This is a genomic window from Ruminococcus sp. AM31-15AC (genome assembly GCF_003462045.1).
Taxonomy (GTDB): Bacteria; Bacillota; Clostridia; order Oscillospirales; family Ruminococcaceae; genus Hominimerdicola; species Hominimerdicola aceti.
This window is the reverse complement of record NZ_QTYG01000008.1, coordinates 1-57,671: the sequence shown is the minus strand read 5'-3', so window position 1 is coordinate 57,671 and position 57,671 is coordinate 1. Positions and strand designations below refer to the sequence as shown.

The 57,671-nt window shown below is 43.3% G+C and carries 51 protein-coding genes and 3 pseudogenes (1 of these 54 running past the window's edge); 27 read left to right on the top strand and 27 right to left on the bottom strand.

Annotation, left to right across the window (positions count from 1 at the left end; genetic code table 11):
* Positions 1 to 69, top strand: the end of a protein-coding gene (locus tag DW793_RS03855) for a hypothetical protein (protein ID WP_118157119.1). The gene continues 213 nt to the left of window position 1, outside the view; the window shows 69 of its 282 coding nt (coding positions 214–282); the start codon falls outside the window, past its left edge; it ends in the stop codon at positions 67 to 69.
* A gap of 106 nt (positions 70 to 175) precedes the next feature.
* On the opposite strand, the gene guaA is transcribed toward DW793_RS03855, so the two are convergent.
* Positions 176 to 1,711 carry a glutamine-hydrolyzing GMP synthase gene (guaA, locus tag DW793_RS03850; protein ID WP_117857070.1) on the bottom strand — a complete coding sequence of 512 codons (1,536 nt, stop codon included), beginning with the start codon at positions 1,709 to 1,711 and terminating at the stop codon, positions 176 to 178.
* Between the two features lie 236 nt (positions 1,712 to 1,947).
* On the opposite strand from guaA, the gene DW793_RS03845 reads away from it, so the two are divergent.
* The gene (locus DW793_RS03845) at positions 1,948 to 4,011 is read left to right on the top strand and encodes an LTA synthase family protein (RefSeq protein WP_118157118.1); all 2,064 of its coding nucleotides are present in this window, start codon (positions 1,948 to 1,950) and stop codon (positions 4,009 to 4,011) included.
* A gap of 188 nt (positions 4,012 to 4,199) precedes the next feature.
* Here DW793_RS03845 and DW793_RS03840 read toward each other — a convergent pair whose 3' ends face one another.
* From DW793_RS03840 to murC, 3 genes are all read right to left on the bottom strand, one after another.
* Entirely contained in the window at positions 4,200 to 4,907 is a 708-nt protein-coding gene (locus DW793_RS03840; protein ID WP_118157117.1) for a zinc ribbon domain-containing protein, read from the bottom strand.
* A gap of 137 nt (positions 4,908 to 5,044) precedes the next feature.
* On the bottom strand, positions 5,045 to 5,632 hold the full coding sequence (gene lexA, locus DW793_RS03835; protein WP_117927306.1) for a transcriptional repressor LexA: 588 nt from the start codon (positions 5,630 to 5,632) through the stop codon (positions 5,045 to 5,047).
* A 45-nt stretch (positions 5,633 to 5,677) separates the two neighbouring features.
* On the bottom strand, positions 5,678 to 7,087 hold the full coding sequence (gene murC, locus DW793_RS03830; RefSeq protein ID WP_022287047.1) for a UDP-N-acetylmuramate--L-alanine ligase: 1,410 nt from the start codon (positions 7,085 to 7,087) through the stop codon (positions 5,678 to 5,680).
* 159 nt (positions 7,088 to 7,246) lie between these two features.
* Here murC and spoVG point away from each other — a divergent pair, with 159 nt between their 5' ends.
* Positions 7,247 to 7,534, top strand: coding sequence for a septation regulator SpoVG (spoVG, locus tag DW793_RS03825; protein ID WP_118157116.1), 288 nt, complete (start codon positions 7,247 to 7,249; stop codon positions 7,532 to 7,534).
* A 117-nt stretch (positions 7,535 to 7,651) separates the two neighbouring features.
* On the opposite strand, the gene DW793_RS15115 is transcribed toward spoVG, so the two are convergent.
* Positions 7,652 to 8,086, bottom strand: coding sequence for a hypothetical protein (locus DW793_RS15115; protein WP_252969649.1), 435 nt, complete (start codon positions 8,084 to 8,086; stop codon positions 7,652 to 7,654).
* On the bottom strand, positions 8,031 to 8,720 hold the full coding sequence (locus tag DW793_RS15110; protein ID WP_252969648.1) for a hypothetical protein: 690 nt from the start codon (positions 8,718 to 8,720) through the stop codon (positions 8,031 to 8,033). The genes DW793_RS15115 and DW793_RS15110 overlap by 56 nt, the downstream gene beginning before the upstream one ends.
* Positions 8,721 to 8,872: 152 nt before the next feature.
* On the opposite strand from DW793_RS15110, the gene yabP reads away from it, so the two are divergent.
* The 6 genes from yabP to DW793_RS03790 all read left to right on the top strand — a co-directional run bounded on the left by yabP (position 8,873) and on the right by DW793_RS03790 (position 11,843).
* Positions 8,873 to 9,145 carry a sporulation protein YabP gene (gene yabP, locus DW793_RS03815; RefSeq protein ID WP_022287142.1) on the top strand — a complete coding sequence of 91 codons (273 nt, stop codon included), beginning with the start codon at positions 8,873 to 8,875 and terminating at the stop codon, positions 9,143 to 9,145.
* A 170-nt stretch (positions 9,146 to 9,315) separates the two neighbouring features.
* On the top strand, positions 9,316 to 9,612 hold the full coding sequence (gene yabQ / locus DW793_RS03810) for a spore cortex biosynthesis protein YabQ (protein WP_118157115.1): 297 nt from the start codon (positions 9,316 to 9,318) through the stop codon (positions 9,610 to 9,612).
* 265 nt (positions 9,613 to 9,877) lie between these two features.
* On the top strand, positions 9,878 to 10,237 hold the full coding sequence (locus tag DW793_RS03805; protein ID WP_117863677.1) for an FtsB family cell division protein: 360 nt from the start codon (positions 9,878 to 9,880) through the stop codon (positions 10,235 to 10,237).
* 66 nt (positions 10,238 to 10,303) lie between these two features.
* Positions 10,304 to 10,858: a S1 RNA-binding domain-containing protein gene (locus DW793_RS03800; RefSeq protein WP_022287145.1), complete on the top strand. Its 555-nt coding sequence runs from the start codon at positions 10,304 to 10,306 to the stop codon at positions 10,856 to 10,858.
* A 32-nt stretch (positions 10,859 to 10,890) separates the two neighbouring features.
* Positions 10,891 to 11,154 (top strand): DUF4321 domain-containing protein, encoded by a 264-nt coding sequence (locus DW793_RS03795; protein WP_038672732.1) that lies wholly within the window; start codon positions 10,891 to 10,893, stop codon positions 11,152 to 11,154.
* A gap of 17 nt (positions 11,155 to 11,171) precedes the next feature.
* On the top strand, positions 11,172 to 11,843 hold the full coding sequence (locus DW793_RS03790; RefSeq protein ID WP_118157114.1) for a hypothetical protein: 672 nt from the start codon (positions 11,172 to 11,174) through the stop codon (positions 11,841 to 11,843).
* Positions 11,844 to 12,008: 165 nt separating this feature from the next.
* Here DW793_RS03790 and DW793_RS03785 read toward each other — a convergent pair whose 3' ends face one another.
* The 7 genes from DW793_RS03785 to DW793_RS03760 form a co-directional block, all read right to left on the bottom strand.
* The gene (locus tag DW793_RS03785) at positions 12,009 to 13,775 is read right to left on the bottom strand and encodes a dynamin family protein (RefSeq protein WP_242991895.1); all 1,767 of its coding nucleotides are present in this window, start codon (positions 13,773 to 13,775) and stop codon (positions 12,009 to 12,011) included.
* On the bottom strand, positions 13,768 to 14,088 hold the full coding sequence (locus tag DW793_RS15105; protein WP_252969647.1) for a hypothetical protein: 321 nt from the start codon (positions 14,086 to 14,088) through the stop codon (positions 13,768 to 13,770). Before DW793_RS15105 ends, DW793_RS03785 begins: the two co-directional genes overlap by 8 nt.
* Complete coding sequence (locus DW793_RS03780; protein ID WP_252969646.1) at positions 14,079 to 14,756, bottom strand: M48 family metalloprotease; 678 nt, start codon at positions 14,754 to 14,756, stop codon at positions 14,079 to 14,081. The genes DW793_RS15105 and DW793_RS03780 overlap by 10 nt, the downstream gene beginning before the upstream one ends.
* A gap of 19 nt (positions 14,757 to 14,775) precedes the next feature.
* A complete protein-coding gene (locus DW793_RS03775) occupies positions 14,776 to 16,851 on the bottom strand; it encodes a dynamin family protein (RefSeq protein ID WP_118157113.1) in 2,076 nt (691 codons plus the stop codon).
* A 386-nt stretch (positions 16,852 to 17,237) separates the two neighbouring features.
* Entirely contained in the window at positions 17,238 to 17,927 is a 690-nt protein-coding gene (araD, locus tag DW793_RS03770) for an L-ribulose-5-phosphate 4-epimerase (RefSeq protein ID WP_118157112.1), read from the bottom strand.
* A gap of 144 nt (positions 17,928 to 18,071) precedes the next feature.
* The gene (locus DW793_RS03765) at positions 18,072 to 19,646 is read right to left on the bottom strand and encodes a xylulokinase (protein ID WP_118157111.1); all 1,575 of its coding nucleotides are present in this window, start codon (positions 19,644 to 19,646) and stop codon (positions 18,072 to 18,074) included.
* Positions 19,647 to 19,667: 21 nt separating this feature from the next.
* Entirely contained in the window at positions 19,668 to 21,137 is a 1,470-nt protein-coding gene (locus DW793_RS03760) for an alpha-N-arabinofuranosidase (RefSeq protein ID WP_118157110.1), read from the bottom strand.
* Between the two features lie 122 nt (positions 21,138 to 21,259).
* Between DW793_RS03760 and DW793_RS03755 the strand changes: the two genes are divergently transcribed.
* Entirely contained in the window at positions 21,260 to 22,045 is a 786-nt protein-coding gene (locus DW793_RS03755; protein ID WP_038672744.1) for a helix-turn-helix domain-containing protein, read from the top strand.
* A 97-nt stretch (positions 22,046 to 22,142) separates the two neighbouring features.
* Here the strand turns inward: DW793_RS03755 and DW793_RS03750 are convergent, their stop codons facing one another.
* From DW793_RS03750 to dusB, 9 genes and pseudogenes are all read right to left on the bottom strand, one after another.
* The gene (locus DW793_RS03750) at positions 22,143 to 23,138 is read right to left on the bottom strand and encodes a diacylglycerol/lipid kinase family protein (RefSeq protein ID WP_118157109.1); all 996 of its coding nucleotides are present in this window, start codon (positions 23,136 to 23,138) and stop codon (positions 22,143 to 22,145) included.
* Between the two features lie 312 nt (positions 23,139 to 23,450).
* A pseudogene (polA, locus tag DW793_RS03745) lies at positions 23,451 to 26,005 on the bottom strand (DNA polymerase I).
* Positions 26,002 to 26,562 (bottom strand): transposase, encoded by a 561-nt coding sequence (locus tag DW793_RS03740; protein WP_118157108.1) that lies wholly within the window; start codon positions 26,560 to 26,562, stop codon positions 26,002 to 26,004. Before DW793_RS03740 ends, polA begins: the two are co-directional and overlap by 4 nt.
* A 4-nt stretch (positions 26,563 to 26,566) precedes the next feature.
* The gene (gene tsaD / locus DW793_RS03735) at positions 26,567 to 27,583 is read right to left on the bottom strand and encodes a tRNA (adenosine(37)-N6)-threonylcarbamoyltransferase complex transferase subunit TsaD (RefSeq protein ID WP_118157107.1); all 1,017 of its coding nucleotides are present in this window, start codon (positions 27,581 to 27,583) and stop codon (positions 26,567 to 26,569) included.
* 213 nt (positions 27,584 to 27,796) lie between these two features.
* On the bottom strand, positions 27,797 to 28,510 hold the full coding sequence (locus DW793_RS03730; RefSeq protein WP_118157106.1) for a tRNA1(Val) (adenine(37)-N6)-methyltransferase: 714 nt from the start codon (positions 28,508 to 28,510) through the stop codon (positions 27,797 to 27,799).
* A complete protein-coding gene (rimI, locus tag DW793_RS03725; RefSeq protein WP_252969645.1) occupies positions 28,500 to 28,961 on the bottom strand; it encodes a ribosomal protein S18-alanine N-acetyltransferase in 462 nt (153 codons plus the stop codon). The genes DW793_RS03730 and rimI overlap by 11 nt, the downstream gene beginning before the upstream one ends.
* A gap of 1 nt (position 28,962) precedes the next feature.
* Positions 28,963 to 29,586: a class I SAM-dependent methyltransferase gene (locus tag DW793_RS03720; RefSeq protein ID WP_117892091.1), complete on the bottom strand. Its 624-nt coding sequence runs from the start codon at positions 29,584 to 29,586 to the stop codon at positions 28,963 to 28,965.
* A gap of 109 nt (positions 29,587 to 29,695) precedes the next feature.
* A complete protein-coding gene (gene rsmI, locus DW793_RS03715) occupies positions 29,696 to 30,520 on the bottom strand; it encodes a 16S rRNA (cytidine(1402)-2'-O)-methyltransferase (RefSeq protein ID WP_118157105.1) in 825 nt (274 codons plus the stop codon).
* 2 nt (positions 30,521 to 30,522) lie between these two features.
* Positions 30,523 to 31,412 (bottom strand): annotated as a pseudogene (dusB, locus tag DW793_RS03710) (tRNA dihydrouridine synthase DusB).
* Between the two features lie 292 nt (positions 31,413 to 31,704).
* Here dusB and DW793_RS03705 point away from each other — a divergent pair.
* The 10 genes and pseudogenes from DW793_RS03705 (at position 31,705) to DW793_RS03670 (ending at position 40,791) form a co-directional block, all read left to right on the top strand.
* Positions 31,705 to 33,090: a glycine--tRNA ligase gene (locus tag DW793_RS03705; RefSeq protein ID WP_038672759.1), complete on the top strand. Its 1,386-nt coding sequence runs from the start codon at positions 31,705 to 31,707 to the stop codon at positions 33,088 to 33,090.
* Between the two features lie 107 nt (positions 33,091 to 33,197).
* Positions 33,198 to 33,968, top strand: coding sequence for a TatD family hydrolase (locus tag DW793_RS03700; RefSeq protein WP_390624619.1), 771 nt, complete (start codon positions 33,198 to 33,200; stop codon positions 33,966 to 33,968).
* 64 nt (positions 33,969 to 34,032) lie between these two features.
* Positions 34,033 to 34,991: pseudogene (locus DW793_RS03695) on the top strand (glycosyltransferase family 2 protein).
* A 6-nt stretch (positions 34,992 to 34,997) separates the two neighbouring features.
* Positions 34,998 to 35,555: an SseB family protein gene (locus DW793_RS03690; RefSeq protein ID WP_038672765.1), complete on the top strand. Its 558-nt coding sequence runs from the start codon at positions 34,998 to 35,000 to the stop codon at positions 35,553 to 35,555.
* A 261-nt stretch (positions 35,556 to 35,816) separates the two neighbouring features.
* Positions 35,817 to 36,539 (top strand): hypothetical protein, encoded by a 723-nt coding sequence (locus DW793_RS03685; protein WP_117863662.1) that lies wholly within the window; start codon positions 35,817 to 35,819, stop codon positions 36,537 to 36,539.
* Between the two features lie 77 nt (positions 36,540 to 36,616).
* Positions 36,617 to 37,543: a DMT family transporter gene (locus DW793_RS03680; protein WP_117892097.1), complete on the top strand. Its 927-nt coding sequence runs from the start codon at positions 36,617 to 36,619 to the stop codon at positions 37,541 to 37,543.
* 247 nt (positions 37,544 to 37,790) lie between these two features.
* Complete coding sequence (locus tag DW793_RS15100) at positions 37,791 to 38,165, top strand: YfhO family protein (RefSeq protein ID WP_252969644.1); 375 nt, start codon at positions 37,791 to 37,793, stop codon at positions 38,163 to 38,165.
* The gene (locus tag DW793_RS15095) at positions 38,129 to 38,848 is read left to right on the top strand and encodes a YfhO family protein (protein WP_252969643.1); all 720 of its coding nucleotides are present in this window, start codon (positions 38,129 to 38,131) and stop codon (positions 38,846 to 38,848) included. The genes DW793_RS15100 and DW793_RS15095 overlap by 37 nt, the downstream gene beginning before the upstream one ends.
* A gap of 50 nt (positions 38,849 to 38,898) precedes the next feature.
* Positions 38,899 to 40,230, top strand: a complete 1,332-nt coding sequence (locus DW793_RS15090) for a YfhO family protein (RefSeq protein ID WP_252969642.1) — start codon at positions 38,899 to 38,901, stop codon at positions 40,228 to 40,230.
* Positions 40,231 to 40,251: 21 nt separating this feature from the next.
* A complete protein-coding gene (locus DW793_RS03670) occupies positions 40,252 to 40,791 on the top strand; it encodes an NUDIX domain-containing protein (protein ID WP_038672772.1) in 540 nt (179 codons plus the stop codon).
* A gap of 160 nt (positions 40,792 to 40,951) precedes the next feature.
* On the opposite strand, the gene nifJ is transcribed toward DW793_RS03670, so the two are convergent.
* The 3 genes from nifJ to DW793_RS03655 form a co-directional block, all read right to left on the bottom strand.
* Positions 40,952 to 44,521: a pyruvate:ferredoxin (flavodoxin) oxidoreductase gene (gene nifJ / locus DW793_RS03665; protein WP_118157104.1), complete on the bottom strand. Its 3,570-nt coding sequence runs from the start codon at positions 44,519 to 44,521 to the stop codon at positions 40,952 to 40,954.
* A gap of 339 nt (positions 44,522 to 44,860) precedes the next feature.
* The gene (locus tag DW793_RS03660; RefSeq protein WP_118157103.1) at positions 44,861 to 45,775 is read right to left on the bottom strand and encodes a ParB/RepB/Spo0J family partition protein; all 915 of its coding nucleotides are present in this window, start codon (positions 45,773 to 45,775) and stop codon (positions 44,861 to 44,863) included.
* Between the two features lie 46 nt (positions 45,776 to 45,821).
* On the bottom strand, positions 45,822 to 46,613 hold the full coding sequence (locus DW793_RS03655) for a ParA family protein (protein ID WP_117877472.1): 792 nt from the start codon (positions 46,611 to 46,613) through the stop codon (positions 45,822 to 45,824).
* Between the two features lie 287 nt (positions 46,614 to 46,900).
* Here DW793_RS03655 and DW793_RS03650 point away from each other — a divergent pair, with 287 nt between their 5' ends.
* Positions 46,901 to 47,767 (top strand): ParB/RepB/Spo0J family partition protein, encoded by an 867-nt coding sequence (locus tag DW793_RS03650; protein WP_118157102.1) that lies wholly within the window; start codon positions 46,901 to 46,903, stop codon positions 47,765 to 47,767.
* A 56-nt stretch (positions 47,768 to 47,823) separates the two neighbouring features.
* Here the strand turns inward: DW793_RS03650 and DW793_RS03645 are convergent, their stop codons facing one another.
* Both DW793_RS03645 and DW793_RS03640 read right to left on the bottom strand, forming a co-directional pair.
* On the bottom strand, positions 47,824 to 49,173 hold the full coding sequence (locus tag DW793_RS03645) for a CAP domain-containing protein (RefSeq protein ID WP_118157101.1): 1,350 nt from the start codon (positions 49,171 to 49,173) through the stop codon (positions 47,824 to 47,826).
* A gap of 81 nt (positions 49,174 to 49,254) precedes the next feature.
* Positions 49,255 to 50,184 (bottom strand): NAD-dependent epimerase/dehydratase family protein, encoded by a 930-nt coding sequence (locus tag DW793_RS03640; RefSeq protein ID WP_118163735.1) that lies wholly within the window; start codon positions 50,182 to 50,184, stop codon positions 49,255 to 49,257.
* Positions 50,185 to 50,408: 224 nt separating this feature from the next.
* On the opposite strand from DW793_RS03640, the gene DW793_RS03635 reads away from it, so the two are divergent.
* From DW793_RS03635 to rsmG, 6 genes are read left to right on the top strand one after another with little or no spacing between them, the layout of a single operon-like run.
* Entirely contained in the window at positions 50,409 to 51,785 is a 1,377-nt protein-coding gene (locus DW793_RS03635; protein ID WP_118157100.1) for an acyltransferase, read from the top strand.
* A 16-nt stretch (positions 51,786 to 51,801) separates the two neighbouring features.
* Entirely contained in the window at positions 51,802 to 52,575 is a 774-nt protein-coding gene (locus DW793_RS03630; protein ID WP_118157099.1) for a hypothetical protein, read from the top strand.
* The gene (locus DW793_RS03625) at positions 52,568 to 53,521 is read left to right on the top strand and encodes a TIGR01212 family radical SAM protein (RefSeq protein ID WP_118157098.1); all 954 of its coding nucleotides are present in this window, start codon (positions 52,568 to 52,570) and stop codon (positions 53,519 to 53,521) included. The genes DW793_RS03630 and DW793_RS03625 overlap by 8 nt, the downstream gene beginning before the upstream one ends.
* A gap of 12 nt (positions 53,522 to 53,533) precedes the next feature.
* A complete protein-coding gene (gene mnmE, locus DW793_RS03620; protein ID WP_118157097.1) occupies positions 53,534 to 54,904 on the top strand; it encodes a tRNA uridine-5-carboxymethylaminomethyl(34) synthesis GTPase MnmE in 1,371 nt (456 codons plus the stop codon).
* Positions 54,905 to 54,940: 36 nt separating this feature from the next.
* Complete coding sequence (gene mnmG, locus DW793_RS03615) at positions 54,941 to 56,824, top strand: tRNA uridine-5-carboxymethylaminomethyl(34) synthesis enzyme MnmG (RefSeq protein ID WP_181988279.1); 1,884 nt, start codon at positions 54,941 to 54,943, stop codon at positions 56,822 to 56,824.
* A 1-nt stretch (position 56,825) separates the two neighbouring features.
* Positions 56,826 to 57,545, top strand: coding sequence for a 16S rRNA (guanine(527)-N(7))-methyltransferase RsmG (gene rsmG, locus DW793_RS03610; RefSeq protein WP_118157095.1), 720 nt, complete (start codon positions 56,826 to 56,828; stop codon positions 57,543 to 57,545).
* The last annotated feature ends 126 nt before the right edge of the window (positions 57,546 to 57,671 follow it).

Below are 57,671 nucleotides of genomic sequence, written 5' to 3'. Positions count from 1 at the left end.
ATTGTTCCCAAGTCAACTGATCTTGACAAGGCTTACAATACTCTCAAAGGTTTGTGCGAGAATATTTAGGCGTTAAATTGCATAAAGCTGTATGCTATACTATTGACACATAAAAAGAGCTATCCGATTCGCAAATCGAATCAGATAGCTCTTATCTTTTCAGGCAATATCTATATTATTCCCACTCCACCGTTCCCGGTGGCTTTGAGGTTATATCGTAAACTACTCTGTTTACATGGTCTACTTCATTTGTTATCCTGTTGGATATTCTTGCAAGAACATCGTATGGTATCTTTGCCCAATCGGCTGTCATGAAGTCGTCTGTTGTTACGGCTCTGATAGCTATAAGGTGGTCATAGGTTCTGTGGTCGCCCATTACGCCTACTGTCTGGACGTTCGGGAGAACTGCAAAGAACTGGCTCAGGCTGCTTTCTATTCCGCTTTTCTTGATCTCGTCACGGAAAACGGCGTCTGCTTCCTGCAACACCTTTATCTTATCCTCTGTTATCTCACCGATTATTCTTACACCAAGTCCTGGGCCTGGGAACGGCTGACGCCATACAAGCTCCTTTGGTATGCCGAGCTTTTCGCCGACTTTTCTTACCTCGTCTTTGAAAAGATCGCCCAATGGCTCTATAACGCCGTCAAAGTTGATGTCCTCAGGCATTTTCACCTGATTGTGGTGAGTTTTTATTGTGGCAGCGTCGCCCTTTCCGCTTTCGATTCGGTCAGGGTAAATAGTACCCTGTGCGAAAAATCCGCCGTCTGCCTCTTCTCTGATCTTATCCCAGAATACCTTATAGAACTCTGTTCCGATAGTCTTTCTCTTTTCCTCTGGATCTGTTATGCCCTTGAGCTTTTCAAGAAACTGCTTCTGACAGTTTACTCTTACAAATCTCATATCGAAAAGTCTTGTGAAAGTTTCCTCAACAAAGTCGCCCTCGTCTTTTCTCATAAGGCCCTGATCTACGAACACGCAGGTGAGCTGTTTGCCCACTGCACGGCTGATAAGTCCTGCGGCAACTGAAGAATCAACTCCGCCTGAAAGTCCCAAAACTACTTTCTTATCGCCTATCTGCTCTTTAAGCTTTGCAACTGTGTTCTCGATAAAGTTATCCATTACCCAATCGCCTTTACAGCCGCAGACTTCGTAAAGGAAGTTTTTCAAAATGACGTTACCATACTCACTGTGAGTTACCTCAGGGTGGAACTGAACGGCATATATCTTCTTCTCTGCATTCTCCATTGACGCACATGGGCAATCATCTGAATGGGAAGTGATAACAAAGCCTTCAGGTGCTTCGCTGACATAGTCGGTATGGCTCATCCATACGATATTCTTATCAGGAACGTCCTTGAAAAGCTTGCTCTCTGCGGAGACTGTTATCTCTATCTTGCCGTACTCGCTCTTTTTACAGCTTTCTACCTTTCCACCGCTCATCCATGAAATAAGCTGACAGCCGTAGCAGATGCCGAGGACTGGTATGCCAAGGTCAAGTATAGCCTTGTCATAATGCGGGGAAGTCATATCATAAACGGAGTTTGGTCCGCCTGTGAAGATTATGCCCTTATAGCCTGCTGCTTTTATTTCTTCAAGTGGAGTTTCAAAGCTTTTTATCTCTGCATAAACGTGGTGATCTCTCACACGTCTTGCGATAAGCTGATTGTACTGTCCGCCAAAGTCAAGCACCAGTATCTTCTCATGTGACATATATTTACCTCTTTTCCTTATGTTTTTTGAAATACATAAATATTATAACACGTTGCCGTCCCTTTTTCAAGAGCAATTTACACACTCTTTGAAGCATGGGGTAAATTAATTGTGAACACCTGACATCAAGCAGGACAATATTTGTTGATTTTAGCTGTTGTAATTTGCTAATAGCTATGCTATAATGAATAGGCATTGTAAAATGCGTGTAAATCAACAGAAAAGAGTATATTGTAATGGAAGAACAACAAAACATTCAAACACAGCAGGCAAAGGAGAAAAAAGGCTTGCTGAAAAAAATAGGAGCATGGTTTGCGTCGCCTGACGGAATGCAAACATTACGATTTATAAGTGCCATAGCGGCAGTTATACTGGTAGGAGTCATCTGTGCTTTGTTGGGCATATACATGGACAAAGACAACTTCCTGCCGAAAGAGCGAAATTATGCGCTTATAGGGGCTTGCGCTGTTGAGCTGGCACTGATATTTATTATTGCGGAATTTTTCTCAATTCAAAAGAAGCTGAAAAAGAGCGAAACAAAAGGCTACATCGACCCTTTCACGGCGGCTTTTATGCTTGGACTAAATTCTTATTTTCTTCCGGACTTTGTAATGGGGTCATATTTTCCAAAGAGCAATGTGCTTTACATTCTCCTTGGAATATTGCTCTGCTGGCTTTTATATCTTATAGGTGCAGTGATATTCCCGAAGCCACACGCCTGGTTTTGCGGAGTGAACGTCATATTTGCCATATATGCTTTGGCACAGTATTATGTCACCGAGTTCAGAGGGAATCCTGTTCAATTTGCCGACCTTGCCAACATAAAGTCAGCCAGTGAGATAAACGGAATGTACTCACTGTTTTTAGACAGCAATGTAATATTTGTGCTTTGTGATCTTATTCTTATTATCGCTGTAACGGTGACGACAAAAGTAAGGAAGATAAAAATACGCAGCAGGATAATATCGGGTGTGGCCGTTATCGCAGGGTGTTTCCTATTCGTATATGGTGGCAGGTTTGCCTATGACCTTGGTATAAGGAACAGATACATCAGGCTGAACTTTTCAGGTGCAGAAAATGCAGACACATACAGGTGCGTAGGCTATGACCTTATGTTCTGCTTTGACGGAATGTTTGACCGTGTGACGAAGCCTGATGGCTACTCCACTCAAAAGGCGGAGGATATCATAACTCAGTATGAGGTACAAAAGGCTGACAAAAAGCCTGCTATCATTGCTATCATGAATGAATCCTTTGCAGACTTTGAGCATATCGCTCAGTTCAAGACTAACAAAGACTATCTGCCCAACTATCACAAATTGCAGGAGGAAAGCATAAGCGGATATGTTTCCGTTTCGGCATATGGCGGTTATTCCTGCAACTCTGAGTATGAATTTCTTACCGGCAACACTCTTGGCTTTTTGCCGTCGGGAAGTGCGGTATTCACCCAATATCTCAACGACAAACAAAACGGTCTTGTAAGCTGGCTAAACGAGCTTGGCTACACAACGCAGGCTATCTCGCCTTGCTCTGAGGGACTATGGGATATAGGCAACGCCTATGAACAGCTTCAATTCAAAGACAGGATATACAATTGTCAGGACAGAATGAGCGGGATCCAATATTTCAACGGAAATATCACAGATGAAACGATTTTCAGATATATTGAAGAGCAATATGAAAGACACGCAGGTACTCCTTATTTTGTATGGACAGCGACCATGCAGAACCATGCGCCGTACGATCATCCGGAGGCTGTTCCTCATGAGATAACCTTTGAGGACTACAACGACCCTGCGGCACAGGAATATCTAAATCTTATCTATCAATCTGACAAAGCCTTGGGAGAGCTTATAAACTATTTCCGACACAAGCAGGAAGAGGTCATAATCGTAATGTTCGGCGACCATTATCCACACATTTTAAGCTTTACAGAGCATCTCTATGGCAAGGACGTGGCTTTACTTTCAACGGAGGATTACTCAAGACTGCGTCAGACACCTTTCCTTATTTGGAGCAACAAGGGCGTTGATGCGGAGAAAATAGACGATATAAGCCTTAACTATCTTTCAAACAAGGTCATGGAAGCGGCTGGACTCCCAAAGTCGAGATATCAGCAGGAGCTTGACAAGATACGCTGTGACATTCCGATAATAAGCTCTTACGGCTACAAGACGGCTGACGGAGAATGGTATTCTATAAATGATGTGGCTGACAAATACAAGGACACGCTGAACGAATATGAAACTGTGCAGTATTACAGAATGTTTGATGAAAAGCGTGACAATAGTGTAAATTAGGCTGTTAAAAAACACAAACAACAAAAAAAGTGGGACGTCGCATTTCTGCAATGCAGAGCCGATCCCCTACAAAACAATAAACGGACGAAGCTTTTTTACTTCGTCCGTTTCGTTTTATAATGCGTGTCAAAATGCGGGCGAACACTGTTCGCCACTACAAATAACTACATAATTATGCGCTTATTTTTTTATCCTGTGACCTTTTTCTCGAACATGAACATTCCCATGACATCGTTCATTATGCTGTCAGAAGCGACCTCCTTGCTGTTCTTTGTCATTTGCCTTACGACAGTCTGACCGTCATTCTTGCCGAATATCATAACATAATCGTCGCCACTTTCGGAAGTTCCCTCATAGGACACCTGATTTTTAAAGATGTTATATTTCCACCTGCCGTCTTTGAAATATGCGTCAACGGCTTCACCGTAATTTTCGCTTGCTAATTTCATTTCGGTATCGAAATCGTAGGTGGAATGTCTTACGCTGAATATTCTCACAAAGGCGATCACAAAATATATCACCAGTATTACCACTGTGATCTTAAGCAGAGTCTTTAGTATCTTTTTACCCTTACCATAATTTTCTTTGCCGCTGCTTGAATGTTCAGTTGGGGTGCGCCTATAGTCTGCCGCACTCATTTCTCTGTTTCGGTCTGTCTCTCTTACACGCTTTACCCTGCGAGCTTCCTGCTCTCGGCGCATTCTTTCCTCTGCTTCGGCTCTTTTCGGGTGTTCGTAAACACGCTTCGGTATGCCCTGTATCCTTGAACGATCTATAAACTCCTGCTCGCCACGTCTTTGGGTCGATGAGGCGATAGGTACCATTTTTCCGCAGTTGGTGCATATCTTAGCTCCGTCCTCCAGCTTAGAACCGCAGAATGTACAATGTCTGCTCATTATTACCAATCCTTTACACACTTAGAACTGTTTTGTTTGTCGAAGTTTTTTTCTATATCTATGTTGGACTATCCGCCTGTTTTCTTTAATGACACGGGCGAACGCTGTTCGCCCCTACAAATCTTCTTTATCTATATTTACAGATATCTTACAACGCCAACGACTTTTCCTAATATTTTTACCTCGTCAACAATGATAGGATCCATGGTATCATTTTCAGGCTGCAGTCTGTAATGGCCGTCCTCTTTATAGAAAGTCTTTATGGTAGCTGACTCGTTGTCAACAAGTGCGCAGACAATATCGCCGTTTTCTGCATATGGGGTCTGCTCTATAACTACCATATCTCCGTCAAGGATAGCGGCGTTTATCATGGACTCTCCCCTTACCTTTAGTGCAAAAAGCGGATTGCTGTAATGCCTTGCAGGCTGGAAGCTTATATAGTCTGTTATCTCCTCAATGGCAGTGATAGGGATACCTGCGGTGACAGTTCCCACAAGGGGGATCTTCATGCCGTTGCCGCCTGTGAGCCTTATGGCTCTGTTCTGGTTATTTCCCTTTTCAAGAAGACCTTTTGCGGTGAGATTATTTATATATCTATGGGCTGTTGAGGTAGACTTAAAGCCAAACTCTGCACAAATCTCCCTAACTGTGGGCGGATAGCCCTCTTCTATGCGATCCTTTATGAACTCGAATACCATTTTCTCGTTCTCGGTTACTTTTCTCATAGCTCCGTCCTTTCTGTTATATCAATAAATCTTTATCTTCTAAACCTAAAGCTCTTTTGCAAGCCTTTTTGCAAGCTTATAGACATCTCCGCAGCCAAGAGTTATAACAAGGTCGCCCTCCTTGCAGTTTTTCTTTATATAGTCGATACACTGTGAGAAGTTATATTCCTTCTGCTGTGCAGTCTGCTTGTCAACAAGCTCGTGGTCGGTCTTGAACCAAACTGCATTTGGTATCTTCTCTGCAAGCTGTTCAGCATAAACACCGTCGGTATTTTTCTCACGGCTTCCCATGATATCCGTTACAACGGCAATATCTGCAATAGAAAGCGCTTTCACAAAATCGTTCATGAGTATCTTTGTTCTTGAATAGGTGAAAGGCTGGAAAACTGCCCACACTCTGTTGAAATCAAGACCCTTTGCGGCTTTCAGTGTACACTCGATCTCCTTTGGGTGGTGAGCGTAATCGTCAACGATAGTAACGCCCTTGACCTCGGCTATCTTCTCGAAACGTCTTATTGCACCGAAGAAAGTATCGAGTCCCTTTTCGATACCCTCCCATGAAACGCCTGAATATCTTGCGGCAGCGATGGCTGCAAGGGCGTTCATGACGTTATGGTCGCCAGGAACATGGATAGTAAGCTCTCTGACAAACTCGCCCTTATGATAAAGCTCAAAGCGTGTCTGCAAGCCTTTTTTGGACTTTATAACAGCAGAATAATCGTTTTTCTTATCCCAGCCGAAAGATATCATTTCCTTATCAACGCCCTCAACGGCTTTAAGGGTATTTGCGTCATCGCCATTATAGATAACGGCTTTTGAAGCCATGGTTGCGAACTTATGGAAAGACTTTATGATATTTTCGATATTCTTGAAATACTCAAGGTGGTCTGCGTCAACGTTCAGAATAATTGAAACGTCAGGGAAAAGTCTGAGAAAATGATCCTCGAACTCACAGGATTCACAGACCATAGTTTGTGATGAGCCTGCCTTGCCTGAGCCGCCTATGCTTGGGAGCTTTCCGCCTATAACGCAGGAAAGGTCAGTACCCTCCTGAACAAATATCTGTGTGAGCATGGAAGAAGTTGTGGTCTTTCCATGAGTGCCTGAAACGCAAAGAGCGTTCGTATACCAGCTTGTGACAAGTCCAAGTATCTCGGCTCTTTCACAGCAGATCGCACCGCTTGCCTTTGCGGCGATAAGCTCAGGGTTATCTGCCATTATTGCGGCGGTATAGATTATAAGGTCTGCACCCTTGATATTCTCGGCTCTCTGACCGAGGAAAACTTCTATACCAAGCTTTCTTACGGCCTCAAGAGTTTCGGTTTCGTTATTGTCTGAGCCTGTGATGAAATATCCCTTTGAATGGAATATCTGCACCAGAGGGTACATACCAGAGCCGCCTATACCGATAAAATGAACGTGCTTTATATTTTTCAAGATCTCATTTGTTATCATCTTTGTAATACTCCTTAGAATAATAGATAATTCAGAATGTATGTTTATTTTATTATATAACATTTCTAAAAAAAAATAAACCCCTTTTTTGATTATTTTTCAAAAAAAGAGGCAAAAATATTACTACAGGCATTACATCACAAGAAAGGACGCATGAAAATGACTATAACAGAGGTAAAATTCAGAAGATTTATAAACGAGGGTAAGCTCAGAGCCGTTGTGAGCCTGACCTTTGACGGCAGTTTTGCGGTACATGATATCAAGATAGTGCAAGGGGAGGAGCGACTTTTTGTGGCTATGCCCAGCCGCCGTGACGACAACGGGGTTTTCCGTGATATCGTTCACCCCATCGACAGCGAGCTTCGCAATGAGATAGAGGGAGAGATACTTTCTGCTTACCGCATGGAACTTGACAGGCAGGCGGCAGAACAGCAGGGTCTAAGCTGAGAACGACAAAAAAAGCCGATAAAACAGGCATAAAAAACGGGCGAACAGTGTTCGCCCCTACAGATGTTTTGAAAGTCTGTGGGGGAATACTGTTCGCCCGATATGTTTTTTTAGACTTTAACCCCAAATTTTATCGCCCATGTTTGAGAGATAAGCTGTAAGCTCCTCCGCCATTTCATACTGCTCAGGAAGTCTTGGGTGACCGGGGGTCGCCTTGCCTGTTCTTGTGAACATGAAATGTGTTATCTTCTCGTCATTAAGCTCGTTTGCTATCTCGTCAACGGCTTTATCCCACTCCTCACCGTGGCAGAGAACTGTCAGCAGAAGCACGAATGTTGCGTTTGGATACTTACCTCTAATGTCAAGGATAATGCTCTTGTAGGCATTTTTCCACTTTGCTCTGTAATCGGGGTCGGTGATATCGAAATCCTCGTGGCCCTCGTTATGCGGATCGTTCTGACCCACTGCAAAAAGCACAACGTCAGGTGTATAAAGGTCAAAATCCCAAGGCGTTACGCCCTTTGCGCTCCGGGAAGTAGCAAAGCTTGTCATAGACTGACTCCATGCCGATATAATTCGGGGCATGATAATAGCCGGTGTTGTCGAAAATTGCGATACCGCCCTGTGCGATATTATGGATCTGTGCGCCAAGGTTTCTTGCTGTTATCATTGCATAGCTATGCCATGCGTTATCGTAAACTCCCTGATGATCCTCAGGGTCACAGCTTGCAACAAAGTCAACTGCCTCGCACACTGCGCCTGCAGAAACAGAGTCGCCATAGCATTCTATTTTTCTTGCAGGGAGAGGGGAATTTTCGAGAACTTCTCCGTCGGGGTCTATTTCAAAGCCCACGAACTCAAAGTAATGGGAAGCGTCCTGCCTTTTAAAAAGGGTGACGGTATGAGTGCCTTTTTCAAGGTCACAAGCGATATCAAGGGTGATATCCTCGTCATTTTTATCGAAAGTCACCTTGCCCTCTTTGCCGTCTATAACAAAGCCAAGCTCCTGAATGTTGAAATACTTATGGTTTTTTATCACGGCGGATACGCTTGTGCCTGTGAAAGTCATTTTTACATTTGAGCCTGCGTAATAAAACTCAGGGCGTGTTTTGTCGGAAAAGTCTATTCTGCCCATATAAGTAAGAAAGCTGTTGTCTGCTGTTATAAGCTTTTTATTCTCTGCCATTTTTTTTATATCCTTTCGATACTATGATTTTTTTGCATATGTTTATTTTAGCTTTTCAAGGCGTTTTTGTCAAGGATATAAAACGTTTTCACAGAAATATTTTTACACTGAGCGAATATACATAGATAAGAAAAATATCAGGGGGTGCTTTTATGAATGATACTCAGGGCAGGCACAATGCCATTCTTGAAAACAGACAGCGTTTACAGCTTTCGGGCGTGACGGACGTTGACAGCTTTGACGAGGATGAGATAAGGCTTTTCACACAGCTTGGAGAGCTGACGATAAAGGGCAAAGACCTGCACATAAACGAAATAAGCGTTGAGTCGGGAGATGTTTCCGTGGAGGGAGATATCTGGGCTTTGGTCTATGGAGAAAAGGACAGAAAGAAAAAGCTCTCGGCGATAGGGAAGATATTCAGATAACATATGTAGGGGCTGAGGTCGCCCGCCTGTTTGCGGAGCTTTCGGCAAAATACGGATAGGCAGATAACAAATAGCGGTCAGCCAACGGGCGAACGCTGTTCGCCCCTACAAGTGGGGAATTGCATATTCAAGCGGTTTTTAAGCAAAGGGTTTGAGAAAGGGGAAAGAAAATGGAAGAAATGCAACTGGGGCTAGAGCTTGAAAGGGAGCTTTTTCTGCTGTCTGTGGTTCTGGGCTGCGGGCTGGGGCTTTTATATGATATTTTCAGGGTATTCAGGGCGGCTTTGCCACATGGGAAGATACTCACATTTTTTGAGGATATCATTTACACATTTCTTTACGGCTTTGCACTTTTCACATTTTGCACCGGGCTGATGGGGGCTATAAGAGGGTTTGTTTTAGTGGGTATGCTAGCAGGCTCTGTGATAGAACATCTTACTGTAGGAACGCTGTTGTATCTGTGCTGAGGAGCCTTTTTTCGATCATCAGAAAACTGTTTGCTAAAACGTTTTCGCCTGTGGTTAAATTTATTACCAAAAGAGCAGACGGTTTCAGGGACTGTTTTGTGAAAAAGTGCAAAATTTCCTCTCTGCGAAAAAAAACTTCTAAAAGCACTTGAAAACTCTCTTTTGATTAGTGTATAATAGAAAAGAGTATAGGTAACGCCTCATGACAGTTATTGGGGTATTGCTTATGGAAAGGTCGGTTTTGTAATCAAAAAAGGAGTACACAATGCTAGGTTTTAAAAATAAAACGTCCGAAACGGCTGACGCTGAAAAGGACGCTGCTAAAAAAAATCCAAAGCCGAAAAGATCAAGATTTGTTAAGCTTCTGACTATTTTTGCTGTTGCCGCTCTTGTTGTTTATTCGGGAGTGACTATCATCTCACAGCAGGCGCAGATAGCACAGCTCAGGAAAGAGTCAGACGCTATAAATAAAAAGATAACCGCCGCCAAGCAGCTCAATGATGAATACACAAGGCTGCTCAGTTCTGACGACGAGGCGGAGTATATGGAGAAGATAGCTATTGAAAAGCTGGGCTATGCTTATCCTAATGAGCGCAGATTTTATATTGTAAACAACAGCGACTAAGGCAAACACGGTCTTTTGACCGTTCATATAGCAGAATTTTTATTGCAGAGAGGACACAAAGATCAAATGCAGCTTGAAGTAGGAAAAATTTATGAAGGAAAAGTAACAGGTATCACAAAATTCGGAGCATTTGTGGAGCTTGACAAGGATACGACAGGAATGGTCCACATCTCGGAGGTTGCGAACACATTCGTAAACGAGATAAAGGATCATCTTACCGAGGGTCAGACCGTCAAGGTAAAGGTGCTTAATTTAGGCGACGACGGAAAGATATCGCTTTCTATCAAGAAGGCTCAGCCTGCGCCACAGAGAAAGCCAAGAGAGAACGGTCACCAGGGTGGCAGAGAGGGCAGACCTAACGGTGGTCAGAGAAATTTCAACCGTCAGGGAGGCAATTCTCAGGGCAGACCTAGGAACGACTATAACAGGGATCACAACAGAGACAGAGCGCCACAGGATTTTGCTAAAAATCCGCCTCCGGTATACAATGCTGACAGCAATTCAGGAAACGCTGATTTTGAGGATATGCTCAGCAAGTTCAAGGCGTCAAGCGAGGAGAGATTTTCTGATCTGAAAAAAGTCATTGACAACAAGAGAAAATCTCCGTCAAGAAGAAAATAGATACCGATACATAAAACAGAGGATATTCAGTCATGAAAAATTTCAAAAAGACTTTTGCGTTTATATTTTTCATGCTGGCAGGAATAATACTTGGTGCGTTCATAGCTTACGTCTGTGAGGGCAAGGATTATGTGGGCTGGCTTGCATGGGGAAAAAATGTAGGCGTTGAAAGCTTTGCTATAGACCTGTATGTGATAAAATTCAATATAGGTCTTATGGTCCATGCAACTATCTCGCAGATATTCACCATTGCTGCGGCGCTTATAGTGTTCTCAAAGACCTGCAAGGGGCTTTAAGGAGAGTAAATTTTAAAATGAAATTTCTAAAAACAGCAGCAGTAGCTTTAACAGTGGCTGTCTGCCTTTTATGCACTTCCTGCGGTACGCCTGAGCTAAAGCATGACACGCTGGTTTATCAGGCAAGGGAGGACTATGCGGCGCTTGACTCCGCAAAAGTCGTTATAACCAACGAGGACACTGGTGATATTGAGCAGGAGTTCACTTTCAAGTATGACGAAAAGGATGTGCTGACCTATTCTTACTACGGCAAGAACGGTGGAAAGGAATACGCTCAGTATAACAACGGAATCGAGAGCTACACCTATGATAACGGAGAATACTCACATTTGGTAAAGGGCGACAAGGACTTTTCAAAGTACACAAGAAAGGCAAAGCACCCACAAGCTGACGAGGGTATGCTGATGTTTGCACCGAAAGCTGTTGAGTCTGTTTCTGACATTATCGGTGATGACGGCTCTGTTACTGTGACGTATGTTTATGACGTTTCAAAGCTGGGAAAGGACGCTGAGGAGATAGGCACAAAGGGCTTTTCCACAACCTACTTTTTCGACAAAGACGGTGGGCTTGAATACTTCACGGAAAACACTGTCACAAAGAACGCTCAGTACAACTATCGTGTTGACATAACAGAAAGAAACTCTGTTGACAAGATAGAAAACAATGTTGAGCAATACAAAGACAAGTAATTTACTGCATACAAAATGTATTGGCGACCTGAGGTCGCCTGTTGATCTGATACTTTTTAGACATTCCAAACAGGCTGCAAAAACAGCCTGTTTTTTGTCAATAAGCGTATTTACGCCATTATCAAAAAAACGCCCCAACTTAATGGGACGTTTTTATTTTTTTTGTTATAATTTGCTCTCTGCCAGTATTCTCTGTGGCTCGGCAAGCATTTGCTTTGCTTCCACAAGGGTCTGCCTTATCTCGTCATTATCATAAACCATCATGAGCTGCTGAGCCTGATTGAGGGCTTCTCTGCCCATTTCCACCTGATACTGATAAAGGCTGTCGAGCCTTGCGGCTGCCTTTGTTTCAAGGTCCTGATAAACTGTCTTTATATCCTTGACGATATTATTTCTGATATCGTCATAGTTTTCAAGAGCGATATCAATTATATCGGTCTGCTTTTTCTTTTTAAGGATAAGGCTGAAAACTGACATTGTGGCAGGAGGAAAGGTTTCACTGGTGCCAAAAAGCTGCACGCCCATAACAGAACGTGTTACGTTCTTGTTCAGGGAGGTCATTATCATTTCCACTGACGGAGCCTTTGCCGCCTTTGAAAGATCGTCTATGCCAAGGGCGGAGGCAAGCTCTCTGCCTGTGCCTTCCACTATCTCGGCTATCCTATCTCTATGGCTCTCGATACAATTTCGATATGCTTCGCCCACCTTTTCCATAAGGAACGAATAGAAATGCTTTTCTATATCCTCAGAGCTGTAAAGGTCGTTTCCGTCTGCGTCTTTTCCTCGGCAATCCAAAATGCTTGCTCTCAGCTTTGAGAAGAACTCATACATCCAAGCTTCGGCTTCCTGCTGCATTTCGATAATAGAAAGGTGCAAAGCAGGCTTTTTCTCCTCCAAAGCCTTTGAAAGCATTTCACACTGCTCCTCAAACTCTTTTGCTCTGTCGGCAAGCTTCTGCTTGTCAAGCTCTGCCATATCGCTTATAAGTCTAAGCTTTGCGGCTGTTTCGTCGCACATCTGCGAAAGCATTGTGAGCACACGCTTTGAACGTATAACGTCCTTCTGCATGATTATATCACGCTGCAAAGACAGCTCGAACTGGAAAAACTGTGTTTCGTAAAACTCTCTTGTACCCTTGTCCAGCGGTCTTTCTCTGCCAAGCTTTCTGCTCAGTTCATCAGCACCGCTTATGCCGTATACGATAGCGTTAGGCACTATCCTCTCGGATATGTTTCTCACACGCTTTAGTATTTTATCAGCGTCCTTTTGAGAATTCATTGCGTCTATCATATTCACGAGGATATAGAGCATACCAAATCGCTGAGGCTGGACATGGCTTGCAAGAAACAACTGCTCGCTTTCAGAAAAAGGCAGCAGACATGATGCCGCATACATGATAGCGTCGGCATTGACAATATAATCCATTACCTGCTTGTCAAGGCTCTCCAAGTCAGAAAGGCCTGGGGTATCCACTATCCTTATCTCTTTGAGTATAGGGGCGTTGTCCTTTATCTGAACATAGCTTATTTTTGCAGGAAAAAGCTTCATTCTCTGCTCAAGCTTTTCTCTTGTGATATCCTCCAGCGACAGCGGCACTCTCATGCCGTTTTCAAGGATAGCTTCCACATACTGCGTATGACCGAAAGATATCTCATTTATGGTATAGGTTTCAGGTGTAACGTTTATAGGTGCAAGCTCCTTGCCCAGCAGGGCGTTTATAATGGTGCTTTTTCCCCTTTTGAACTCGCCAAGTATGACCAGCGTGAAAGGCTCTTCGCTTTTTTTCTCGATAAGAGCTTCCCAATCGTTCATTTCGCTGACAAAATCCTTGCCGAGCATTTTCGCTATCTTTTCATTTTCAACAAAGGCTTTAAGAGCGGTCTTTACCTGTGCAATATTCTGCTCCGCTGTATTGATATTAGCACTATCCACCTATCACGCCTCCGTTTCCGATTATAATACTGCTGCGCACATCACATATCTGACCTGAAACAAGGTGTCTGTCAGAATCCTCTGCGTCGCCACGCCATTCATAAAGAACTGAGCAATACAGAAACTCAGTAGCTGCGACAACAAGCTTTTCAAGCTCGCTCATAGTATTATCTGTTTTCAGATTTCTTGAAGAAACTGCATGGACGCTCTCAGCCTTTTTGATAAGTCCGTCGGTATCCATATTCTTCTGCTGTCTGCCATAAAAGTCGATATAGCCCTTGTTATAAAGCCCTGTTATGACGCTTATGAACATTCCCGGCTTATCAAGCAGATAATGCCTGCTCTATTTGCAGTTATATCAGCATACTTCACCCACTGAACAAGCGCTGTATAAAGCTGATTGTTCACGGTCTGCTTATATGACCTTTCAACTGGTCTGTAAGTATACTTATTGTAATTGAGATATGTAAATGCCATATTGTAGGCACAATGATTGTTCTGTATTCTTCCACACTCGCAGCCTATAAGGAACATAAGCTCCTCCTTGCTGCACATTTCCACTACCTGCTTTGAAAGCACGATACAGGGCTCGATGATATCGCTTGCCACAGAGTAGACCTGTGCTTTATCCATATCCCCTCTGACAAAGACGATAGGCACAACAAGCTCCAGCCGCTCGGCACACTTCTTCACAATGTCATAGATATCAGGATATTTCAGCGGGCCAACCTGCTCGCACTTAAGAAACAGGTGCTTTGCTTCGGCAGAAACGTCCTGCGAGCCTGCCGCCTTGACGAGCTTTCCCCAGCCCCCAAGTCCCATTATCTTCTGCCTTACGGCAAAGTCGGACTCAAAAGCATAGTCAAGCACGCCGTCAACTATATGGTTCTGATAGCTTCTTGTATAAGCGTTCAAATATGTGCGGAAGCTTGTGTCAATCTGTAGCAGCGGATTTTCCCTTTCCGTTGTATTTGTACTCATGACCTGTCCTCCCTTGATCCTAAAATAATATTATTATATGACCGTCAGCTTTCCATAGCTCGGTAAGCACACGTCTTACCTGATATGCTTCCTGAACTATAGCGCTTGCGCTCTCGGCAATATCATGAAGACGTTCCATTTCCTTCTGAGAAATGTTGCTCTTTTCTGTTTTAAGATCATTAAGATTATCAAGTGTTTCCTGAGTATCACGGAGGATTATCTCTGTTTCGCTCTCAATCTTGCCCTTCAGGCCCTCAAATGCTGAGAATACCTGACGGCGGACAGTTTCAGTGAAGTCATTATTGAGTTTCATTTCGTGGAACTGCTTTCTCACCTGAGTTTTAAAGTTTGACTTATACTTATCTATTCTTTCCTTAACAAGTATCTTATCAACGGCAAAGTTTGAAGTAAAAGTACCTGCAATGCCTGCAAGAGCCATAAGGCAGAGGGTCACTGGCAGGGTAGCGGTGATGCCAAAGAAGCCTGCAAAGAATATAGCAGTATAATAAGTAGCATAAAATCCTGCAAAGCCTGTCGCTCCGCCCAAAAGTGCGCCCTTTACGCCAGACTCTCTGAAGCCCAGGAACAATCCACCGACGCCGTAAGAGCCGATAGCAACGCCGATTATCTTATCCATTACGCCGCCGTTCTTTGAAACTCTGTCGGAGATAGTGAACATCTGCTGTATCTTTGTAACGGACTCGAAGAACTCGTCCTCAAATTCCTGAAGTCTTTCAGCCTCACAGGAAACAGCGAAGTTGATGCTGTTCTGTATCTGCTCGCAGATTATCTGCGCTCTTGCCTCTATGCTCTCCTTTATTTTCTCAGTGAGCTTTGCGGTAACGAGCTTGAGCTGGTCTTTCTTGAAATCATCAGAGGACATCTGGAAGTTGTCTATAACCTCCATAGCTGTCTGCTCGATGTTTGTCCAATAGCTGTCAAGAACAGGCTGCAGGTCATTGAACACCTGGTTTGCGGCATCGTTGATCTTGACAAATTCCTGTCTTTTCTTGTTTCTTATCTCGCCTATCTCTTTGATAGCCTCGTCATACTTTTCCATGAACTCATCGTTAGCCATCATGAGTGCGTTTTCCTGCATAACAACGCTTCTGAGTATCTCAGTACCCGAATTTGTTATCTTATTTGCAAGGATCTGCAATGCGATAACGCCACGCTCTTTTGTGAGCATGGTTTCAAGAGCCTTTTCAAACTCAGGGAAGTTACTCTTTTCAAGGGCTTCCTTATCCCCTGTTTCCTTGGCGGTAAGAGCCTGCTTTGCATAAACGCCGATAACTCTCGGAGTTCCTATCTTTCTTTTATAGACCGCAAACTCACGGGAATCCTCGCCCATGACCTTTTTAGCCTTTTCCATAACATATTTTCCGATACGTCCTCTTACAGTTTCGACGATCTTGTTCTCGTCTGCCTGTGAGAAAGTACCGAAGCAGTTTACTACAAAGATAATTCTTCCCACATCGGAGGTAAGCATTTTCTTTTCCAAAAACTCTTTCTCAAATTGTGAAAAAGGAGAGTTTGCGCTGATAACGAAAACGGCTGCGTCTATTTTCGGCAGGATAGACAGAGTAACGTTAGTCATCTGATCGTCGTCGTTAAGACCCGGAGTGTCTATGATATCCACGTTGTTCTTACAGAACTCGGTATCATAATAAACAGTTGCTTCCTTGACAGTTTCGGCTCTTTCCTCCGACTCTGCCGTAAGCTTTGTTACATAGTCCTCCAGCTTGTTTATATCCACCCTTTCACTTTTGCCGTTTTTGTATTCCACCTGCACATACGGCTCTTCGCTATAAGTAACTCTGTTAAGGGTAGCCGTTGCAGGCAGCACGTCAGCAGGAAGTACCTCCTGACCCAGCATTGCGTTGATAAGGGTACTCTTTCCTCTCTTGAACTCGCCCACTATAGCGACCTCAAAATGCTCCTCGGCAGTTTTCTCCAATGTTTCCCGAATAGATTCCGCAGTATTGACAAGAGCGATCTCCTCGCTCAATCCAAGCAGCGATTTCAGGTTCTCTGTAAGACCCTTTACCGTTTCCTTATAGGACGCATAGCTGCCGTAATCAATTTGCTTTTTCATTACAAGCCTCCGTTCCTCGTTTCTAAGGCAAACCTTGCATGGCATTGCCTTGAGGTAATATCTATACTATATTCCATTCATTTCCGCTGTGACACAATAAATATTACCGTGACATTATTTTAATTATAACATATTATTAAAACATAAGTCAAGAATTTACTTATAACAAGTACAAAAAACTACCCTTTTGTACAAATCAGCGTACACATAATATACATTTTGCACAATATAGGGGCAAAGACACAAAAAAACGCCCAGAAAATCGGGGCGCTATTTTATCGAGGATGTGCTAAACAAATCTTTTATATGTAGGGGCGAACAGTGTTCGCCCGTTAATTGACTCATTTTTTCAACGGACTTATATCATGCTTTTTGAGGCATTGACATCAATTCTGTCCGTAATATGCGTTCTTTCCGTGCTTTCTAAGGAAGTGCTTGTCAAGAAGCTCCTGCTGCATATGACCTATCTCAGGGTTCAGCATCATTGCGTGGAAGTTCATAAATGCGGCTTCTTCAAGGACAACTGCATTATGAACGGCTTGTGCGGCGTCTTTTCCCCATGTGAACGGGCCATGGCTTTTTACCAGAACGGCAGGTATCTGAGTTGCGTCAAGACCTTTGAAAGCCTCGATTATAACAGAGCCTGTTTCCTTTTCATACTCACCTGTTATCTCCTCAGGGGTCATTGCTCTTGTGCATGGTATCTCGCCGTAAAAATAATCTGCGTGAGTTGTTCCCATTGGTATAACACCTTTTCCTGCCTGAGCAAAAGATGTTGCCCAGCGACTGTGGGTATGTACTATTCCGCCGATATCAAAGGCTTTGTAAAGTTCCAAATGGGTCGGAGTATCGCTGGAAGGCTTATATTTTCCCTCCACAACCTTGCCGCTTTCAAGATCAACTACCACCATATCATCGGCTGTCATGCCCTCATAAGGCACGCCTGAGGGCTTTATGACAACAAGTCCCTTTTCTCTGTCTACAGCGGAAACATTTCCCCATGTGAATGTAACAAGTCCATATTTCGGCAGAAGCAGATTTGCTTCGCACACCTGCTGTTTTAATTCTTCAAGCATAAAATTCTCCTTTCGCTGATTTGGAAAATGCACCTTTTGTCTGCCCGTTTTCCGTACAAGTGAACAGCTCACCGACAATTTGAGTTGGCTGGCAGGCGGCCTCAGATCGCCCCTACGATTTATATATGAATTTCTATAATTTTTTCAGAACTGTGCGTTTTTTTCTGCCGCCAATCCCTTTTTATATCTTTCCAGGAATGTTTTATAGCCCTCTGAGCCTGTCTGCTCAGGCTGAGAGGTTGTCACTTCCATATCTGCGAACACCTTTTTGCCAAGGAAGTCTGCAAGCTTTTCGCCATTTGAAAGCTCCATATATGCCGCAAGGATAGCCATGCCCCATGCTCCGCCCTCGCCTGCTGTTTTCATCACTGAAACAGGTGTGGAAAGTGCGTCTGCCATAAGCTGTGAAGCCACTCCGCTGACTTTGAAAAGTCCTCCGTGACCTGTTATCTTTTCAGCTTTTACCTGCTCTTTGTCGAAGAGGATATCCATGCCTATTTTCAGTGCGGTGAAAGAAGAATAAAGCTGTGCTCTGAAAAAGCTGCCCAAGGTCAAAGTGCTGTCGGGAGTGCGGAAATACATTGGTCTGCCCTCGTCAAGCTTTATAACAGGTTCACCCGAAAGACAGTTATAGGCTGTTACGCCACCGCATGAGCTGTCGGCTGTCATGGCGTTTTTATAAAGCGTTTCATAAAGCCTGCTCTTGTCTATCTCATTGCCTGTGAGCTTTGCGAACTCACCGAACATATTCACCCATGCGTCAAGCTCTGAACAGCAGTTATTGCAATGCACCATTGCCACAGGCGAGCCGTCAGGGGTGGTAACAACGTCTATCTCCTCGTAAACGCCTTTCAGTGGCTTTTCTAGGACGAGCATTGCGAAAATTGAAGTGCCTGCGGAGATGTTTCCGGTCTTTTTCAGCACGCTGTCCGTTGCCACCATGCCTGTGCCTGCGTCACCCTCAGGCGGGCAGACCGGCACGCCTGCTTTGAGGCGTCCCTCCGGGTCAAGGAACTTTGCGCCCTCTTCTGTAAGGACAGCGCCCTTTTCCCCTGCATTTCTTACCGCTGGGAGGATATCTTTCAGCTTATGGTCAAAGCCTTTTTCTGCAAGGCTTTTTTCTGTAGGCTCGCAATACTCTTTTTTGTATCCTATGCCCTCCACAGGGAAGATACCTGAAGCTTCGCCAACGCCAACTTCAAAGCGGTCTGTGAGCCTTTTATGCACATAGCCTGCAAGGGTATTGATATAAGCGATATAAGGAACATGGGCTTCTTTGTTAAGCACCGCCTGATAAAGATGTGCGATGCTCCAACGCTGTGGGATATTGAAGCCCAGTAGTTTTGTAAGCTCTCCTGCCGCCTGAGCGGTCATGGTATTGCGCCATGTTCTGAATGGCACAAGAAGCTTGTCATTCTTATCAAAAGCCATATAGCCGTGCATCATAGCAGAAATACCCATTGCACCGTATGTTTCAGGATAAATGCCATACTGTGCCTTTACGTTTTCTGCAAGGTCTTTATAGCAGGCTTGTATGCCCCCATGGATATCATCAAGAGAATATGTCCAACAGCCGTTTTCAAAGCGGTTTTCCCACTGCTTTGACCCTGATGCGATAACAGAAAAGCTATCGTCTATAAGAACAGCCTTTATTCTTGTTGAGCCAAGTTCTATGCCAAGATATGTTCTTCCCTGCAAAATTTTATCTTTTACTGTCATTTTTGACTCTCCTTATAGTCCTTATCTCATTGTCACAACTACAACGGAGCATTTTGGCAGGTCTATCTCAAAGCCCTTTTCTGTCATTTTCGCACTGTACTCTTTTGGTGCGACCTTATCACAATTATCAAAATCATTATAGTCCCTTACTTCATTGTCAAGTATCCTGCACTCAATGTTCTGATAATTTTCTCCTGCTATATCACAACAGATGTGAGCGTCATCATCTATAGAGCAGTTCGCTATAGTGACAGTTAGAACTCCGTCCTTTACTGAGGCAGATTGTGATATCATCGGGATCTTTCCGCCTGCCTGACAGTTGTCTGCGTGGCTGTAGCAAAGCTCGCCTCCCTGATGAGTTTTGAAAAGATCAAAGACATGATAGGTAGGAGTCTTTACCATTTTGTCCCCCTCTGTGAGGATAAGAGCCTGCAAAACGTTCACAGCCTGCGCAAGATTAGCCATTACTACCTTGTCGCTGTGGTTATTGAAGATGTTCAAATTGCAAGCCGCCACGATAGCGTCACGCATTGTGTTCTGCTGATAGAGGAAACCTGGGTTTGTGCCCTCCTCAACGTCATACCAACAGCCCCACTCGTCAACTATAAGACCTATCTTACCCTCTGGATCACGGCGTGACATTATCTCGCTGTGACGTTTTATAAGCTCGTCCATATATAGAGTTTTTGATATAGTTTCGTAATACTCCTCGTCTGAAAACTCAGTTGCACTGCCCTTTTTGCTCCAATCTCCTGTAGGAACGGTGTAATAGTGCAAAGAGATAGCCTTTGTGTGCCACTCCCCAAGGTTTGACATTACAACGTCCGTCCAGTTATAATCGTTGGAATTTGGTCCGCAGGCAATTTTGTAAAGCTCATTGCCGCTGAAATTCTTGCAAAAGCTCTGATATCTTCTGTATTCATCGCAGTAATACTCAGGGCGCATCGAGCCGCCGCAGCCCCAGTTTTCGTTGCCTATACCAAGATATTTAAGCTTCCAAGGCTTTTCTCTGCCGTTTTTTCTTCTCAGGTCAGCCATAGGCGAAACGCCGTCAAAGGTGATATATTCTATCCACTCGGAAAGCTCCTGAACAGTGCCGCTGCCGAGATTTCCTGCAAGATACGGTTCACAGCCTATCTCTTCGCACAGGTCAAAGAACTCATTTGTGCCGAAAGAGTTATCCTCCGTCACGCCGCCCCAGTTGGTGTTTATCATTTTCTTTCTCTGGGATTTTTCGCCGATACCGTCTTTCCAATGATACTCGTCAGCAAAGCAGCCTCCCGGCCAGCGGAGAACAGGCATTTTTATCTCCTTGAAAGCTTCGATAACGTCTTTTCTTACTCCTTTTATGTTCGGTATCTCAGAATTTTCGCCAACGTACATTCCGTTATAGATACATCTGCCAAGATGTTCGGAGAAGTGTCCGTATATCTCCGGGTTGATGTGGGAACGTTTGTCTGCGGTATTGATAAGCATTGAAATCTCTTTCATTGTGACCTCCTTGATGTATATGATTTTAGTTTCAATTATATTTTATCACTTGACAAAAAAACAACAATGATATATCCTATTATTATACTGATACATCATACGAAATTAGAAAGGAAAAACCTATGGAACTTCACGCTTTGGGACTAAACTACAGCCATGACGGGTCTTTTGATATACGCCGTCCAAACGGTTCGGGGGATAATCTTCTGCTTATATTCAAATCCTCTGCGGTGGTTCGTTTGCACGGCAGGGAATACTCAGTTTCCCCTGACAGCGCAATACTATACAAAAAAGGCACTGAGCAGATATACCGTGCCTGCAAGGGTTTTTACATTAACCACTGGCTTCATTTCGATTGTGACGATATGCTCACCCGTGACTATTCACTCCCATATGATACGATTTTTATGTTATCAGACGCAGAGAAAACTGAGGATATCTTATCCACCATAAGCAGACTCAGCTTATCTGAAAGCGGCAGGCGTGAGGATTATATCGAGCTTATGCTCAGAATGCTGCTCATAAGACTTGGAGAGGAATATTCTCTCAGCAAGAGCGGTCAGCCGCCAAGAAAGCGCAGTCACTACGCTGACGCACTTGAGCGGCTCAGGGCTGACATATACAGTTCCCCCTCCGGGAGCAGGAACATTGCCGATATGGCGAAAACTCTCAGCGTAAGCCCCTCCCACTTTCAGTATCTTTACACCTCACGCTTCGGTGTGAGCTGTTATGAGGATATCCTCTGTGCAAGAATGAAAAACGCTGAATACTATCTTCTCAGCACTGACATGACAGTGAAAAACATTGCCGCCGTATGCGGATACGAAAATGACGTGCATTTCATGCGGCAGTTCAAACGCAGATACAACATGACACCCTCACAGTTTCGGCTAAAAAACAAGAAATAGGCATATGCAAAAAGCGGACGAAAAAAAATCGTCCGCTTTTGTTCTGTCAAAATTCTGTTGAAAGGCGGGCGTCCAAAGTCCGCCCCTACAAAACAGCTTAATCTTCGATCTCCGACTGATCCTCAATGACAACAGGGTGACCGTCCTCGGTCATTATCATATCCCCTGCACTGCACTGAACAGCCGTTTGCTCTGCGGTTATGTCATTGGGTTTGAGTTTGAATCTTATTGCCTGCTTGCAGTTTTCTATCTCAACATATGTATGCTTTCCGCCCGACTCTCCGTCCAGCGTCCAAGGCACTTCGTTCTCACTTGTAAAAGTGACCCTTGAAGTCTTGAACGTCACAAAATGCTTATCGTTGAGCTTATTAAGCACTGCTTCATTTATGGTGTTGCTCAGCTCGATAGCGTTCTTAGGCGTCTTTACCAGAACCGCCTCGAAAAGTCCATCGTCAAAACACACCCCGGAAGCGATAAGCTTTTTCATTCCGCCCACTGAGATAGTATTTGAGATAAGACCGAGTATAAAGCTTCCTTCTATTACCTCGCCGTCATGCTCAACTCTCATTTGCTGACCTGTTATCTTTGAAAGCCTTTTTATCCCCTCTGCCACATATGCGGCATGACCAAACTTGTTTTTCATCGTTTGTGAGGTTTCATAGGAAACGTCAGTGAAAGCGCCAAAGCCTGCTACATACACAAAATACTGACCGTTGAACTTACCAACGTCATAATCAAAATACACGCCGTCAACTATCTCCCTTGCGGCGTCAAGCATTTTTTTCGGTATGCTCAAAGACTGCGCACAATCATTTGTTGAACCGGCAGGAATATATCCAAGCGGTATTTTCTTATCAAATGTCATCATTGCCTTGACAGCCTCAGACAATGTTCCGTCACCGCCTGATGTGACTATCATGTCATAATCCTGACCGCACTTGCAAAGCTTGTTATAGCCGTCAAGCTTAGCCTGCGTAGGGTATGTGACTACCTCATAGCCGCCCTTTGTAAAAATATCCACAATGTCGCAAAGGTTATCTTTTATCTGTCCCTTGCCAGCATGGGGGTTGAACACAAAAAGCAATTTTTTCATTTTCCCAGCCCCTTTTCGTTTTTCAAATTCCTATTATTCTACTTTTTATCTATCTTTCTTACACACTTTTTACATAGAGAATTATACCACAAATTTCACAAAAGTCAAGTATTATTGCGACAGCCGTCAAAAAATTCGTCAACAATCACAAACAAATTGTCAGCCAAACCACGAAGGTGACAAAGATAATAAGAGCAAAACATATAAAATAAGCAATATGGATAAACGGGTGATCGCTGTTCGCCCCTACATATAGAAATCAAGATCATCGCCGCAGGCGATACCTTAATTCCTCATTCCTCACTAAAAAAATCAGTCTTTCGCTTCGTACCAGCTTCTGCCGCTGTTTACGTCCACTGTCATTGGCACAGCAAGCTTTACAGCGTTCTCCATTTCATCTTTGAGTATCTTTTCGGCTCTTTCCTTGTCTTTTTCAGCCGCTTCTATAATAAGCTCGTCATGCACCTGTAAAATAAGTTTTGCGTCAAGATCTTCTTCTCTGAGCTTTTTGTATACTCTTACCATTGCTATCTTGATAATATCAGCCGCCGCACCTTGGATAGGTGCGTTCATTGCCGCCCTCTTTCCAAAAGCCTGCAAGACCTTGTTTGAAGCAGAAAGCTCAGGGATATATCTTCTTCTGCCGAAAAGGGTGGTGACATAGCCGTTTTTTATGCCGTCATCAACTGTCTTATCCATAAATTCAGATACTTTCGGGAAGTTGTCAAGATAATTCTTGATGTATCTTTTTGCTTCCGCAACGGTCACACCGATATCTTTCGACAGAGAAAATGCTCCTATGCCATAGATTATACCAAAATTTACAGCCTTTGCCGCACTTCTCATTTCAGGGGTGACGAAATCCTCGGGGATATCAAAGACCTGCGCCGCCGTTGAGGTATGGATATCTCTGCCCTCTGAGAAAGCTTCCTGCATATTTTTGTCACCGCACACGGAAGCAAGCACTCTAAGCTCGATCTGGCTGTAGTCAGCGTCGAGAAGAGTATAGCCGTCCTCGGCAACAAAGAATTTACGCATATTCCTGCCTATCTCTTTTCTCACGGGGATATTTTGCATATTAGGCTCGGTGGAGGATATCCTTCCTGTTCTTGTTTCGGTCTGCTTGAAAACAGAATGGACTCTGCCGTCAGGGTGGATAAGCTTCAAAAGTCCGTCAACATAAGTGGAATTAAGCTTTGTGAGTGTGCGGTATTCAACGATAAGAGGCACGATAGGGTGCTTGTCCATAAGGCTTTCAAGAACGTCCGCATTAGTGGAATAGCCCGACTTTGTTTTCTTCTTTGCAGGCAGACCTAAGTCCTCGAAAAGCACCTCCCCAAGCTGTTTTGTGGAAGCTATATTGAACTCCTTGCCTGCATACATATATATCTGCGAGGTAAGCTCGTCTATCTTTATTTTCAAGTCCTCACCGAAAGCCTTTATGCCCTCTGCGTCAGCCTTTACACCGTAAAACTCCATTGAAGCAAGCACTTCGCAAAGCGGCATTTCGATATCGTCGAATAGCTTTGTCATTTCTGTCATTTCAAGCTGTTTTTTAAGATTTTCGCTAAGAGCAGGCAGACTTGAGAGGTCTGCATATTCACCCATATCAGAGCGGTAAAGGCACTTATATGAAAGACAAAGATTTTCCGCTGTATACTCGCTTGACTGTGAATTGAGAAGATATCCTGCAAGGTCGCAGCAGAAAGTGAGGTTTTCAAGGCAAGTGCCATTTGAGAACGCAAACTTATGGGCAGTTTTGCCCTCAAAGGTTATTTTTTCGCAGGCTGTTCCCATGAAAGCTGTGATAATTGCATTGTCCTCGGTGGTATAGATAACATCATTACAGAGGATAGAAAGTTTATTGTCAGCAAAGATAAAATACGTTGTTTTGTCCTTGCCGAGAACAGATATAACGCTCTCATCAAGTGGCTTGACCTCAAACTTAGGCAGGTCGGAAAGCTTTAGCTTGCTTTCCTGCACTGCGCTGTCAGCGCTTTCCACAGCTTTTCCGCTAAGACCCAATCTGTCTATAAGGCGCATCATTTCAAGGTCGGCAAGGAGAGCCTTTGTTTTCTCGGTATCGACCTCGCCCAGCTTATAAAACTCTGTAGCTTTATCAACAGGGGCTTCAAGACATATTTCCGCAAGGAAGCGACTGTCTATAGCGTCCTGATGACCATTTTCAAGCTTTGTGCGCACAGACGGGGTAAGCTTGATATCTGCGAGGTGTTCATAAAGGGTCTTGACATCGCCCTCCTGCTTGATAAGGGAAAGTGCGGTCTTTTCGCCTATGCCCTTTACGCCTGAAATGTTATCAGAAGTATCTCCCATAAGAGCCTTTACCTCGATCATCTGACGAGGTGTAACGCTGTATTCTTCCATTATCCTGTCAGGGGTATATATCTTTGTTTCCTTTGTGGTGGCAAGACGTACTGTCACACGGTCGGAAACGAGCTGAAAGCTGTCCCTGTCACCGGTGAGGATATAGCACTCGTTGCCCGAATCTGCGGCGGCTTTTGAGAGCGTACCAAGAATATCATCTGCTTCATAGCCCTCGCACTGTACTATCTTTATACCAAGGTCGCCCAAAAGCTCTTTTATCACAGGCATTTGCTGAGCAAGCTCCTCAGGCATACCCTTTCGGTTGGCTTTGTATGCGGCATTCGCCTTGTGTCTGAAAGTAGGGGCTTTAAGGTCGAAAGCCACTGCCACGCAGTCAGGCTTTACCTCGCCTATCTCCTTGAGGTAAATGTTCATAAACCCCGTAAGGCATTCGTGAACTGTCCCTTTGAATTTGACAGCAGCTTTATTCCGTAAAAAGCCCTGTTCATTATGCTGTTTCCATCTATGGCTAGTAGTTTCATTCTATTCCAAGCACCTCCGCTTTATTGTTCTCATTTCTTGGATTATACTCGTCAACGTCCCACTTGATAGGGTTATTGTGTATGTATTTTGAAATTGCTATATATTCTTTTTGGTTTCTGATGATATGGTCATAATATGAACGCTGAAAAATATTAAAACCAATATCCTTATTTATAAATCTTTTCAACATTGACACATACTGTGGAACTATCTCGTTTGTAGGGGACGGCGCCCTCGACGTCCCGCTGACTCCCATACCGATTTTCAGTATAAAATGGATATGATTTGGCATTATGACATATTGAAATATCTTTTTGTCATCATAGACACTGTTTACTCTGTGGATATTATCTCTGATAATTTTACCAAAGCTTGAAAGATAGACCTTTCCGACAGCGTGTGCGCAACATAACGGGACGTCGGGGGCGCCGTCCCCTACATCTGTTACCCACAACAACTCGTTTTTTTGGACAGTACATATGGTAATAAAATAAAGTCCATTGTTTGAATAATCATAATTGTCAAGTCTTATGATTTTTCTTACAGGTTTATCCATAAGATTATTCCGAAATCTTATCCAGCGACAGCGTTGCAATGCCGTTAAGGCTTTCGTCTGCTCGTCTGCCTGCAAGATAGTCAAAATATCCCTGACAGGCTATCATTGCACCGTTATCTCCGCAGTATTTGAACTCAGGCATATAAAGCTTATAACCACGCTTGTCACAGGCTTTTTGAAGCTTCTCTCTTACCCCTGAGTTTGCCGAAACGCCGCCTGCAAGCCCTATGGTAGTATACCCAAGATCTTTTGCGGCAAGCATCGCTTTGTCTACAAGAATGTCGGATATGGTGTTCTGGAACGAAGCAGCCATATCGTTCACATTGACAGTTTCGCCCTTTTGTGCGGCATTATGCACAAGGTTTATAACGGCAGTTTTTAGTCCGCTGAAAGAGAAGTCATATTCACTGCCCTGCACCTTTGGATGTGGGAGCTTATAGGCATCGGGATCGCCTGACTTTGCGGCATTGTCGATAAACTTTCCGCCCGGATATTCAAAGCCCAATGTTCTCGCTACCTTGTCAAAGCACTCGCCTGCGGCATCATCTCTTGTTCTGCCTATAACATGATATCTTGAATAATCAAGCACCTCTACAATATGTGAATGTCCGCCTGACACGACCAAGCAAAGATAAGGCGGTTTAAGCTCAGGGTGGGAGATATAATTTGCGGCAATGTGTCCTGCGATATGGTGAACAGGCACAAGGGGCTTATTTGCACTCATGGCAAGTCCCTTTGCAAAGCTCACTCCCACGAGAAGTGCACCGATAAGTCCTGGGGCATAGGTCACTGCGACAGCGTCGATATCGTCCATTGTGCAGTTTGCTTCTTCAAGAGCGGCCTTTGTCACCCATGTTATGTTCTCCGCATGGCGGCGTGAGGCTATCTCAGGCACAACTCCACCATAAAGCCTGTGTTCGTCTATCTGACTTGCAACTATATTTGAAAGCACCGTTTTTCCGTCTTCAACAACAGAGCAGGCTGTTTCATCGCAGGAGCTTTCTATTCCTAAAATCTTCATTTTATTACCCTCTTTTTATTTCGTAAATATAAGCATATCATATACATTTAATAAGCAGACAAATTGGAGCAAGCGGGCGAACAGTGTTCACCCCTACAAATAAAATCACAAAAAATGTTGGAACAAGCAGGCGACCAAAGGTCGCCCCCACGAAAAAATAATCATCGCCGCAGGCGATACCTTAATTTCTCATTCCTCACTCCTCATTCCTCACTATTCCAGTCCGTATATCCGCTTCATTTCAGCCGAGTTTCCCCCGTCTGCGGAACGCACATACAAAGGCTTTTCTATCTGCACAAAAGGCTTTCCGCCCTTTTTGCCCTCTACAAGAATAAGCCATGGGGGACACTCCGGGTTTTTGTGAACTGTCCGCAAACGCTTCGGCTCGATGCCGCTGGCTCTCATTGCCGTCATTATATCGCATAGGCGCTCGGGGCGGTTGCATATGCAAAGCCTGCCACCGAATTTCAGATTATTCTTTGCACATCTGCACACATCATCAATAGTGCAGAGCATTTCATGCCGTGCGATAGAAACCGCTTCGCTGTCATTCTTCGCACCTGTGTTGTTTATCTTGTAGGGCGGATTGCAGGTGATAAGGTCAAGCTCTTTTTCGCTTCGCCAATCATTCAAGTCGCCCAAAACAGGCTGGATAGTATCTATTTTCGACCTCTCAAGAGATACTTTAAGCTGTTCGTGAGCCTTTTCCTGTATCTCAACAGCATATATCTTCTGTGGCTTGTAAAATTTGTGCAGAAGAAGCGCTATTATGCCGCTTCCTGTGCAAAGGTCTGCGCAGATATCCTTGTGCCGTCCTGCTGAAAAATCCGCAAGCAGAAAGGCGTCAGTACCAAAGCGGTGTTCGTCAGATATACATATCTCAATGCCCTCGCCCAAGGACTCAAATGTAAAATCGTTATATGTCATTTATTTCTCCATTTTCAGTGGGTTGAAGTGCCATTAAAACAGCATTTTCCGTGGGGGCGGTGTAGAAATTTTTTCTCATGCCTACCCTCTCAAAGCCCTGCTTTTCGTAAAATTTTATAGCCCCAAGGTTTGACTCTCTCACTTCAAGATACCATTTTTCAGCCTTTGCGGCATTGTATGCGCTGTCAAAAAGGGCTTTTGCAATACCCATTCTGCGGAACTTCTCCAAAACGCCTATATTGTTTATCTCAGCTTCTCCGCAGACGCACCACACGCTTATAAAGCCTGCGGCTTCGCCATTACAAATGGCAAGAAACGATATATCGTCAGGGTTTGAAAGCTGTTTTTTGTAGGTTTCAAAACTCCAAGCTTCGGGCAAAATTTTCGCCGCAGTTTGTGAAAAAAGCTGTACGTTTTCCTCTGAAAGAGGCACAATGGTCACATCTGCCACCTTATTCGCCCTCTATTTTCGTGCCAACAAGGCAATACGCTTTGCAGTCGCTCAGAATTTTGACTTTTACATCATGGAAGCCACGCTCTCTAGCCATTGAACGCACCTGCTGAGGAGTGAACTTGTCAAAACCTGTGTCGCAGTACGGGAGCTTGTCAAGGTAGCCCTTTGTATAGAATGTGCAGATAAAATTGCCGCCGTCTTTGAGAACTCGCCTTACCTCGTCAAGAACTTTTGCGGTGTCCTCCCAGAAATAAATGGTGTTCACAGTGTAAACAGTGTCAAAAAAATCATCGTTATAAGGAAGCTCCTCAGCTTTTCCCTGCTGTAAGATCACCTTGTTGGTATTCACTCCGTCACGGTTTTTTCGCTTGGCTTTTTCCACCATATCCGCAGAAATATCGACTCCATAGAACTTAGCGTTTATATTCTTGCTAAGCTTTTTGATAGTCACACCGTTTCCAAAGCCTATATCCAATATCCTTGCACCGTCAAGCTTGCAGACAAATTTTTTCACCGCTCTGTAGTGCTCTGCATTGAAAAAATTCATGAATTTTGCACAGGCTATACCGCCCAATCCCTCTGGGTCAGCACACTGTCCGCCTATGTATTCTTTTATGCTCATAAAATCACCTCAAAAAATCTAAATTGATATATAATACAAATGAGAAAAAACAAGAAATAAACATCGCCGCAGGCGATACCTTAATTCCTCACTCCTCACTCCTCATTCCTCATTTAAACAAGCGTCCGTAAAGCTCCCCCTTAGAAAATCCCGTCGCCTTTGCTATCTCACGGCAGGCGTCAGCTCCACGCATACCCTTTTCCACAAGGGCTTTTACTTGTTCAAGCGCTTCCTCTATATTCTCCGCAGGGCAAAGCTCGTCCTCTTTTGCACCCTCGATAACAAGCACAAATTCGCCCTTTGGCTTGTTAACTTCGTAATACTCCACAGCCTGCGCAAGGGTGGTGCGGAAAACTTCTTCGTGTATCTTTGTAAGCTCCCTGCAAAGAGATATTCTTCTGTCACCGAAATATTCCAGCATATCCTTCAAAGTGTAGACGAGCTTGTGGGGCGCTTCATAGAAAATGAGAGTGTTCGTGCAGTTTTTCACCGAGGCAAGATGATTTAATCTTTGCTTCTTGGTGGTTGACAAAAAGCCCTCGAACTGAAATCTTGCAGTGTCAAGTCCGCTTATGGCAAGTGCTGATACCACCGCTGACGGACCCGGTACTACCTCCACCTTCACACCGTTTTCAGCGCACAGCTTCACAAGAAGCTCCCCGGGGTCTGAAATGCAGGGCATACCGGCGTCTGTGACGATAGCGGCGTTCTCGCCTGCCATTATCCTGTTCAAAATGCTCTCGCCCACCTGCTTTGCATTGTGTTCGTGATAGCTCACAAGTGGCGTTTTTATGTCAAAATAATTGAGAAGCTTTGCGGTAACTCTTGTGTCCTCGGCACAGATAAAATCAGCCTTTTCCAGGGTCTCAACTGCACGATATGTCATATCTCCAAGGTTGCCTATAGGCGTTCCTACTACGGATAAAATTCCCATTTTTATTCTCCTAACTCGTTTGCAAGTATGTGGTCTATCATCTCATAAAGGTCAGAAATGGTATTAAGCCCACCGCACTGTGCTCTTAGCTTTGCAGAGCCTTTCAGCCCTTTAACATACCATGCGCAGTTTTTTCTGGCTTCTTTCATGCCCTGACGTTCGCCCTTGTATTTGCATATAAGCTCGCAGTGCTTTTTCATCACCGCCATTTTTTCTTCTATACTCACCTCAGGAAGCTTTTCCCCTGTTTCAAGATAATGCTTCACGTCACGGAAAACCCATGGTCTGCCGTAGCTTCCTCTGCCTATCATCACAAGGTCACAGCCAGTCTGCTCATACATTGCCTTTGCGCTTTCTCCGTCAACAACGTCGCCGTTGCCTATAACGGGTATCTTAACAGCCCCTTTTACCTGCTTTATTATATCCCAATCGGCTTTGCCTGAATAAAACTGCGTTCTCGTCCTGCCGTGACAGGTGACGGCGCTTGCCCCTGCCTGCTCCATGAGTTTTGCGAACTCCACTGCATTTATGCTGTTTTCGTCCCAGCCTGCACGGAATTTCACTGTAACAGGGCAGTTTGCGTTTTTTACCACCTCTCTGCATATCTCTGCCGCAGTGTCAGGAAGCCTCATAAGTGCAGAACCGCTGCCATTGCCTACTATCTTAGGCACAGGACAGCCCATGTTTATATCAATGATATCAGGGGAAAATTCGTTGAGCTTATAAGCCGCTTTTCCCATATAATAAGGGTCTTCCCCAAAAAGCTGCAAAGCATAGGGCGTTCCTCGCTCTCTATCTCGCAAAGACGTGCAGTCTTTTTGTCACCAAAGCACAGACCCTTCGAGGATATCATTTCGCTTACAAGATATGACGCACCATACTCTTTGCACATAAGACGATATGATTTATCTGCCACCGACGCCATAGGTGCTAATGCGGCGGTCTTTTCTATTTCAACGTTTCCGATAAAAAAACTGTTCATCAAGTCAAATTCTCCTAATATGTTCCAATGCATGAATAGTCATAGCGATACTATTTTATTATAACACAATGCGTGATTTTTTGCAACGATAAAAAGCCATATAACTACACAAAGTAATAAATCGCTAAAACGCCTTGACATTTGCGGAATTTTGCTATAAAATATAATGGTAGTATTATATTTTGTATAAGGAGAATGTTTCATGAATAATTCTGAAAAAACCATGGATAAGATCGTGGCTCTCTGTAAAAACAGAGGCTTTGTATACCCTGGAAGCGAGATCTACGGCGGTCTTGCAAACACTTGGGACTACGGTCCGCTTGGCGTTGAGCTGAAAACTAACATCAAGAACGCTTGGAGAAAGAAGTTCATTCAGGAGAACAAGTACAACGTTGGTCTTGACTCCGCTATCCTTATGAATCCGCAGACTTGGGTGGCTTCAGGTCATATCGGCGGATTCTCTGACCCTCTTATGGACTGCAAGGACTGTAAGACACGTCACAGAGCGGACAACCTTATCGAAGATTTCGACGGCACTAACGTTGCAGGCTGGACAAACGAGCAGATGATGGACTACATCAAGGAAAAGCAGATCCCATGCCCAGATTGCGGCAGCCACAACTTCACTGATATCCGTCAGTTCAACCTTATGTTCAAGACATTTCAGGGTGTAACTGAGGACTCAAAGTCTGAGCTTTATCTGCGTCCTGAAACTGCACAGGGCATCTTTGTAAACTTTGCAAATATCCAGAGAACAACAAGAAAGAAAGTACCTTTCGGCGTTGCACAGGTAGGTAAATCATTCAGAAACGAGATCACTCCGGGTAACTTTATTTTCCGTGTTCGTGAGTTTGAGCAGATGGAGCTTGAGTTCTTCTGCAAGCCTGGCACAGACCTTGAGTGGTTCAACTACTGGAGAGGCTTCTGCAAGGATTGGCTCCTTAGCCTTAACATCAAGGAAGAAAACCTTCGTCTGAGAGATCATTCACCTGAGGAGCTTTGCTTCTATTCAAAGGCTACAACTGACTTTGAGTATCTCTTCCCATTTGGCTGGGGCGAGCTTTGGGGCGTTGCCGACAGAACTGATTATGACCTTAATCAGCACATCAAGACAAGCGGCAAGAGCCTTGATTACTTTGACCCTGAAACAAACGAGAGATACGTTCCATACGTTATCGAGCCTTCCCTTGGCGTTGAGAGATTGTTCCTGACAGTTGTTTGCGAAGCATATGACGAGGAAAACATCGGCACAGAGGAGAAGCCTGACGTTAGAACTGTTATGCGTTTCCACCCTGCACTTGCTCCTTTCAAGGCTTGCATTCTTCCGCTTTCCAAGAAGCTCAGCGAGCAGGCAGGCGAGCTTTATGCAGAGCTTTCAAAGCACTTCCTTGTTGACTATGACGAGGCAGGCTCTATCGGTAAGAGATATCGCCGTCAGGACGAGATCGGTACACCTTTCTGCATCACATATGACTTTGATTCTGTTGAGGACGGCTGTGTAACAGTAAGAGACAGAGATACAATGGAGCAGGAGCGTATCAAGATCGACGAGCTGGTAGCTTATATCGAAAAGAAGATAGCTTTCTAGTAAAATAAAGATCTTTGCGGGCGAACGGTTTGTTCGCCCGTTTTTTATGCCCGTTTTTACAATAAAAAGCTTTACAAAATTGGCGAGTTGTGATATAATATGTTTGTATATTTTTACGAAAGGACGTCCTTGCCATAAAAAATATATTTGACTCACATTGTCACTATGACGATCACGCTTTCGATGAAGACAGATACGAAGTCCTTGACAGGCTTCTTTGCGACCCTGACTCTCCTGTAGACAAGGTCTGCCACGCCGCAACGGACGAAAGATCGTCTTTGTTCGGCATCGAAACTGCGAAAAAATATGAGAATTTCTATACCTCTGTGGGCTTTCACCCTGAGTGTATGGATACTCTTCCTGAAAATTATATGCAGGTGCTTGACGAGCTTTATTTGAAAGCCTGCTCTACTCACAAGCTTGTTGCTGTTGGTGAGATAGGGCTTGACTATCATTATGAGGGATATGACAAAGAAAGACAGATAAAGCTTTTTGACAAGCAGGTGGAATATGCTGTGAAGAAAAGTCTGCCTGTTATAGTTCACTGCCGTGAAGCCACTCAGGACTGCCTTGACGTGCTGAACAAATATGCGCCGTCAGGTGTAGTTCACTGCTTTTCTGGCTCGGCGGAGACCGCAGAGATAGTGCTTGGGCTTGGTATGTACATCGGGTTTACAGGTGCGCTTGCTTTTAAAAATGCTAAAAAAGCCAAACGTGCTCTTGAAGTTGTCCCAATGGACAGGCTTCTTCTTGAAACGGACTGCCCTTACATGGCGCCCCCTCCTTACAGAGGACAGAGGTGCGAAAGCCCTATGATAGAAGAAGTGGCAAAGGTCGTGGCTGAGATAAAAAAAACTCGATCCGCAGGAAGTGCTTGACATTACAAATAGAAACGCCTGCCACCTGTTCGGGATCGAATACGAGAAAGGATAAGAGAACAAAATGACAGAAACTATGTATGTAGTGATACCATGCTACAACGAAGAACAAATGTTGCCTATCACAGCGAAAGCGCTTATAAAAAAGCTCGATGAGCTGAAGGCAGAAGGTCGTATCGCACAGAACAGCAAGGTCATGTTCGTCGACGACGGCTCAAAGGACAAAACGTGGAGATAATACAGAAACTCCACGAAGCAAGCCCTGTTTTCACAGGTCTTAAACTCTCAAGAAACAAAGGTCATCAGAACGCACTGCTGGCTGGTCTTATGACGGCAAGAAACTATGCTGATATCGTTGTTTCCATGGACGCTGACTTGCAGGACGATATAAACGCTATTGACGGCTTTCTTGATAAGAGGGCAGAGGGCTGTGATATTGTTTACGGCGTTCGTTCATCGAGAGAAAAGGATACCGCTTTCAAGCGTGGAACTGCTCAGGCTTATTACAAGCTTTTGGAGCATATGGGCGTTGAGATAACGTATAATCACGCTGATTACAGACTTATGAGCAAAAGGGCTATAGACGCTCTGGCAGAGTTTAAGGAAGTAAATCTGTTTCTGAGAGGTCTTGTGCCTATGGTTGGCTTCAAGAGCGACATCGTTAAGTATGTAAGAAACGAGCGTGTGGCGGGCGAATCTAAATATCCGCTGAAAAAAATGCTTTCCTTTGCAGTTGAGGGAATAACCTCACTTTCTGTAAAGCCTATAAGATTTATCACCACTATCGGTATAATAGTATTTTTAGTATCACTTATAATGCTTATATATTTCCTTATAACATGGGCAGTGGGACACACTGTTCAGGGCTGGGCTTCAACTATCACGTCTATATGGGCGATAGGCGGACTTCAGCTTTTGGCTATAGGCATTATCGGAGAATATATAGGCAAGATCTATTTGGAAACAAAGGCTAGACCTAAATTTATAATCGAAACAAATCTTGAAGAAACAGACAAGGAGTAATTAAAAATGGCAGAACTCAAGGCTAACAATCAGAAACCAAATTTCGACAACAACCCTAAGCTTATAGAAGCTATCGCAGAAATGAGAAAGAATTTCTGTGCAGAAACTCAAAACAAGGTAATAAACACAGCGCTTGCCTGCACATTTCTCGTGCCTGCAATGGTAGAAAAGACAACAGAGCTTGTTGCCGACGCTGAAAACCATGTTAATTTTGAGGACAAGAGCAAGGCTAAGTTCATTCTTCTCAACAACAACAAAACAAACGGCACATTTTTCCCTGTTTTCACTTCCCCAGAGGAGGCTAAAAAACTTCAGTATGACAAGCCATTCCAGAGCTTTGCAATGAGATTTCAGGATATAGCTGCTCTCACTGAGCAGACGCCAAAGGTACAGGGCTTTGTTGTAAACCCATTTGGCGAGAACCTTCCTTTCACTCAGGAAATGCTGGAGTCTATCAAGCAAACTCTCATAAAGGTGGCAAAGGAGAGGAAGGCAGCTAGAGAAGCTGCTGAAAATGGCGAAGCTCCTGACATTGCTGTTACAAACAACGAAACAGCAGAGTAAGATACTTAAGCATATCGGAGGACGGACTGTGTTCGTCCTCTTTTTTTACCTGTCTATAAAAATCTAATTACAGAAGTCCGTGTCTTATTTTTACGAAAACTATGCTTAATATGGTTGACAAAAATTATGCCGTGTGTTATAATTGTAGTAATATGGTGGGAAATATAGCGTGTTATTTGTGCAGTGTTCACTATCACGCACCACGCAAAAGACTAAAAGGTTCTGCTTTTAGAAATTTTTTCGTGATCTGAGGGAGTATATATGGCTAACGAAACTGAGCTTGAAAAAATTGACCGTGCTGCCGAATACTTTGAAAGATATTTTGAGTTTGAGGACGCTGTAACGGTCAGCAAGGAAAATAAAGAATACCTCAAAACTTATATCCATGACAACGATTATGTTGTTAAAAACTTCAATATAAAAAATAAAATAATTAAGTCTTTAGGCATAAGCATCGGCATTGGATTGGTGGCTTTTCTGCTGCTGTGGCTGCTCCTTGGCACAAAGCTTATTATAGTGGGCATTATTGCAGGTGCACTTATTTTTATCGGTGCAGGCGTTTTCGGTATCGCACTGAACAAATACAGACTTACTGCTGCTGAACAGAAGCAGGTTGAAGTGAACGAGGGCATAAATGAACAGATAATAATGCTTGATGACAGAATAAAGCAGGTAGAACGTCAGAGAGATGATTACTACAAGGCTCTTGAAAAGAGAGTGCCTTTCATGTCACTTGACTATATGAAGAACGTTCAGCAGATAAAACAGTTTCTTGTGGACGGCAAAGCTGACACCTGCGAGGAAGCTGTGGATATGTTCGAGGAGTCGATGCTTTTACAGCAAATGACGGATATCATGACAAAGAGCGAAACTATTGAGCCTGTCAAGGACGATAAGGAACGTTTCGGCGACCCTTTGAAGATAATAAAGGAAAACAAGAAGAAACGCAAAAAGGAAAAGAAAGCAAAAAAAGACAAAAAGTAACTTTCGACCGCAGCAGCATTTTACGCCGCTGCGGTCTTTCTGTGAAGATCCACAATTTGCTATAGATAGGATAATGTATGAACGAGAAAAAAGATATTCTGACAAAAACATGGGTAGTGGCTGTTCTTGCGTCCATATGCTGTATGCTGTGGGGAAGTGCATTTTCCTGTGTGAAAATAGGCTACAGCCTTATGAACATAACCACCAATGACAGCGGTTCGCAGCTTGTGTTTGGGGGCATAAGATTTTTTGTGGCAGGGCTAATGGCTCTTGCCATGGGAAGCGGAGCGGAGAGAAAAATTCTCCTGCCAACAAAGACTTCCATACCAAAGATCATGATAATAAGCCTTTTTCAGACAATTTTGCAGTATTTTTTCTACTACATAGGTCTAGCCCACACAACGGGGGTAAAGGCAGCGATAATAGTTGGGGCGAACGTTTTTATTGCGATACTTGTGTCATCGCTTTTATACAAGCTTGAAAAGCTCACCGCTGTGAAAATAGCAGGCTGTATACTTGGATTTTCGGGTATCATTGTTATAAATCTCGGGGGACTTTCGGGGGTAAGCTTCAATTTTCTCGGGGACGGATTTATTTTTCTTTGCACCTGTGCATACGCTTTTTCATCGGTGTATATGAAGCGCTATTCCGAAACAGAAGACCCTGTTATGCTTAGCGGCTGGCAGTTCGTTTTCGGTGGAGCAGTTCTCACTGTCATAGGCTTTTTAATGGGCGGCAGGCTTGGTCACATGAGCGCAAAGGCTTTTTTGATGCTTTTGTATCTTGCCTTTGTATCAGCGGCGGCATATTCGCTGTGGGCAGTGCTTTTGAAGCACAACCCTGTTTCAAAGGTGGCGATTTTCGGCTTTATGAACCCTGTGTGCGGAGTGCTGCTTTCAACTATCCTGCTTGATGAAAAAGGCATTTTTGGCGTTCAGGGGATAGCCGCACTTATCCTTGTCTGCTCGGGTATCTTCATTGTTCAGAGAAAAGGGAATAAATAATATTGTAACTATGCTCATATGCTTTTGCATATTCACGTTGTTTGTATGTAGGGGCGAACAGTGTTCGCCCGTTGATTTGACATTTTTGCAACGGACTGGCTCATGTGCTTATTGCATATGAGCTTTTTTATTCAAAATCGTCCTAAAGACTGTTTAAAATGTTGATTTTTATATGTAGCTGTGTTATAATGAATTGTGTATGGTTTTTTACCAATATATTATCAGTAAAGAAAAAGAGGACAAGACAATGTTTAAGAAAAACGGACTTCTAAAAAGCCCTGACAGCAAGCCAAAAGAAAAGTATCTGCTGCTGTTTGCGGTGGCTTTTATCGGCATGATGATCTCGTTCATACCGTCAATGATAGTGAACAAGGGCATCTTTCTCTACTATGGCGACTTCAACTCACAGCAGATGATGTTCTATCAGCACTGTCATGACGCTGTTCGCAGCGGAAACATGGGCTGGGATTGGGGAACGGACTTAGGCTCGAGCTTTGTTGGCTCATATGCTTTCTATCTCCTTGGCTCGCCATTTTTCTGGCTCACTACACTTTTCCCGTCAGGTGCAGTGCCTTATCTGATACCATGGCTCCTTGCGCTGAAAACGCTATCGCCGCAATAACAGCCTACGCTTATATCAGATTTTTTGTTGACAACACAAGCGCCTGCTTTATAGGCGGTCTGCTTTACGCTTTCTCAGGCTTCCAGACCTACAACGTTTTCTTCAACCACTTCCACGACGCAACTGCGTTCTTCCCTCTCATGCTTTTAGGATTTGAACTGTTGGTTCAAAAGAACAAGAAGGGTCCGTTTGCAGTAGCGGTAGCTATATGTGCGACCATAAGCTATTTCTTCTTTGCCTGCGAAGTCGTATTCATTGTTATCTACTTCTTCCTGAGGTGCCTTGACAAGGACTTTGAAATTGACATGAAGAAGTTCGGTCTGCTTATCCTCGAGGCTGTTATCGGTGTGATGATATCCGCTGTTATCTTCCTGCCGTCAGCGCTGAGCGTAATGGGCAACTACCGTGTAAACGAAAGACTTTATGGACTTGACCTTGTTATATACGGTGAAAATGTAAGAATACCAAGAATTATCCAATCGTTCTTTATGCTTTCCGATATGCCTGCAAGAATAAATATCCTTAACTCAGACAAGGCAAGATGGGCTTCAATGGCAGGCTATCTGCCTATGTTCTCAATGGCAGGCGTTATAGCGTTTATGAGAACGAGAAAGAAAGGCAAAGACAGTTGGCTTACAAAAGCTATTATCGTGTTCGGCATAATGGCTTGCGTGCTATATTGAACTCATCTTTCGTCCTTTTCAATGCGTCATATTATGCAAGATGGTATTATATGCCTATACTGCTTATGTGCCTTATGACAGCAAAGGTCATCGCAGAAAACAAGGACGATCTGAAAAAGGGATTTGTGCCTGTTTGTGTAGTATGTGCGATATTTATTGGCATCGGTCTGCTTCCGACAAACGAAAACGGCGTTGTATCCTATGGCAAAGTCCCTGAATATATCGAGCTTTACTACATTCAGGCTATCGTTACCATAGTAATGATAATAATGCTTGGCACGCTTATATATGTGGTCGCAGAGAAGAAGCTTGACTACATGAAGATCGCTTCTGCAATGACGGCGGTTGCTGTGGTCATCTGCATGACTTCTTCTATCGTATACGGCGTAACCCAGGGTACTGACAACACCGACTACATCAACAGAGCCATAAACGGTGGCGACAACATCAACATGGATAAGCTGGAGTCTGGATCAGAGAACTTCAATGCTGACAACAATTTCTACAGAATAGATACCTCAGAAAATGTTGACAACTGGTGTATGTTCTGGAAGCTTTCATCAATGAGATGCTTCCACAGCGTTGTTTCAACATCTATCATGGATTTCTACAGCTCTATCGGACAAACGAGAGATGTTGCATCAAGAATGGAAACCAAGGTCTATCCGCTAAGAAGCCTGTTTTCCGTAAAATACTATTTCAATGAACTAACAGAAAGCGAGAGAAAAGGTATCACAGAGGTATCGAAGCCTGAAACTCTTGCAAATCTCTACGGCTTTGAATATGTTGATACTCAGAACGGTTTCAACATTTACGAAAACAAATATTATGTACCAATGGGCTTCACATATGATTACTACTGCCTTGACAGCGACATTCAGAAGGCTTCAGAGGTAGACAAGACATCAATGCTCATGAAAGCCCTTGTGCTTACCCCTGAGCAGGCTGCAAAATACAATAATATTCTCAGCTACTACAGCTTTAAGGGTACTGACTACTCAACAGATCAGTATTATCAGAACTGCCTTGACAGACGTGCAAACAGTTGTTCATCATTCAGTTATGACTCTTACGGTTTCAACGCCAAGATCGACCTTGACAAGGATAACCTTGTGTTCTTCTCAGTTCCATATGATGACGGCTGGAGCGCAAAGGTGAATGGTCAGGACGTGGAAATAGAAAAGGTGGATTACGGCTTTATGGCTGTGCTTTGTCCTGCGGGATCAAACGACATCCAGTTCACCTACGAAACAAAGGGACTTTTCTGGGGCAAGGTGATAACAGCCATTGGCTTCGGCTCGCTTATCGTTTACCTTGGCGCAGTGAGATTTACAGGCAGAAAGAAAAAAGAAGAATCTCAGCCTGTTGAAAAGAACGCATAAACCTGAAAGGGAGGATATACAATGTATCAGAACGAAAAGACTATCAGTGAAAAAGAGATATACAAGGGCAGGGTCGTTCACCTGACTTGTGATGAAGTGGAGCTTGAAAACGGCTACAAGACGCTTAGAGAGGTCATTCATCACCCTGGAGGAGTTTGCATCGTTGCTCTTGACGAGGACGAGAATGTTTATTTTGTGAAGCAGTTCCGCTATCCTTTCAAGACCGCACTTATGGAGATACCTGCAGGAAAGCTTGAATACGGTGAAGATCATTTGGAGTGCGGAAAGCGTGAGCTTAAAGAGGAGATAGGTGCAACGGCAGAAAAAATGACTTATCTTGGCTGTATTTATCCTACAGTGGCTTATGATACCGAGATAATCCATATGTACATGGCAGAGGGACTTGATTTCGGTGAGCAGCACCTTGACGAGGGCGAGTTCCTTGACGTAACAAAAATGCCTCTTGAAGAAGCTTACAAAATGGTCATGGAAAACAAGCTCCCTGACGCAAAGACAACTGCGGCTATACTGAAAACTTATCTTATCAAAAAGGATATGTAGTCCATAATATTTTATCCATGCGATAAAATAAACGGTCGAACGCTGTTCGCCACTGCATATATAAAGGGTACTGTCAACGTGGCAGTACCCTTTTTTTGTGGTGAAAAAAAGAGCGCCCACGCACCGAAGTGCATGAGCGTCTTTTTTATAGTAACTTAGATTACTTTTCCTCAGTATTGTAAAGCTTAGCGTATCTGAGCAGATAATCATATCTGTCCTTAGCGTTCTGAACAGCCTTACCAAAGAGCTTCTCAGCTCTCTCAGGATTCTGTCTAGCAAGTGCGTTGTAACGTACCTCGCCCATGATGAAGTCCTTATAGTCAGCTGTTGGAGCCTTAGAATCAAGGATAAATGGATTCTTGCCCTCTGCCTTAAGACGTGGGTCGAATCTGTACAGATGCCAGTAACCAGCCTGAACAGCCTTCTTCTCCTCTGTCTGAGCAATTGACATACCGCCCTTGATACCATGGTTGATACATGGAGCATAACCGATGATGATTGAAGGACCGTGATAAGACTCTGCCTCGTGGATAGCCTTGATGCACTGATTGTAATCAGCACCCATTGCAACGTGAGCTACATATACATAGCCGTAAGACATTGCGATACCTGCGAGATCCTTCTTCTTAACTTCCTTACCAGCTGCTGCGAACTGAGCGATAGCACCTGTTGGAGTTGACTTAGATGACTGTCCGCCTGTATTTGAGTAAACCTCAGTATCGAATACGAAGATGTTTACGTCCTCGCCCTGAGCGATAACGTGGTCAACGCCTGAGAATCCGATATCGTAAGCCCAGCCGTCACCGCCAAAGATCCACATTGACTTCTTTCTCAGATAGTCAGCGTCCTTAAGGATCTCCTCAGTAGCCTTGTTCTTTGTCTTCTTGAGAGCTGCGATAAGGTTATCTGTAGCTGCTGAGTTCTTCTCGCCGTCGTCTACTGTTTCAAGATACTCTTCGCAAGCCTTCTTGAGAGCTGCAGCCTTAGTTGTCTTAGACAGCTCAAGAACCTTAGCGATAGTTCTGTTTCTGATAGTTGACTGTGCAAGGAACATACCGTAACCATACTCAGCGTTATCCTCGAACAGTGAGTTAGCCCAAGCTGGACCCTTGCCGTCCTTGTTTACTGTGTATGGAGTTGAAGGAGCTGAACCACCCCAAATTGATGAACAGCCTGTTGCGTTAGCAATGTACATTCTGTCACCAAAGAGCTGTGTGATGAGCTTAGCATAAGGTGTTTCACCGCAGCCTGCGCAAGCGCCTGAGAATTCAAGCAGTGGCTGCTTGAACTGTGAGCCCTTAACTGTTGTTGCCTTGAACTTCTCGAATACTTCTGGCTTTTCAGCAAGTGTAAGACCATAGTTGAATACTTCCTGCTCAGCGAGCTGAGTTTCAAGTGGCATCATGCTGAGAGCCTTGTTGCCCTTCTTACCAGGACAAACATTTACGCAAGAACCGCAGCCTGTGCAGTCCAGAGCAGACATTGTCATTACAAAGTTGTAACCAGGCATACCTGTCATAGCTACTGCCTTCTCCTGAGCAAGCTTAGGAGCCTTCTTCAGCTCAGCGTCTGTCATTACAACAGGTCTGATAACTGCGTGTGGACATACATATGAACAGAAGTTACACTGGATACAGTTGTCGCCATTCCATGCAGGAACGTCAACAGCGATACCTCTCTTCTCAAATGCAGCAGAACCCTGTGGGAATGTGCCGTCTGCCATACCTGTGAATGTTGAAACAGGGAGCTTGTCGCCTTCCTGAGCGTTGCAAGGGATCTGAATGTTGTTTACGAAGTCCTGAAGTGTCTTATCTGCGCACTTAGCGGCAGGCATACCCATTGGAGTATCCTTGCACTTCTTCCAAGATGCAGGAACCTTAACTTCGTGAACCTGCTGACATCCAGCGTCGATAGCGTCATGGTTCATCTTAACGATAGCGTCGCCCTTCTTAGAATAAGAAGCTGTAGCAGCGTCCTTCATGTACTTGATAGCGTCGTCGATAGGAATGATGTTAGCAAGCTTGAAGAATGCAGACTGAAGAACAGTGTTTATTCTGTTGCCCAGACCGATCTCCTTACCGATCTTAACGCCGTTGATAGTATAGAACTTGATGTTGTTCTCAGCGATATATCTCTTTACCTGACCTGGGAGGTGCTTATCCAGCTCTTCATGCTCCCACTGGCAGTTCAGAAGGAATGTTCCGCCTGGCTTGATATCCTGTACCATGTTGTACTTAGTGATATAAGACTCGTTATGGCAAGCAACAAAGTCAGCCTGATTGATAAGGTATGTTGACTTGATAGGTGTCTTACCGAATCTCAGGTGAGAAACTGTTACACCGCCTGACTTCTTAGAGTCATATGCAAAGTATGCCTGAGCATACAGATCTGTATGGTCACCGATTATCTTGATAGAGTTCTTGTTTGCACCAACAGTACCGTCAGCACCAAGACCCCAGAACTTACAAGCTGTTGTGCCTGCCGGAGCAGAGTCAAGCTTGCCCTCAGTTTCGAGAGAGAGGTTTGTAACATCGTCTTCGATACCGATAGTAAATCTTGGCTTATATGTATCCTTCCAGCTTGCATTCCAGTAAACAGCCTTGATCTGTGCAGGAGTTGTATCCTTAGAACCAAGACCATATCTGCCTGAAGCGATAGCTACATCATGGAACTGTGTACCCTTAAGAGCAGCAACAACATCAAGATAAAGTGGCTCGCCTTCAGAACCTGGCTCCTTAGTTCTGTCAAGAACTGAGATCTGCTCACAAGTTGAAGGGATAGCTTCAACGAGCTTGTCAGCACGGAAAGGTCTGTAAAGTCTAACCTTAACAAGACCGAGCTTTGTGCCTTCCTTCTCGTTGAGGTAATCGATTGTTTCTTCGATAGTGTCACAAACAGAACCCATAGCTATGATAACGTGTGTAGCGTCTGGTGCGCCGTAGTAGTTGAACAGCTTGTAGTTTGTGCCGATCTTTTCGTTTACCTTGTTCATGTAATCCTCTACGATGCCAGGGATAGCGTCATAGTATGGGTTACAAGCTTCTCTTGCCTGGAAGAAGATATCAGGGTTTTGAGCTGTACCTCTAAGTACAGGATGCTCAGGATTAAGAGCTCTCTTTCTGAACTCCTCAACCTTTTCAAAGTTTACCATATCTCTTACGTCTTCCATATCCCATGTCTCGATCTTCTGGATCTCGTGAGATGTTCTGAATCCGTCAAAGAAGTGGATGAATGGTACTCTGCCCTCGATAGTTGAGAGGTGAGCAACTGTACCCAGGTCCATTACCTCCTGTACGTTTGAAGAACAAAGCATAGCAAAACCTGTCTGACGGCAAGCATAGATGTCAGAATGGTCGCCGAAAATATTAAGTGCGTGTGAAGCTACACATCTTGCAGATACATGGATAACGCAAGGGAGAAGCTCACCTGCGATCTTATACAGGTTAGGGATCATAAGAAGAAGTCCCTGTGATGCTGTATATGTTGTTGTGAGCGCACCGGCTGCAAGTGAGCCGTGTACTGTACCTGAAGCACCTGCCTCAGACTGCATTTCTGCAAGCTTTACAGGAGTGCCAAACAGGTTTACCTTACCCTTGGCAGCCCACTGGTCTGTTACTTCTGCCATAACAGATGATGGTGTGATTGGATAGATAGCAGCAACTTCTGTAAATGGGTATGACGCCCAAGCAGCAGCGTTGTTTCCGTCCATGGTTTTCATTTTTCTTGCCATTTTAGAATCATTCCTTTCTCGATATTTCAAGCAAAAGCTCAAAACTCAAATTTCCTTTTTAGCGTACTTTTTCAAGCACGTCTGTTTAAGGACAGCAGATATTTTCTTCAAAAGTAAGCTGTAACAAACTTTCTCAGGATACATCTGTTTTAACTCTTATAGTATACCACTTATTTTTCAATTTGTAAAGACCTTTTACCACATTTTTTCTTGATTTATACGCTGTAAACCCCCTATTTTCGGTTAGTTATGACTTCCTCATATTTCAGACGTGCTGTATTACACAGATAAAAAAATGCCTGCCGAAACAGACATTTTTTATATATATAAATTATAAAACTAGCAGTTCATAAGAAGTTCGGCGAGGGCATTGAGTATCTTATCCACATCAACATCAGAGCTGAATTTTACATCAAGCTTTGAGCCGCCTTTTTTTTCCTCGCTTAAACTTACACGAAGCTTATCGGTGGCCTGATTTACTCTTATCTCAAACTCAGTATACATAGGATTTGTGATAGTACGCTTTATTTTCTTCTCAGCTTTTTTATTTGTTTCCAAAGCGGCGATAGCTTTTTCAAGCTCTCTTACCGTCCAGCCCTTTTCTATACACTCTGTGGCAAGCTTCTCCTGAGTATCCTTATCCGCAACGCCTGCAAGCACCTTTGCGTGACCCTCGGTGAGCTTTTTGTCACGGAGCATTTCCTGCACATTTTCGCTAAGTGAAAGAAGTCTGATAGAGTTTGCCACAGCGGAACGTGAACGTCCAACAGCTTCTGCCACCTGTTGCTGAGTAAGACCATAGGTTTCCATAAGAGTCTGATAAGCTGCCGCCTCCTCAAGAGGTGTAAGGTCTTTACGCTGGATATTTTCAATAAGGGATATCTCAGCGGCTTCAAGATCTGTAAGCTCTTTTATATAAACAGGTATCTCATCAAGTCCAGCCAGACGTGCCGCACGCCACCTGCGCTCGCCTGCAACTATCTTATATCCTCCATTGTCAAGAGGTCTTACAAGTATAGGCTGCAAAACACCATGCTGTCTGATATTTTCCGCAAGCTCATTAAGAGCGTCCTCATCAAACTCAGAACGCGGCTGATTTTTGTCAGGCTCAATAAGAGATATCCTTACTGTGGAAATGCCATTTTCGCCATTATCATTTTTTCCCGATTCACTATCAGATCGTGTGACCTCATCTATAGAATTATCAAAGAACAGGCTATCCAAGCCTCTGTCCATTTTGCTTTTTTTAGCCATTGTATTTTCCTTTCACATTATAAGATACAATGTTCCATGTGGAACATTATTTTTCTTTATTCTTTGCCGCTTTTTTCTTTTCTCTTTTAGCTATTTCTTTTGCAAGATTTTCATATGCCTTTGAGCCTTTTGCCTTCTTATCATAATAAATAGCCGGCTCACCAAAGCTTGGGGCTTCCGACAAAGCAACGTTTCTCGGTATGGTAGTTTCAAAGACTTCCTTTGCAAAATGCTTTTTGACCTCGCTTATTATCTGACCTGTTATCTTGTATCTTTCAACGCACATTGTAAACAAAATGCCCTCAATATCAAGGTCAGGATTGAATGATGTTTTTACTCTGTTGATAGTATTGTGGAGCTCAACAAGACCCTCAAGTGAAAGAAACTCGCATTGGAGAGGGATAAGTACAGAATCAGCCGCCGCAAGTGCATTTATTGTGAGCATATCGAGAGTTGGGGGACAATCTATAAATATGTAGTCATAAAATTCTTTTGCAGGCATAAGAGCGTTGCGAAGCTTCATTGCTCTGTCCTTTTCATTCACAAGTGATACAGACGCACCTGAAAGATCCTGAGTTGTCGGCACAACTGAAACTCCACGGCAGGAAGTTGGCACGACAGCTTCAAATATCGAACATTCTTCAAATATTACGTCAAACACTGTATTTCTGATACTTTTTTTCTTTATACCAAAGCTTGTGGTAGTATTGCCCTGTGGGTCAAAGTCAACGATCAGGACTTTTTTGCCCTTTAGTCCAAAAACCGCTGCAAGATTTACAACAGTAGTAGATTTTCCAACGCCGCCTTTCTGATTTGAAACGGCAATTATTTTTCCCATATTCTTGACCTCTTTTCTAAGTAGAATTATATCATATTTATTATACTACAATTTTTCACTTTTGAAAAGACCCTTTTACAAATTTTCTTGAAAATGTTCCACATGGAACAAATCAGTTTTTTTACTTTATCCGACAAAGCCCATGACAATTTAGAAAATAATACAAAGAATAAAGTATCAATATCAAAATCAAGGTCATAAAGAGCAGAAAAGTTTTCTGAATAAAATATAGAATTGAGGATCGTGAAGTGTTATGATTATTTTAAAATGAAACGGAGGTATAAAATATGAGTATTTTCCCAAAAACATTAACAAAAGCTTTCAGCGAAGAAACTGACGAATCACAAAGGGCTTCACCCTATCAGACGTTAGGCAAAATAATCGACATTTCCATAGGAGAGATAAGGCCGAACCCTGTTCAGCCAAGGCGATATTTCTCACCTGCCGAACTAACAAGCCTTGCAAAAAGCATTTCTCAGGACGGGATCATACAACCTCTCACAGTGAGGCGTGTAAAAGGCACTTTTGAGCTTGTGTCAGGCGAACGGCGTTTGCGTGCGGCAAAGCTTGCAGGATTAAGGTCAGTGCCGTGTATACTTATCAATGCCACAGAGGAACGTTCGCAGGTCATTGCACTTATAGAGAATATCCAACGTTGTGACCTGAACTTTTTTGAAGAAGCTGAAGCGATCTCTCAGCTCATCACAAAATATGGCATGACTCAGGAATCTGCGGCTATTCGTCTTGGACTTGCTCAATCCACAGTTGCAAACAAGCTTCGTATTCTGAAACTTAACGCTGAGGAACGCAAAATAATTCTCGATAACAATATGTCAGAACGTCACGCAAGGGCTTTGCTAAAGATCACAGATAGTGACCGCAGGCTTGCTGTGTTGAACAAAGCGGCTGAAAGTGGTTGGACAGTTGACACATTGGAAAAATATATTGCCAAGCTTCTGAAAGATGATGAAAAGCGTGCGAGCTATCACAAAAGAGCGGCTATGTTAAAAGATGTTAGATTGTTTTTCAACAGTGTCAATAAGGCGATAGATGTTATGAGAATGGCAGGGGTGAACGCTGACGCAAAACGTATCGACCACGAGGATTATATCGAATATATTATAAAGATACCATCGGAAAAGCAGGCAGAATAAAATGTTCCACATGGAACAAAAAAATTGGACAGGCTCAAAAGTCTGTCCAATTTTTTTTATGTGTCGCTGTAAAAAAGCTGTTCCCAATAGGTGTATTCCCCGTTGTCTGACTTTGTGGCTTTTGCACACGCCATGTAACGCACATCAGGGTTGAGGATATTTTCTCTATGAGGCGGTGAATCCATCCATGCGTCGAAAGCCTCTTTTACTGTGGTCATGCTGTTCATACCATATGCGATATTTTCAGCCACCGCACGCCATTCAGGAAGGTCAGTTTCTTCTATAGCTGTGATGTATGAATTGCCGTCAGGTCTGTCATGAGAATAATTTTCCAGAAGTTCGTTTGCTCGCACATCTGCCGCAGAGTCGAGAAGCTCAAGTCCCTCAAGCTCTCTTAAACCATACTGTTTTCTGACTTCATTTACATAGCCAAGCATTTCAGATGTTTCAGCAGAAAGATTTCTATTTGACATATTCGTGCTTGAATCAGGTTCAGCAGGCTCGGCAGGCTGAGGAGCAGAGGGCTGTTCTTCCTGCATAGGCTCGGTAACAGTTTCAGTTTGCGTTTCTGTTTTCTTTTCAGTTTTCTTTGAAGTCGTTGTGGTAGTAGCAGCCGTTGTCGTTGTTGTAGTAACAGTTGTAGTCACAGCTTTTATATCTGCACTGTGAGGTGGCCGCATGGTCTTTCCGTTTATGATAACCTTATCCCCTGACACGCTTATGTAGTTATTGCCTACCACTATGGATTCCATAAGCTCATTATCAGTGTTTGTTATCTCCATGCCCTTATCCATGGCTTCAAGCACATACTTTGAGCCGTTCACATCTTTTACAGTAGCTTTCTTTACTGTCTTGCCGTCTTTTACAATTTCAAACTTGTTCTCTGCGATACACCTTATAGTCACCTTGTCAGTTACGTTAAAGCTGCTGAAGCTTTCATCAACATATGTCACCTTTGTGTTTGCATAGTAGACCTCGTTGGCTGATATTATTATCCTTGTGCCTTTATAACTGAACGAGTTGACCTTTTTTCCGTTCTTAGTGACAGTGACAGTATTTCCGTCACAAGTCAGTACAAGCTTATCACCGTTATCATCAGTTATCTCAAAAGAGTTCACTATCTCATTTGAACTGTTTATAAGAGTATATCCCCCCTGCACATTTGCAAAAAGGGTATAGCCGCCATCAAAAACTATCTTTGTACAAGTCGCTGCTGTTTGTATAGTAGTCACTGAACCCGTGATAGTTTCGGCAGACTTTTTATTTGTGGTCACAGTTGTGGTGACTCCTGTGCTGACGCTTGAAAGCTTTTTGGGCTTTTCTTCCCCTGTGCTTCCGCAAGAGGAAAGACAACAGCCTGCCGCACAGACAACACATAATATTTTAACTAACCTATTGCTTTCCATGATATCTTAGCTCTCCTGTTATATCAAATGTTCCACATGGAACAATACAAAAAAGGCAGCCCTGGGACTGCCTTTGTGAGTTTATTTTGTGTTTGAAAGTGTCCATCTGAAAGGTGCTATTCTCTTTGCCCTTGTGTTGTCTATGTTCCAGTTGTTGAATGTGATAGATGGGTCAAAATAGCGATAATCAGTTTTCATCTTACCTTTGTTGATGCTTATTCCCATTCCAGGTGATTTCTGGATAACTGCACCTATGCGGTGATGTTCCTTTTCATAATCAATTATCTCTTTTGCCGTTATCAGCCTTGAATCAGCAAGATTGTAGATTCCCTCATATCTTCCTGTCGGCACATTGATGATACCATTTATAAAGTCGATAAGATTGAATACACAACAGAATGAAAAACCGTATTCTCCATCATTGAATATGTATGCAACATTTTCCTTTGCGTCAAATACTCTGTCTCTCAGATTTTGTGTATACTCAGCGTCATAAATAGGAGCTACTCTGGCAATAACAGGTATAGTTTCAGACTTTTTAAATTCCTTCTGCATTATCTTCTCAGATGTCATCTTAAGATCTGCATAGTTTGAATTTCCCTTTTCAGGAGCAGTTTCCCTTATTGGTTCTCTGCCTTTCTGTACACCATATATTGCTGTTGTGCTGAGCAGGATAAAGCTCCTTACCTCAGCCTTGTTTGCAGCCGCATATATGAACTTATCACATATCTTGCTCTTTTTCATCTCAGCGTCTGTTACATATGGATCTATATCGTTATCTACAGAATTTGCCAGATGCACGACAACGTCGATCTTGTTGCTATCGATTACATTTGTAATAGCGTCCTTATCTGTAATATCACACTGGATAAAAGTATAGTTTGGATCAGTTCCAATAAACTCATTTTTGCGTGTATCTATACCGAATACACGATGCTTTTTGTGCAGTAAGCTGGATGTAAGGTACAAGCCTATCATTCCGCTTGCTCCTGTAACTAAAATTGAAGCCAACTCTGCCACTCCTTCCCCAAGTAGAATTGCACATTTATTTACTATAATTATACCACAGTTTTTATTAATTGCAAATACTTTTTGAAGAAAACTGAAAAATTTAGATTTTCTTTATAATTTTGCTTGCTATATTTAGTGAATTGTGATAAAATTATAGGTATAAATCATAAGTAAAAAAATATAAAAATATTTTAACACATAAAAATATTAAGGAGCAATTTATTTTGGTTTATTCCGATCTTATATTTATACTGGGAATGTTCCCGATAATGACCATTATTTCGCTTTTCGACAGAAGTGCAGAATATAAAAACCTCATTCTGATAGTTTGTTCCCTGCTGTTTTTCAGTTGGGGCAGACCTTTTGTGTTCTGTCTTATTTTTCTGTCAGTTATCTTTGATTGGATATTTGGTCTTATTATTTCAAAAAACCGTGAGAACAAAGCCCTTTGCAGGATATTTTTGGCGCTGGATATTATAATGAACGTATCTCTTATGCTGATATTCGGTCAGAATATCCTTTATAATAAGGTAAAAAAGCTCAGTTTTGACGCTGCCATACTTCCACTTGGTATGGGTTATTATATGCTCAGAGGGATTTCTTATGTCTATGACGTTTTCAAGGGCAACTGCAAAGCAGAAAAAAACATTTTCTGCCTTTTGACTTATATGGTGTCACTGCATTTTATGCTTGTGGGACCTCTTGTGAGATACGGTGATATTGAGCCACAGATAAGGCATCGTGAGATCACAGGAGCAAAGCTCAACCAGGGACTTAATAAGATAGTTTTCGGTTTTGGCAAGGTGGTGCTTCTTGCAGGCGTTTTTGAACAGATAAAGCTTGCAGGACTTAACGGCAAAGAGATAACTACCCTTGGCTGTTGGCTTGGTATGCTGTCATTCTTGGCTCAGTATTATTTTCTTTTCACAGGACTTTCGGATATGGCAATGGGACTTGGTCTTACAAACGGCTTTGTTTATCCCGACAACTACACAAACATTGAGGCTGACGGACTTTTCACCGGTATGATAAAAAGCTTCAATACAACTGTTGTTGACTTTTTCAGCGAGGTTTTCTGCTGCAAAAAAAACATGAACAAGGTCTTTACTTTTGTATGCTATATACTTTGCGGTCTGGCTCTTTCTGTATGGTATCAGGCAAAGGTGAATTTCATTATCGTCGGACTTTGTGCGGCTGTGCTTTGTATCCTTGAAAAGCTGTTTCTTGAAAGACCGCTTTCAAAGCTGCCTGACCTTGTGAAGTATATCTATCTTGTGCTGACAGCTCTCGTTATTTTTGGAGGACTTTATTTTGACAGCTTCTACGGCTATAAAAAATGGCTCTTTGCACTTGCAGGAGTAAATGTGAAATACACCTTGAGCGTGTCTGTAAAAAGTGCAGTGCTGAAAAATATCACCCTTATAGTAATATCGTTCTTTATTGTCTGCCCACCTGCAAAAAGGGCTTTCTGCAAGATTTTTAAAAAGCTTTCACAGAAGTCTCAGGCGGCTTATGGCAGAGTTATGATAACAAAGACCATTATGACAGTGCTTGTTTTTGCAGTGAGCGTTATAACACTTGCGGCTGAATATGCGGCATAAAAAGAGGAAAATACTAATGGATAAGAAAACTACACGATTCAATATCGTTCACGATGACAATGAATATGAGATACCGGAGGAATGCGAGGCTGCGGAGGAAGCGGCTGAAGAGCTTGCCAAAACGAATTTGGAGGAGCATTACAGCTTTATAAATCTTCTTTCCATAGCGGTCATAATGCTATTTGCCTGCATATTCTTTATTTCAGTTTCAGGAAGCGACATTGTGGAGGACAACAATCTGTCTTTAACATTCAAGACTTTCTTTTCAGGGGATTACACTCAGGCATTGGAGGACTCTTATAATAATAGTATACCTTTTCCTGACGCCATGAAAGCTGTTGAGGAGCGTATCTCTCTTATTTACGGTATCGGCAATAAGGTCACTGACCCTATAAAGGAAACGCCTGACAATACTGATTCTAATCACAACAGCTTCGATCATCCGACTAATAATAACAGTGATGATCCTGACGAAAATGTTATCACCACCACTGCAAAACCGCAGGACGGTGAAGTAACTACCACAAAGAAAAAAGAGGACAAGAAAAAAACAACAACTACCACTGCTATTGACAGACCAGAGGAAACTAAAAGCACCACAACGACTTCAACGGCTTCCACTACCACAAATAATGACAAGCCTTACTATACTGTCACCGAAACTGAGCCTATAGTACAGCCCGGTCCTACTACTACCACGACCACAACAAAGGCAACTGAGACCACAACTCAGCCGACAGAAACTGCAGAACCAACCACCGAGCAAACTGAGGGACCGTCAGATGAATAGCAGATTTGATAACCCTTTTCCCTATTCTGATGACAATAAAAGATATCATACCTATAATTATTATCTAAGGCACAAGTTCGGCACTAAGGTTTTCAAGATACCCCTTAATATTGATCTTGGCTGTCCGAACAGAGACGGCACAAAAGGTGTGGGGGGCTGTGTGTTCTGCTCGGCAAAAATGAGCGGAGATTTTGCAGGCGACCCTCATGAGGATATCCTTACTCAGTACAGAGAGATAAGGGAGAAAATGAGCAAGAAGTGGAGCAAGGGTCTGTGCATACCGTATTTTCAGGCAGGCTCAAACACCTATGCTGACGTTGAAACGCTGAGAAAAATGTTTTATACAGCCCTGTCATTTGAAAATACGGCAGGGCTTTCTATCGCAACAAGGGCAGATTGCATCAACGAAGAAAAAGCCGACTTGCTCGGTGAGCTTGCGGAAAAGACGTTTCTTACTGTAGAGCTTGGCTTGCAGACTATACATGACGAAACGGCTTTGAAAATGAACCGCTGTCATACTTTTGCGGATTTTCTCAAAGGCTATGAAATGCTGAGAAAACGCAATGTGAATGTGTGCGTGCATATCATCGACGGGCTTCCCGGTGAGGATAGGGATATGATGCTTGAAACGGCTAAAACTCTCGGTCAGCTTGATATACAAAGCATTAAGATACATCTTCTGCACGTTTTAAAAGGCACTGTGCTTGCACAGATGTATGAGCGTGGAGAATTTCGGGCTTTGGATATGGACGAGTATGTCAATATCGTCTGCGACCAGTTGGAGCTTCTGCCTGCGGAGATAGTAATACAGCGTGTGACAGGTGATGGTGCAAAGGACGACCTTGTTGCACCTTTGTGGAGTTTGAAAAAATTCTGCGTTATGAACGAGATAGACAAGGAAATGGGAAGAAGAAATTCATGGCAGGGAAAGGCTCTGTCGGAGTAAAAAGAGGTAAAAATGAAAGATATATGTGCAGTTTCGACACCACTCGCTGAGGGCGGTATATCAGTCATAAGAATAAGCGGTGAAAATGCCATGAGCATAGGTGCAAAAGTTTTTAAACCGCTGTCATGCAAAAGTGTTGAAAACATGGCAGGCTATACCTGTGCATATGGAAAAATAGTTGACAAAAACGGCAGAGAAGTTGATGACGGCGTTCTGACGGTTTTCCGTGCGCCTAAGTCATACACCGGCGAAAACGTCTGCGAGATATCATGCCATGGCGGAATATATGTTACAAAAAAAGTTCTCAGACTTTGCATTGAACAGGGTGCAGAGCTTGCTCAGAGGGGTGAGTTCACAAAGAGGGCTTTTCTCAACGGAAAGCTTTCACTTACTCAGGCTGAGGGTGTAATGGAAACTATCTCCGCTCAGGGAGAATATGCGCTTAATTCTGCAAATCTTACAAAAGAGGGCAGGCTTTTCAGGCTGATTTCTGATATGTCAAGAAAGTTTGTCACAATACTAGGTGAGCTTGCGGCATGGGTGGATTATCCGGAGGAGGACTTGCCTGAGATATCTGAGGATAATCTCAGAGAGAGCCTTAAAAACGCTTTGGCAGGGCTTGATAAAATAATAGCAGATCATGACAGCGGTATGATACTGAAAAACGGTGTTGACACTGTTATCGCAGGCAAGCCGAACGTTGGAAAATCGACACTTATGAATATGCTGTTGGGATATGATCGCTCCATAGTCACAAATGTGGCAGGCACTACACGAGATGTTATCGAAGAAAGTGCAAAGCTTGGCGAGCTTATTTTGAAGCTTTCCGACACTGCAGGTATACATGAAACTGATGATGAAGTTGAAAAAATAGGCGTTGAGATAGCAAAGAAAAAGCTTAAAAACGCTATGCTTGTGATAGAAGTTTTCGACATTTCAAGAGAGCTTGACGAGGAAGACTTGGAGCTTCTTGAATATGTAAAAAGGCTTGAAAAGAAAGTTATCATAGTTCTCAACAAGTCTGACCTTGAAAATGTTGTTGAAAGGTCGCAGCTTGAAAAATATTCAGACTATGTGATAGAGATTTCTGCGAAGCTTGACGAGGGCAGAGAAGAGCTGCAAAAAGCCGCAGAGAAGCTCTTGGGCATTGGCGGATATGACGCTGACAGCACGATTTTTGCAAACGAGCGTCAAATAGCCTGTGCAGAACGTGCAAGAAAATATCTTGCCATGGCTCTTGAAAGCCTTGATATGGGAGAGACTTTGGACGCTGTTACTGTGATGATAGACAATGGCGCAAATGCACTTTTGGAGCTGACAGGAGAAAAAGCTACAGAAGCGGTGGTAGACGAGGTATTTTCAAAATTCTGCGTAGGAAAGTAATTTATATGGTCTTATTTTCAGACAGGTGGTTTTATTATGCAAAAGGAATATTTTGATATTATTGTGGTAGGTGCAGGTCACGCAGGCTGTGAAGCGGCTTTGGCGGCGGCACGGCTTGGACTAAAGACGGCACTTTTTACCATAACACTTGACGGTGTTGCCAATATGCCATGCAACCCCTCTATAGGCGGAACTGCAAAGGGACATCTTGTTCGTGAGATAGACGCTTTGGGCGGAGAAATGGGCAAAGCGGCGGATAAAACTTTTCTGCAAAGCAGGATACTCAACCGTGGAAAAGGTCCTGCTGTTCATAGTCTGAGGGCGCAGATAGACCGTGTTGAATATCATAAACTTATGAAAAAGACTATCGAAGATACTGACGGGCTTTATCTGAAGCAGGCTGAGATAACTGATATTTTATTTGAGGAGGACGGCAAAACTGTCCGTGGTGTGCGTACAAAGCTTGGCACTGAGTATGACTGCAAGGCTGTTGTTATCTCAACGGGAACTTACCTTGGCGGCACTGTCCATGTGGGTGCAGTATCATATTCAAGCGGCCCTGACGCAACTTTGCCTGCACTCAGCCTGACAGAATGTCTTAAAAAGGCAGGAATGACAATAAGACGTTTCAAAACAGGCACTCCTGCCCGTGTACACAAGCGTTCCATAGATTTTGACAAGCTTGAAGTTCAGTGCGGTGACGATGATATAACGCCATTTTCTTTTGATAATCATGAAAAGCTTGAAAATAAAGTCAAATGCTATGTGGCTTATACAAATGAAGAAACACACAAGGTAATAAGAGATAACATACATCTTTCACCTATATATTCGGGTAGGATACACGCTATTGGCCCAAGATACTGTCCGTCTATCGAGGACAAAATAATGAGATTTTCAGATAAGCCAAGGCATCAGCTTTTTATTGAGCCAATGGGTCTTGACACTGACGAATATTATCTGCAAGGTATGTCGTCATCACTGCCTGAGTTTGTTCAGCTTCAATTTTTGCACACTATAAAAGGACTTGAACACGTTGAGATAATGCGAAATGCCTATGCCATAGAATATGATTGCTGCGACCCTACAGAGCTTTCTGCTACGCTGGAGTTCAAGGCTTTTGACGGTCTTTACGGCGCAGGTCAGTTCAACGGCACTTCGGGATATGAAGAAGCCGCCGCACAAGGTCTTATTGCAGGCATAAATGCCGCACTGAAAATTCTCGGCAGAAAACCGCTTATTCTTGACAGAGCGTCCTCATACATAGGCACTCTTATTGACGACCTTGTAACAAAGGGTTGTTCAGACCCTTACAGAATGCTCACATCAAGAAGCGAATACAGACTTTTGCTAAGACAAGATAACGCTGACATAAGGCTCACGCCTATAGGTCATGAGATAGGGCTTATCTCAGACGAAAGATATCAGCATTTGCTTGACAAAAATGAACAGATAGCCGCTGAGATAAAGCGTGTTTCAAAAATAAATATTGCACCAGATCCTGAGATAAATGCCTATCTTGAATCTGTAGGCACTGACCCTCTCAACAACGGCATAAAGCTTGCTCAGCTTATCCGCAGACCACAGGTGTCATATGACGGGCTTGCTCCTTTCGATAAGGAAAGACCTGAGCTTTCAGCAGAAGTAAAAGAGCAGGTAGAATTGCAGATAAAATATGACGGCTATATAAAGATACAGCTTGAACAGGTGGAGGCTATGCGAAAGCTGGAGAAAAAGGCTTTGCCTGCGGATATTGACTATAATGATATAAAAAGTCTTAGACTTGAAGCAATTGAAAAGCTCAATAAAATAAAGCCTGTATCAGTTGGTCAGGCAAGCCGAATCAGCGGAGTAAACCCTGCTGACGTGGGTGTGCTTTTGGTATGGCTCTCATCAAAGAATGACCATAGGGAGGAATAGTATGTCAAAGCTTATTTCTAAGGACGATTTTATAAAGCTTTTTGATAATTATGATATAACAATATCTGACAGTGATTATTCACGCTTTGAAGATTATGCAGATCTGCTTTGTGAATGGAACGAGAAAATAAATCTTACTGCTATCACTGACCCTGAGGGAATTTCAATAAAGCATTTTTTTGACAGCGTTTATCCTTTCACACTTTTCGAGGTAAAAGAAAATGCAACGGTAATAGATGTCGGCACAGGGGCAGGATTTCCGTCCTGTCCACTGAAAATCGTCCGTGACGATATAAAGCTTACACTTTTGGATAGCCTTAACAAGAGGATAAATTTTCTTGCTCAGCTTTCAGAAAGTCTTGACCTTGGTGCGACCTGCATACACGGCAGAGCAGAGGAGCTTGGCAGAAGCATGGAATGCCGTGAACAATTTGACATTGCCACAGCAAGAGCAGTGGCAAACCTCAGCGACCTATGCGAATACTGTCTGCCTTTTGTAAAAGTCGGAGGATATTTCGTTGCATTGAAAGGCTCAGGAGGAAATGACGAGCTGAAAGAGGCTAAAAATGCTATTAAGATACTGGGAGGAAAGGTCGAAGATGTCTTTGACTATGAGCTTCCAACAGGTGACGGCAGAACACTTATCCTCATAAGAAAAGTATCTGAAACGCCTGAGAAATATCCACGCAACAAGGGTCAAATGAAAAAGAAAAAATTATAATACAAATATATGCACAAAAAAAGGCGCTGTAAAAAAACGCGCAATAAAAAAAGACTGCAACCACCCTTAAAAGGGTAGGAAAGCAGTCTTTTTTGTGGTATAATAAATTTGATGAAAAAATACCAA

Excerpts from the sequence above, each read along its gene's own strand:
- DW793_RS15105 (WP_252969647.1), bottom strand. The coding sequence starts at position 14,088 with ATGTTCATAAGCGTCATAACAGGGCTTTATAACAAGGGCTATATCGAC.
- yabP (WP_022287142.1), top strand. The coding sequence starts at position 8,873 with ATGAATGATACTCAGGGCAGGCACAATGCCATTCTTGAAAACAGACAG.
- nifJ (WP_118157104.1), bottom strand. The coding sequence starts at position 44,521 with ATGGCAAGAAAAATGAAAACCATGGACGGAAACAACGCTGCTGCTTGG.
- rsmI (WP_118157105.1), bottom strand. The coding sequence starts at position 30,520 with ATGGGAATTTTATCCGTAGTAGGAACGCCTATAGGCAACCTTGGAGAT.
- DW793_RS03795 (WP_038672732.1), top strand. The coding sequence starts at position 10,891 with ATGAAAAATTTCAAAAAGACTTTTGCGTTTATATTTTTCATGCTGGCA.
- lexA (WP_117927306.1), bottom strand. The coding sequence starts at position 5,632 with ATGAGAAAAGTAACCGAGAACGAGAAAATGGTATTCGAGTTCATAAAG.
- DW793_RS03750 (WP_118157109.1), bottom strand. The coding sequence starts at position 23,138 with ATGAAAAAATTGCTTTTTGTGTTCAACCCCCATGCTGGCAAGGGACAG.
- mnmE (WP_118157097.1), top strand. The coding sequence starts at position 53,534 with ATGAAAGATATATGTGCAGTTTCGACACCACTCGCTGAGGGCGGTATA.
- DW793_RS03845 (WP_118157118.1), top strand. The coding sequence starts at position 1,948 with ATGGAAGAACAACAAAACATTCAAACACAGCAGGCAAAGGAGAAAAAA.
- DW793_RS03790 (WP_118157114.1), top strand. The coding sequence starts at position 11,172 with ATGAAATTTCTAAAAACAGCAGCAGTAGCTTTAACAGTGGCTGTCTGC.
- DW793_RS03720 (WP_117892091.1), bottom strand. The coding sequence starts at position 29,586 with ATGAGCATAAAAGAATACATAGGCGGACAGTGTGCTGACCCAGAGGGA.
- guaA (WP_117857070.1), bottom strand. The coding sequence starts at position 1,711 with ATGTCACATGAGAAGATACTGGTGCTTGACTTTGGCGGACAGTACAAT.
- DW793_RS03625 (WP_118157098.1), top strand. The coding sequence starts at position 52,568 with ATGAATAGCAGATTTGATAACCCTTTTCCCTATTCTGATGACAATAAA.
- araD (WP_118157112.1), bottom strand. The coding sequence starts at position 17,927 with ATGCTTGAAGAATTAAAACAGCAGGTGTGCGAAGCAAATCTGCTTCTG.
- DW793_RS03680 (WP_117892097.1), top strand. The coding sequence starts at position 36,617 with ATGAACGAGAAAAAAGATATTCTGACAAAAACATGGGTAGTGGCTGTT.
- rsmG (WP_118157095.1), top strand. The coding sequence starts at position 56,826 with ATGTCAAAGCTTATTTCTAAGGACGATTTTATAAAGCTTTTTGATAAT.
- DW793_RS03660 (WP_118157103.1), bottom strand. The coding sequence starts at position 45,775 with ATGGCTAAAAAAAGCAAAATGGACAGAGGCTTGGATAGCCTGTTCTTT.
- DW793_RS03630 (WP_118157099.1), top strand. The coding sequence starts at position 51,802 with ATGGATAAGAAAACTACACGATTCAATATCGTTCACGATGACAATGAA.
- DW793_RS03800 (WP_022287145.1), top strand. The coding sequence starts at position 10,304 with ATGCAGCTTGAAGTAGGAAAAATTTATGAAGGAAAAGTAACAGGTATC.
- DW793_RS03650 (WP_118157102.1), top strand. The coding sequence starts at position 46,901 with ATGAGTATTTTCCCAAAAACATTAACAAAAGCTTTCAGCGAAGAAACT.
- DW793_RS03670 (WP_038672772.1), top strand. The coding sequence starts at position 40,252 with ATGTATCAGAACGAAAAGACTATCAGTGAAAAAGAGATATACAAGGGC.
- yabQ (WP_118157115.1), top strand. The coding sequence starts at position 9,316 with ATGGAAGAAATGCAACTGGGGCTAGAGCTTGAAAGGGAGCTTTTTCTG.
- tsaD (WP_118157107.1), bottom strand. The coding sequence starts at position 27,583 with ATGAAGATTTTAGGAATAGAAAGCTCCTGCGATGAAACAGCCTGCTCT.
- murC (WP_022287047.1), bottom strand. The coding sequence starts at position 7,087 with ATGATAACAAATGAGATCTTGAAAAATATAAAGCACGTTCATTTTATC.
- DW793_RS03760 (WP_118157110.1), bottom strand. The coding sequence starts at position 21,137 with ATGAAAGAGATTTCAATGCTTATCAATACCGCAGACAAACGTTCCCAC.
- DW793_RS03840 (WP_118157117.1), bottom strand. The coding sequence starts at position 4,907 with ATGAGCAGACATTGTACATTCTGCGGTTCTAAGCTGGAGGACGGAGCT.
- DW793_RS03755 (WP_038672744.1), top strand. The coding sequence starts at position 21,260 with ATGGAACTTCACGCTTTGGGACTAAACTACAGCCATGACGGGTCTTTT.
- DW793_RS03805 (WP_117863677.1), top strand. The coding sequence starts at position 9,878 with ATGCTAGGTTTTAAAAATAAAACGTCCGAAACGGCTGACGCTGAAAAG.
- DW793_RS03740 (WP_118157108.1), bottom strand. The coding sequence starts at position 26,562 with ATGGATAAACCTGTAAGAAAAATCATAAGACTTGACAATTATGATTAT.
- spoVG (WP_118157116.1), top strand. The coding sequence starts at position 7,247 with ATGACTATAACAGAGGTAAAATTCAGAAGATTTATAAACGAGGGTAAG.
- DW793_RS03645 (WP_118157101.1), bottom strand. The coding sequence starts at position 49,173 with ATGGAAAGCAATAGGTTAGTTAAAATATTATGTGTTGTCTGTGCGGCA.
- DW793_RS03685 (WP_117863662.1), top strand. The coding sequence starts at position 35,817 with ATGGCTAACGAAACTGAGCTTGAAAAAATTGACCGTGCTGCCGAATAC.
- DW793_RS15110 (WP_252969648.1), bottom strand. The coding sequence starts at position 8,720 with ATGGCAGAGAATAAAAAGCTTATAACAGCAGACAACAGCTTTCTTACT.
- DW793_RS03705 (WP_038672759.1), top strand. The coding sequence starts at position 31,705 with ATGAATAATTCTGAAAAAACCATGGATAAGATCGTGGCTCTCTGTAAA.
- DW793_RS03780 (WP_252969646.1), bottom strand. The coding sequence starts at position 14,756 with ATGAGTACAAATACAACGGAAAGGGAAAATCCGCTGCTACAGATTGAC.
- DW793_RS03655 (WP_117877472.1), bottom strand. The coding sequence starts at position 46,613 with ATGGGAAAAATAATTGCCGTTTCAAATCAGAAAGGCGGCGTTGGAAAA.
- DW793_RS03730 (WP_118157106.1), bottom strand. The coding sequence starts at position 28,510 with ATGACATATAACGATTTTACATTTGAGTCCTTGGGCGAGGGCATTGAG.
- DW793_RS15115 (WP_252969649.1), bottom strand. The coding sequence starts at position 8,086 with ATGACAAGCTTTGCTACTTCCCGGAGCGCAAAGGGCGTAACGCCTTGG.
- DW793_RS03775 (WP_118157113.1), bottom strand. The coding sequence starts at position 16,851 with ATGAAAAAGCAAATTGATTACGGCAGCTATGCGTCCTATAAGGAAACG.
- DW793_RS03765 (WP_118157111.1), bottom strand. The coding sequence starts at position 19,646 with ATGACAGTAAAAGATAAAATTTTGCAGGGAAGAACATATCTTGGCATA.
- DW793_RS15095 (WP_252969643.1), top strand. The coding sequence starts at position 38,129 with ATGGCTCCTTGCGCTGAAAACGCTATCGCCGCAATAACAGCCTACGCT.
- DW793_RS15100 (WP_252969644.1), top strand. The coding sequence starts at position 37,791 with ATGTTTAAGAAAAACGGACTTCTAAAAAGCCCTGACAGCAAGCCAAAA.
- DW793_RS03690 (WP_038672765.1), top strand. The coding sequence starts at position 34,998 with ATGGCAGAACTCAAGGCTAACAATCAGAAACCAAATTTCGACAACAAC.
- DW793_RS15090 (WP_252969642.1), top strand. The coding sequence starts at position 38,899 with ATGCCTATACTGCTTATGTGCCTTATGACAGCAAAGGTCATCGCAGAA.
- mnmG (WP_181988279.1), top strand. The coding sequence starts at position 54,941 with ATGCAAAAGGAATATTTTGATATTATTGTGGTAGGTGCAGGTCACGCA.